53 protein-coding genes, 1 tRNA gene and 2 pseudogenes (1 of these 56 cut by a window edge) are annotated in these 56,929 nt (G+C 70.8%); 31 read left to right on the forward strand and 25 right to left on the reverse strand.

All coding sequences use genetic code 11. The features are described 5' to 3' along the window. Positions 1-605: dCTP deaminase (gene dcd, locus ACRVYW_RS11540; RefSeq protein ID WP_431804743.1), on the reverse strand; the 605-nt coding region annotated here is incomplete at its 3' end. Positions 606-1,043: 438 nt separating this feature from the next. Next, complete coding sequence (locus ACRVYW_RS11545; protein ID WP_431804745.1) at positions 1,044-1,676, reverse strand: NADPH-dependent FMN reductase; 633 nt, start codon at positions 1,674-1,676, stop codon at positions 1,044-1,046. 237 nt (positions 1,677-1,913) lie between these two features. Here ACRVYW_RS11545 and ACRVYW_RS11550 point away from each other — a divergent pair. Beyond that, a tRNA-Gly gene (locus ACRVYW_RS11550) sits at positions 1,914-1,987 on the forward strand. Between the two features lie 252 nt (positions 1,988-2,239). On the opposite strand, the gene ACRVYW_RS11555 is transcribed toward ACRVYW_RS11550, so the two are convergent. Continuing rightward, complete coding sequence (locus tag ACRVYW_RS11555; protein WP_431804747.1) at positions 2,240-3,088, reverse strand: Fic family protein; 849 nt, start codon at positions 3,086-3,088, stop codon at positions 2,240-2,242. Between the two features lie 132 nt (positions 3,089-3,220). Between ACRVYW_RS11555 and ACRVYW_RS11560 the strand changes: the two genes are divergently transcribed. From ACRVYW_RS11560 to ACRVYW_RS11570, 3 genes and pseudogenes are all read left to right on the forward strand, one after another. Continuing rightward, positions 3,221-4,183, forward strand: a complete 963-nt coding sequence (locus tag ACRVYW_RS11560) for a PKD domain-containing protein (protein WP_431804749.1) — start codon at positions 3,221-3,223, stop codon at positions 4,181-4,183. A 172-nt stretch (positions 4,184-4,355) separates the two neighbouring features. Then, positions 4,356-5,396: pseudogene (locus ACRVYW_RS11565) on the forward strand (PQQ-dependent sugar dehydrogenase). 79 nt (positions 5,397-5,475) lie between these two features. Next, positions 5,476-6,804 carry a DUF222 domain-containing protein gene (locus ACRVYW_RS11570; protein WP_431804751.1) on the forward strand — a complete coding sequence of 443 codons (1,329 nt, stop codon included), beginning with the start codon at positions 5,476-5,478 and terminating at the stop codon, positions 6,802-6,804. 124 nt (positions 6,805-6,928) lie between these two features. Here the strand turns inward: ACRVYW_RS11570 and ACRVYW_RS11575 are convergent, their stop codons facing one another. Beyond that, entirely contained in the window at positions 6,929-7,894 is a 966-nt protein-coding gene (locus ACRVYW_RS11575) for a sugar kinase (RefSeq protein WP_431804753.1), read from the reverse strand. Next, the gene (locus ACRVYW_RS11580; RefSeq protein WP_431804755.1) at positions 7,894-8,523 is read right to left on the reverse strand and encodes a bifunctional 4-hydroxy-2-oxoglutarate aldolase/2-dehydro-3-deoxy-phosphogluconate aldolase; all 630 of its coding nucleotides are present in this window, start codon (positions 8,521-8,523) and stop codon (positions 7,894-7,896) included. The genes ACRVYW_RS11575 and ACRVYW_RS11580 overlap by 1 nt, the downstream gene beginning before the upstream one ends. A gap of 135 nt (positions 8,524-8,658) precedes the next feature. On the opposite strand from ACRVYW_RS11580, the gene ACRVYW_RS11585 reads away from it, so the two are divergent. Then, positions 8,659-10,584 (forward strand): heavy metal translocating P-type ATPase, encoded by a 1,926-nt coding sequence (locus tag ACRVYW_RS11585; RefSeq protein WP_431804757.1) that lies wholly within the window; start codon positions 8,659-8,661, stop codon positions 10,582-10,584. A 19-nt stretch (positions 10,585-10,603) separates the two neighbouring features. Here ACRVYW_RS11585 and ACRVYW_RS11590 read toward each other — a convergent pair whose 3' ends face one another. Next, entirely contained in the window at positions 10,604-10,957 is a 354-nt protein-coding gene (locus tag ACRVYW_RS11590) for a glycoside hydrolase family 2 protein (RefSeq protein WP_431804759.1), read from the reverse strand. A 12-nt stretch (positions 10,958-10,969) separates the two neighbouring features. On the opposite strand from ACRVYW_RS11590, the gene ACRVYW_RS11595 reads away from it, so the two are divergent. Beyond that, entirely contained in the window at positions 10,970-12,247 is a 1,278-nt protein-coding gene (locus tag ACRVYW_RS11595; protein WP_431804761.1) for a putative Ig domain-containing protein, read from the forward strand. Between the two features lie 72 nt (positions 12,248-12,319). On the opposite strand, the gene ACRVYW_RS11600 is transcribed toward ACRVYW_RS11595, so the two are convergent. Together ACRVYW_RS11600 and ACRVYW_RS11605 are read right to left on the reverse strand one after the other, a co-directional pair. Next, positions 12,320-13,207 carry an EamA family transporter gene (locus tag ACRVYW_RS11600; protein ID WP_431804763.1) on the reverse strand — a complete coding sequence of 296 codons (888 nt, stop codon included), beginning with the start codon at positions 13,205-13,207 and terminating at the stop codon, positions 12,320-12,322. Further along, positions 13,204-14,460: a serine hydrolase domain-containing protein gene (locus tag ACRVYW_RS11605; RefSeq protein WP_431804765.1), complete on the reverse strand. Its 1,257-nt coding sequence runs from the start codon at positions 14,458-14,460 to the stop codon at positions 13,204-13,206. Before ACRVYW_RS11605 ends, ACRVYW_RS11600 begins: the two co-directional genes overlap by 4 nt. 122 nt (positions 14,461-14,582) lie before the next feature. Here ACRVYW_RS11605 and ACRVYW_RS11610 point away from each other — a divergent pair, with 122 nt between their 5' ends. Then, on the forward strand, positions 14,583-14,894 hold the full coding sequence (locus ACRVYW_RS11610) for a DUF2470 domain-containing protein (protein ID WP_431804767.1): 312 nt from the start codon (positions 14,583-14,585) through the stop codon (positions 14,892-14,894). A 143-nt stretch (positions 14,895-15,037) separates the two neighbouring features. Then, positions 15,038-15,688, forward strand: coding sequence for a heme oxygenase (biliverdin-producing) (locus tag ACRVYW_RS11615; RefSeq protein WP_431804769.1), 651 nt, complete (start codon positions 15,038-15,040; stop codon positions 15,686-15,688). A 46-nt stretch (positions 15,689-15,734) separates the two neighbouring features. Here ACRVYW_RS11615 and ACRVYW_RS11620 read toward each other — a convergent pair whose 3' ends face one another. After that, positions 15,735-17,174, reverse strand: a complete 1,440-nt coding sequence (locus ACRVYW_RS11620; RefSeq protein ID WP_431804771.1) for an ATP-dependent DNA helicase — start codon at positions 17,172-17,174, stop codon at positions 15,735-15,737. A 43-nt stretch (positions 17,175-17,217) separates the two neighbouring features. On the opposite strand from ACRVYW_RS11620, the gene ACRVYW_RS11625 reads away from it, so the two are divergent. Next, positions 17,218-18,369 (forward strand): hypothetical protein, encoded by a 1,152-nt coding sequence (locus ACRVYW_RS11625; protein ID WP_431804773.1) that lies wholly within the window; start codon positions 17,218-17,220, stop codon positions 18,367-18,369. A gap of 3 nt (positions 18,370-18,372) precedes the next feature. Here ACRVYW_RS11625 and ACRVYW_RS11630 read toward each other — a convergent pair whose 3' ends face one another. Together ACRVYW_RS11630 and ACRVYW_RS11635 are read right to left on the reverse strand one after the other, a co-directional pair. Next, positions 18,373-20,346, reverse strand: coding sequence for a cytochrome c oxidase assembly protein (locus ACRVYW_RS11630; protein WP_431804775.1), 1,974 nt, complete (start codon positions 20,344-20,346; stop codon positions 18,373-18,375). Between the two features lie 143 nt (positions 20,347-20,489). Further along, the gene (locus ACRVYW_RS11635; protein WP_431804777.1) at positions 20,490-20,768 is read right to left on the reverse strand and encodes an HU family DNA-binding protein; all 279 of its coding nucleotides are present in this window, start codon (positions 20,766-20,768) and stop codon (positions 20,490-20,492) included. Between the two features lie 430 nt (positions 20,769-21,198). On the opposite strand from ACRVYW_RS11635, the gene ACRVYW_RS11640 reads away from it, so the two are divergent. The 19 genes and pseudogenes from ACRVYW_RS11640 to ACRVYW_RS11730 all read left to right on the forward strand — a co-directional run bounded on the left by ACRVYW_RS11640 (position 21,199) and on the right by ACRVYW_RS11730 (position 38,749). Continuing rightward, the gene (locus ACRVYW_RS11640; protein WP_431804779.1) at positions 21,199-22,143 is read left to right on the forward strand and encodes a bile acid:sodium symporter; all 945 of its coding nucleotides are present in this window, start codon (positions 21,199-21,201) and stop codon (positions 22,141-22,143) included. A gap of 7 nt (positions 22,144-22,150) precedes the next feature. Continuing rightward, positions 22,151-22,486, forward strand: coding sequence for a Cd(II)/Pb(II)-sensing metalloregulatory transcriptional regulator CmtR (gene cmtR, locus ACRVYW_RS11645; RefSeq protein WP_067165134.1), 336 nt, complete (start codon positions 22,151-22,153; stop codon positions 22,484-22,486). Continuing rightward, positions 22,483-22,827: a hypothetical protein gene (locus ACRVYW_RS11650; protein ID WP_048809235.1), complete on the forward strand. Its 345-nt coding sequence runs from the start codon at positions 22,483-22,485 to the stop codon at positions 22,825-22,827. The genes cmtR and ACRVYW_RS11650 overlap by 4 nt, the downstream gene beginning before the upstream one ends. Next, on the forward strand, positions 22,824-24,929 hold the full coding sequence (locus ACRVYW_RS11655; protein ID WP_048809234.1) for a heavy metal translocating P-type ATPase: 2,106 nt from the start codon (positions 22,824-22,826) through the stop codon (positions 24,927-24,929). Before ACRVYW_RS11650 ends, ACRVYW_RS11655 begins: the two co-directional genes overlap by 4 nt. Positions 24,930-25,144: 215 nt before the next feature. Continuing rightward, positions 25,145-25,597 carry a hypothetical protein gene (locus ACRVYW_RS11660; protein ID WP_431804781.1) on the forward strand — a complete coding sequence of 151 codons (453 nt, stop codon included), beginning with the start codon at positions 25,145-25,147 and terminating at the stop codon, positions 25,595-25,597. Positions 25,598-25,687: 90 nt separating this feature from the next. Further along, positions 25,688-26,356: a DsbA family protein gene (locus tag ACRVYW_RS11665; RefSeq protein ID WP_431804783.1), complete on the forward strand. Its 669-nt coding sequence runs from the start codon at positions 25,688-25,690 to the stop codon at positions 26,354-26,356. Then, a complete protein-coding gene (locus tag ACRVYW_RS11670) occupies positions 26,356-27,375 on the forward strand; it encodes a flavin-containing monooxygenase (protein WP_431804785.1) in 1,020 nt (339 codons plus the stop codon). Before ACRVYW_RS11665 ends, ACRVYW_RS11670 begins: the two co-directional genes overlap by 1 nt. A gap of 13 nt (positions 27,376-27,388) precedes the next feature. Continuing rightward, positions 27,389-28,099: a copper resistance CopC family protein gene (locus ACRVYW_RS11675; RefSeq protein WP_431804787.1), complete on the forward strand. Its 711-nt coding sequence runs from the start codon at positions 27,389-27,391 to the stop codon at positions 28,097-28,099. Then, the gene (locus tag ACRVYW_RS11680) at positions 28,096-28,371 is read left to right on the forward strand and encodes a zf-TFIIB domain-containing protein (protein WP_431804789.1); all 276 of its coding nucleotides are present in this window, start codon (positions 28,096-28,098) and stop codon (positions 28,369-28,371) included. The genes ACRVYW_RS11675 and ACRVYW_RS11680 overlap by 4 nt, the downstream gene beginning before the upstream one ends. 77 nt (positions 28,372-28,448) lie before the next feature. Then, complete coding sequence (locus ACRVYW_RS11685) at positions 28,449-28,982, forward strand: signal peptidase II (RefSeq protein WP_431804791.1); 534 nt, start codon at positions 28,449-28,451, stop codon at positions 28,980-28,982. After that, the gene (locus ACRVYW_RS11690) at positions 28,979-29,314 is read left to right on the forward strand and encodes a DUF6804 family protein (protein WP_054679000.1); all 336 of its coding nucleotides are present in this window, start codon (positions 28,979-28,981) and stop codon (positions 29,312-29,314) included. Before ACRVYW_RS11685 ends, ACRVYW_RS11690 begins: the two co-directional genes overlap by 4 nt. Further along, positions 29,311-29,910, forward strand: coding sequence for a TlpA family protein disulfide reductase (locus ACRVYW_RS11695; protein ID WP_045246899.1), 600 nt, complete (start codon positions 29,311-29,313; stop codon positions 29,908-29,910). Before ACRVYW_RS11690 ends, ACRVYW_RS11695 begins: the two co-directional genes overlap by 4 nt. Continuing rightward, positions 29,907-30,674 (forward strand): cytochrome c biogenesis CcdA family protein, encoded by a 768-nt coding sequence (locus ACRVYW_RS11700; protein WP_045246898.1) that lies wholly within the window; start codon positions 29,907-29,909, stop codon positions 30,672-30,674. The genes ACRVYW_RS11695 and ACRVYW_RS11700 overlap by 4 nt, the downstream gene beginning before the upstream one ends. Then, positions 30,655-32,343 carry a cytochrome c biogenesis protein ResB gene (gene resB / locus ACRVYW_RS11705; protein WP_431804793.1) on the forward strand — a complete coding sequence of 563 codons (1,689 nt, stop codon included), beginning with the start codon at positions 30,655-30,657 and terminating at the stop codon, positions 32,341-32,343. Before ACRVYW_RS11700 ends, resB begins: the two co-directional genes overlap by 20 nt. Next, a complete protein-coding gene (locus ACRVYW_RS11710; RefSeq protein ID WP_431804795.1) occupies positions 32,340-33,281 on the forward strand; it encodes a cytochrome c oxidase assembly protein in 942 nt (313 codons plus the stop codon). Before resB ends, ACRVYW_RS11710 begins: the two co-directional genes overlap by 4 nt. 3 nt (positions 33,282-33,284) lie before the next feature. Continuing rightward, complete coding sequence (lnt, locus tag ACRVYW_RS11715; protein ID WP_431804797.1) at positions 33,285-34,904, forward strand: apolipoprotein N-acyltransferase; 1,620 nt, start codon at positions 33,285-33,287, stop codon at positions 34,902-34,904. Between the two features lie 313 nt (positions 34,905-35,217). Next, a complete protein-coding gene (gene ccsB / locus ACRVYW_RS11720) occupies positions 35,218-36,234 on the forward strand; it encodes a c-type cytochrome biogenesis protein CcsB (RefSeq protein ID WP_431804799.1) in 1,017 nt (338 codons plus the stop codon). A 129-nt stretch (positions 36,235-36,363) separates the two neighbouring features. Then, positions 36,364-38,343, forward strand: a pseudogene (locus ACRVYW_RS11725) (cytochrome c oxidase assembly protein). A 10-nt stretch (positions 38,344-38,353) separates the two neighbouring features. Beyond that, positions 38,354-38,749, forward strand: coding sequence for a DUF4307 domain-containing protein (locus ACRVYW_RS11730; RefSeq protein ID WP_431804801.1), 396 nt, complete (start codon positions 38,354-38,356; stop codon positions 38,747-38,749). A 39-nt stretch (positions 38,750-38,788) separates the two neighbouring features. Here the strand turns inward: ACRVYW_RS11730 and ACRVYW_RS11735 are convergent, their stop codons facing one another. Continuing rightward, positions 38,789-40,825: a heavy metal translocating P-type ATPase gene (locus tag ACRVYW_RS11735; RefSeq protein ID WP_048809453.1), complete on the reverse strand. Its 2,037-nt coding sequence runs from the start codon at positions 40,823-40,825 to the stop codon at positions 38,789-38,791. A 78-nt stretch (positions 40,826-40,903) separates the two neighbouring features. Here ACRVYW_RS11735 and ACRVYW_RS11740 point away from each other — a divergent pair, with 78 nt between their 5' ends. Beyond that, a complete protein-coding gene (locus ACRVYW_RS11740) occupies positions 40,904-41,236 on the forward strand; it encodes an ArsR/SmtB family transcription factor (RefSeq protein WP_045246029.1) in 333 nt (110 codons plus the stop codon). Positions 41,237-41,646: 410 nt separating this feature from the next. Here ACRVYW_RS11740 and ACRVYW_RS11745 read toward each other — a convergent pair whose 3' ends face one another. Beyond that, complete coding sequence (locus ACRVYW_RS11745; protein ID WP_431804803.1) at positions 41,647-42,234, reverse strand: TetR/AcrR family transcriptional regulator; 588 nt, start codon at positions 42,232-42,234, stop codon at positions 41,647-41,649. 295 nt (positions 42,235-42,529) lie between these two features. Between ACRVYW_RS11745 and ACRVYW_RS11750 the strand changes: the two genes are divergently transcribed. Next, on the forward strand, positions 42,530-43,117 hold the full coding sequence (locus tag ACRVYW_RS11750; RefSeq protein ID WP_431804945.1) for an alpha/beta fold hydrolase: 588 nt from the start codon (positions 42,530-42,532) through the stop codon (positions 43,115-43,117). Positions 43,118-43,148: 31 nt separating this feature from the next. Here ACRVYW_RS11750 and ACRVYW_RS11755 read toward each other — a convergent pair whose 3' ends face one another. The 5 genes from ACRVYW_RS11755 to rpmB all read right to left on the reverse strand — a co-directional run bounded on the left by ACRVYW_RS11755 (position 43,149) and on the right by rpmB (position 45,455). Then, positions 43,149-43,709 (reverse strand): hypothetical protein, encoded by a 561-nt coding sequence (locus ACRVYW_RS11755; protein ID WP_431804805.1) that lies wholly within the window; start codon positions 43,707-43,709, stop codon positions 43,149-43,151. Further along, complete coding sequence (locus tag ACRVYW_RS11760; RefSeq protein ID WP_431804806.1) at positions 43,710-44,639, reverse strand: hypothetical protein; 930 nt, start codon at positions 44,637-44,639, stop codon at positions 43,710-43,712. A gap of 99 nt (positions 44,640-44,738) precedes the next feature. Further along, positions 44,739-45,044, reverse strand: a complete 306-nt coding sequence (gene rpsN, locus ACRVYW_RS11765) for a 30S ribosomal protein S14 (protein WP_431804808.1) — start codon at positions 45,042-45,044, stop codon at positions 44,739-44,741. Between the two features lie 4 nt (positions 45,045-45,048). Then, on the reverse strand, positions 45,049-45,219 hold the full coding sequence (gene rpmG, locus ACRVYW_RS11770) for a 50S ribosomal protein L33 (RefSeq protein WP_005051772.1): 171 nt from the start codon (positions 45,217-45,219) through the stop codon (positions 45,049-45,051). Continuing rightward, positions 45,219-45,455 (reverse strand): 50S ribosomal protein L28, encoded by a 237-nt coding sequence (gene rpmB, locus ACRVYW_RS11775; protein ID WP_039402457.1) that lies wholly within the window; start codon positions 45,453-45,455, stop codon positions 45,219-45,221. Before rpmB ends, rpmG begins: the two co-directional genes overlap by 1 nt. Before the next feature lie 262 nt (positions 45,456-45,717). Between rpmB and ACRVYW_RS11780 the strand changes: the two genes are divergently transcribed. Next, complete coding sequence (locus ACRVYW_RS11780) at positions 45,718-50,739, forward strand: SCO7613 C-terminal domain-containing membrane protein (RefSeq protein WP_431804811.1); 5,022 nt, start codon at positions 45,718-45,720, stop codon at positions 50,737-50,739. Between the two features lie 37 nt (positions 50,740-50,776). Here the strand turns inward: ACRVYW_RS11780 and ACRVYW_RS11785 are convergent, their stop codons facing one another. From ACRVYW_RS11785 to ACRVYW_RS11815, 7 genes are all read right to left on the reverse strand, one after another. Further along, the gene (locus tag ACRVYW_RS11785; protein WP_431804813.1) at positions 50,777-51,490 is read right to left on the reverse strand and encodes a DNA-3-methyladenine glycosylase; all 714 of its coding nucleotides are present in this window, start codon (positions 51,488-51,490) and stop codon (positions 50,777-50,779) included. Then, the gene (locus ACRVYW_RS11790; RefSeq protein ID WP_431804815.1) at positions 51,483-52,922 is read right to left on the reverse strand and encodes a hypothetical protein; all 1,440 of its coding nucleotides are present in this window, start codon (positions 52,920-52,922) and stop codon (positions 51,483-51,485) included. The genes ACRVYW_RS11785 and ACRVYW_RS11790 overlap by 8 nt, the downstream gene beginning before the upstream one ends. Next, positions 52,912-53,718 (reverse strand): TIGR03943 family putative permease subunit, encoded by an 807-nt coding sequence (locus ACRVYW_RS11795; RefSeq protein ID WP_431804817.1) that lies wholly within the window; start codon positions 53,716-53,718, stop codon positions 52,912-52,914. Before ACRVYW_RS11795 ends, ACRVYW_RS11790 begins: the two co-directional genes overlap by 11 nt. After that, positions 53,711-54,640, reverse strand: a complete 930-nt coding sequence (locus ACRVYW_RS11800) for a permease (RefSeq protein ID WP_431804947.1) — start codon at positions 54,638-54,640, stop codon at positions 53,711-53,713. The genes ACRVYW_RS11795 and ACRVYW_RS11800 overlap by 8 nt, the downstream gene beginning before the upstream one ends. A gap of 97 nt (positions 54,641-54,737) precedes the next feature. After that, positions 54,738-55,190, reverse strand: a complete 453-nt coding sequence (locus ACRVYW_RS11805) for a Fur family transcriptional regulator (protein WP_431804819.1) — start codon at positions 55,188-55,190, stop codon at positions 54,738-54,740. Positions 55,191-55,243: 53 nt separating this feature from the next. Next, positions 55,244-56,149, reverse strand: a complete 906-nt coding sequence (locus ACRVYW_RS11810) for a metal ABC transporter permease (protein WP_431804821.1) — start codon at positions 56,147-56,149, stop codon at positions 55,244-55,246. After that, positions 56,146-56,929 carry the 3' portion of a metal ABC transporter ATP-binding protein gene (locus ACRVYW_RS11815; protein WP_431804823.1) on the reverse strand. 89 nt of this gene lie beyond the right edge of the window, so only the last 784 of its 873 coding nucleotides appear in the window; its start codon lies off the right edge, out of view; it ends in the stop codon at positions 56,146-56,148. Before ACRVYW_RS11815 ends, ACRVYW_RS11810 begins: the two co-directional genes overlap by 4 nt.

The raw sequence follows: 56,929 nt of genomic DNA on the forward strand, positions 1-56,929 counted from the left end.
CAGTTGCCGCGTGCGCCCGCGTCGGTCGAGCCGACGTCGGTGCGGTGGAAATTCTGGAACGAACGGGATGCCGTCGGCCCCCGCTGGCCGTGGTACCGGTTCAAGTACGGGCCGGTGCCGTAGGGGTTCTCGGCGGCGGACGAGAGTCGGAAGAAGCAGAGCTGGCCGATCTTCATCCCGGGCCACAGCTTGATCGGGAGGGTCGCGACGTTCGAGAGCTCGAGCGTCACGTGCCCCGAGAAGCCCGGGTCGATGAACCCCGCGGTCGAGTGCGTGAGCAGGCCCAGGCGCCCCAGCGACGACTTGCCCTCGAGGCGCGCGGCGATGTCGTCGGGGAGGGTCACCTGCTCGAACGTCGAGCCGAGGACGAACTCGCCGGGGTGCAGGATGAACGGCTCGTCGGGCGCCACCTCGATGAGGTGCGTGAGGTCGGGCTGATCCTCGGCAGGGTCGATGAAGGGGTACTTGTGGTTGTCGAACAGCCGGAAGTACCGGTCGAGACGCACGTCGACGCTCGACGGCTGGACCATAGCCGGGTCCCACGGGTCGAGGCCGACCCGTCCGGTCGAGATCTCGGAGCGGATGTCACGGTCGCTGAGGAGCACGCCTTCAGCGTAGTGCGACCGCGTGCTGGCCCGTGCCCCCGCCGCCGCCGCCAGGCGCCGGCGCGCGCGGGGATGATCGCGGCGTCGCGCATGCGCGCGACGAACCGCTCCGCGATGAGGTCGAGGCCCTCCTGGTCGGGGTGGAGCCGGTCGTAGAGCAGCCCGGCATCCCCCTCGCCGAACAACTCGCGGCCGTCGATCACCGTGAGGGCCGGGTCGTCGCGGACGGCGGCGACGTCGGCGAGGATCTCGCGGGTGCGGTCAAGGTCAGCGCGCCGAGATCGCTCTCGAGATCGCGACGCGCGGCGTGCATCACGACCAGCACGGGAGGCACAAGCGAAGCAGGCGATGAAGGCGGAGGTCGCGTTCCTCCGGGAGGTCACGGGAGCGAAGATGCGCGAAGGCGTCTCGGACGGGTGGTGATCCGCTGGTGAAGGATCAGGCTGGGGCGACGACGGCTTCCTTCGCGGCATCCTGAACTCCTGCGGCATCCTGAGCGTTCGCGGCATCCTGGACCTTCGCGACGAGCTCGGCGGCCATCGCCTGGAGCGCCGGGGTGTCGCGGGCCACGACCGCGTCCGGGTCGCCCAGGTGCCAGTCGGGCGTGTAGTCCGTGCGCTCGATCACGAGCTGCGGCTGCGTCTCGGCGAGGTCGATGCCGATGAACTGCAGGACGCCGGTGAGCTGCGCCGCCGACAGAGGTCCGCCCTGGCCGCCGTAGCTGACGATCGCGCCGGGCCGCCCGCGCCATTCGGCGCCGAGGTAGTCGATAGCGTTCTTGAGCGATGCCGGGTAGCCGCCGTTGTACTGCGGGGTGAGGAAGACGACGGCATCCGTGTCGGCGATCTCCGCCGCCCAGCGCTTCGTGTGATCGTGCGCGTACTGGCCCAGGGCGGCCATGACCGGCTCGTCGAGCATGGGCAGGGCGATGTCGCGGAGGTCGAGCACGCGGATGTCGGCGTCCACCGCGTCATCGATGACAGCGGCGATCGAGGCGCCGAGCTGGTCGCCGATGCGGACGGGGCGGGCGCTGCCGACGATGACGGCGATGCGGGGACGGGGGTGCGACATGGGAGGTCCTTTCCTGAGGCGCCCGTGCTTCCGGGGCCGCGGAGTGGAACAGATATATGCAGACGCATATTCCCCGGGTGTGGGCGACGGATGCCATGGAGATCGGCATCTGACCGAACCTCAGAGTCGAGGTCTCGGTGTGGACGACCGAGATCGCGCAGGACCGCGAGCGCCCGACTATGCTGGAGGAACCGAGCAGTGCGCACGGCGTGAGACGCAGGTGCATCGCGAGGCCTCGGGGCTGTAGTTCAATGGCAGAACTTCTGCTTCCCAAGCAGACAGCGCGGGTTCGATTCCCGTCAGCCCCTCCACCATAGAAGACCCCTGGTCGAACGCCTTTCAACGCGTGGCTTGCAGGTTCGCGCAACGGTGCCCCGGCGTCCCCGCTGCACCGCCCCGACGGTATTGGCAACGGCCGATTTCGAGGCGCTACCGCACGGGCCACCGCAATGGCCTGGGCTACACGGCCGGCCGGCCGGCACCCCTTTGCTACGTCGTGAGCGAATGGGTGTCGCGTCCGCGATGAGTTCATCGTGGTGTGCGCGGGACCCTCGACTGATGACTCAGCGATGTTTCATGCGCGCGGCGATGCGACCGTCGAGTGCGGTGAGCTCTCCCATGAGGTCCGTCGCCGCCCACACGCGATTGCGTTTGCGTCCGGTGATCTCCTGGACGATCCCGTCGGCTTCCAGACGAGCGAGCGCGGTGTACACGGACTGGGCGGCGGTGCCGACGATCTGCTCCACCTCGTCGGCGTTCATCACCGGGTTGTCGAAGAACGCGGGCAGGAGCGCGGCGGCCGTCGACCCGCGGCGAGCGCCAGTGCGCTCGGCCCAGTCGGCCGGAAGCTCCTTGATGCGCTGGACGGAGACGCGTCCCTCTTCGGCTGCCACGGTAGCGGAGGTGAGCATCACGGAGAGCAGCGGGGTCAGGTTGCCTTCGCGGTAGTCGCCGAGGGCGTCGAAGTAGCCGTCTCGTCGGGCGAGGAGGCCGCTCGCGACCGGGACGACGGTGTTCGTCGTGACACCGCGGCGGCGAAGGATGGCGCCGATGAGCGCGCGCCCGATGCGTCCGTTTCCGTCTCCGAACGGGTGGATGGATTCGAACTGGGCGTGCGCGACGGTCGCCTGGAGCAGTGTGGGCAGGTCGTCTCTGTTCGCGAAAGCGATGAGGTCGTCCAGCAGTTCGTCGAGGAGGTCTGCGGGCGGGGGAACGTAGATCGCTCCGAGGGGGCTATGGTCACTCCCGCCGATCCAGTTCTGGTCTTCTCGGACCGTCCCTGCGTAGGGGCCCTCGTCGGGGTCGTCCCTCATGAGGGCGGCGTGCGCGCGCACGAGGTCGGAACGTTCGATGCGGCCACTCTGACCGGCGGATTCGACGAGAGCGTTCAGCGCCGCGGCACCAGCGACCATGCTGACTGCCGAGGCATTTGACCTGTTCCCGGCAATCGCGCGTGCGAAATCGTCGACGGATGCCGAGACCCGTTCGATCTTCGATGAGGCGACGGACTCGCTGCGGATCAGAAACCTGGCGAAGGCGCGTGGTTGGCCGGTCGCTTCCGCATCCATCGCTCCGAGCGCACCGAGCGCTCGTTCGTTTGCGGCGATCAGATCCGCAGGGAGCGTGAAGGCTCGCTTCGAAATCTTTGGGGGGACTCGGGTCTCCACCTCGCGGAGCATCCGATCTGCCTTGCTGCCGCCGCGGATCGCCTGCTGCCACGAGACGGTGGGCCGGCCGTGCGGTGGCAGTTCGCCCGCGGGCTCAGACGTCCACCTATCCATGACCAGCCCATTCTTTATTCTGTGTTACGCACTCTAACTCAGATTAGGGATGCCGGTACTCCAACTTTCGGGCGATCTGTCGCAGCGACCATGGGCAACCGCGCGCAGCGGTTCGCGGTGGTGGGTGACCCGGGCGCGCTGCGGCTCGGTTCAGCGGAGACGGTCGAGAGCGCGACGTCGATCGCGATCGCGAACGCGGCACCGGAGGCTGCCGTGACGGGACCGCTCGCCGCCACGGTGAACGTCCCATTCACGGTCGAGGTTTCTGCCGATGATCCCTCATCAGCTGACCTCGCCTCAGAATTCCAGTACCACGTCGACTGGGGCGACGGCTCACCCGTCCAGGTGGTGATCGGCGCAGCCGACCCGCCGATCACCCACACGTACCGTACGCCGGGATCCTTCACCGCGTCGGTCACCGCGACGGACAAGGATGGCAGCACTGGGAAACCCGCGACCGTGACCGTGGTCTCCCGTGCCGCGCCTGCGCTCGGCGGAGGCGCGTCGATGCCGCCCGCGGTCGGCGGAGGCGCGTCGATGCCGCCCGCGGTCGGCTCACAGAGCGGCGGATCAGGCTCTCGGGATACCCCGCCCGGGAACGCGGACAGGACGTTGCCCCGCACAGGATCGACAGCTCCGTCGGCGGTGCTCCTCGGGGCGTTGACTCTGCTGGCAGGCGGATCCGTCGCCCTGGCGTCGTTCCGTCGCCGTACTCGCCGCCGCTGACGGGTGTGCGCTCCGTGCCGCGCCGCAACCCCTTGGACCCCATCGCCTCCCCGGGTGAGGCTGGTGGTCGACGCCCTCTCCGGCGCCGCGGTCGACGAAAGGATCCGCCGTGACCACCCGACGAGCCGCCCTCTCGCTTCTCGCCGCTGCGGCGCTCGTCCTGTCGGCCTGCGTGAGCACGGCGCCCGTCGACCCCGCGCCGAACGGTACTGCGCCCCGCACGGAGGCATCCGCTTCTCCGCCGACGCCACCCCTCTCGGCCGGCGAACCGACGACCGTCGTCGACGGCCTCGACGCGCCGTGGTCGATCGCATTCCGCGGCGACGCGGCGCTGATCAGCGAACGCGACACAGGCGCCGTGCGCGAGGTGGTCGGCGACGGATCGCGCGTCATCGGCACCGTCGACGACGTCGTCCACGGCGGCGAGGGCGGACTTCTCGGGCTCGCGGTCGACGACGACGGACGCCTCTACGCGTATTCGACGGGCCCGTCCGGCAATCGCGTGCAGCGGTTCACCGTGACGGGCGAGCCGGGATCGCTGCGCCTCGGCGCTGCGGAGACGATCATCGACGGCATCCCCTCCGCCCGCACACACAACGGCGGGCGCATCGCCTTCGGACCCGACGGCATGCTGTATGTGACAACAGGGGATGCCGGTGACCGCGGCGCCGCGCAGGATGCTGGCAGCCTTGCGGGGAAGATACTGCGGATGACACCCGATGGCGATGCGCCGGCAGACAACCCTTTCGCCGGGTCGTTCGTCTAGAGTCTCGGCCACCGCAATCCGCAGGGCATCGGCTGGATGACCGACGGCACGATGCTCGCGAGCGAGTTCGGCCAGAACACCTGGGACGAGCTCAATGTCATCACGTCCGGCGGCAACTACGGCTGGCCGGACGTCGAGGGCACGGGCGGGGGCGATCGCTTCATCGACCCGGTGCAGCAGTGGCCCACGGATGCCGCGAGCCCGAGCGGCCTCGCGATCACCCGGGGCGCGGTCGTGATCGCGAACCTCCGGGGCGAGCGCCTGCGCAGCGTGCCGGTCGACGACCTCGGTGGGGCGAGCGAACTGCTCGGCGGGGAGTACGGACGCCTTCGTGACGTGACGGTGGCTCCCGACGGATCGCTGTGGATGCTGACCAACAACACCGACGGGCGCGGATCGCCGCGGGACGGCGACGATCGCGTGTTGCGGGCGGTGGCGGGGTCTTAGGTTCTAGGTTTTAGATTCTCAGGGCCTTCCTGCTTCTCTTCGAGGGTCAATGTCGGAGGGTACCGCTAGTGTCGTATATATGAACGATTTCGAGATGGTCCCGACTGGTGATGGCGACCTCGCCGCGCTGGCGGAGATCGTCGCGGGCGTCGAGAACGTCGACGCGGCGCTGCGTGCGGCGGAGGTCGGTCAGACGAGGCTGCTCGCCCGGGCGGGGCAGCTCGCGGCGGCGCAGGCGTCCGGGTCGCGCGAGTCGGTGCGGGTGCACGAGATGGCGCTGCGATCGATCGCGGCAGAGCTCGGCGGAGTCATGCGGATCACCGACCGGACCGTGCAGCGGCGGATCGACGAGGCTCGCACGATCGTGGAGGACTACCCCGCGACGCTCGCCGCGTGGGAAGAGGGCCGCATCACGCGCGGGCACGTCCGCGTGATCGTGGATGCCGGCTGCGTCGTACCCGCAGACCGGCGTCACGCGTTCGAGGTCGACGCGATCTCCCGGTGCGAACAGGACACCCCGAATCGGGTCAAGCCGGGGCTCGACATCCTCGCCGAGCGATACGCGGAACGCTCCTTCACGGAGCGCCACCGCGACGCCGCCGCGCAGCGATGCGTGCGGTTGGTGCCGGGGCTCGACGGGGTGTGCGAGGTGATCGCGACGGTCCCGACCGTGATCGGCGACGGCATCCTCGACCGCCTCACCCAGCAGGCCCACGCCGTCATCGACTCCCGCGAGAAGGACGACGGCGACACCCGCAAGATCGACGAGGTCCGCACGGACGTGTTCGCCGACCTCCTTCTCACCGGCGCCCCTGCGCTGGACCCCACCGCGAGCGGTGACGGGGCGGGCGCGTTGGGCGCGATCCGCGCGCAGGTGCAGGTCATCGTGCCCGCCCTCACTCTCCTCGGGGCCGACGACGGGCCCGCCGACCTCGTCGGCCGCTCTCCGATCGATGCCGACACCGCCCGCTGCCTCGCCGCAGCGGCACCCAGCTGGACTCGCGTGCTCACCGACCCCGTCGACGGCACCGTCGTCACCATCGACCGTTACCGCACTTCGATCCCACAGCGCCGCTACCTCCGCGCCCGCGACCAGCACTGCCGCTTTCCCGGATGCCGTCGCCCCGCGATCCGCTCAGAGATCGACCACACCATCGACGCCGCCCTCGGCGGACCGACCGCGCTCGGAAACCTCGCCCACCTCTGTCAGCGACACCACTCGATGAAGCAGTTCACCCCCTGGAGAGTGCGACAACTCAGCCACGGCACCCTCGTGTGGACATCCCCCACCGGACGCGAATACCGCGAAGACGCCCCTGCCCCACCCGTCGCCTTCCAACCTGAGACACGGCGCGACACCGTGCGCGCCGGCGGCACCCTGCGCGCCGGCGGCACCGCGCCCTTCTGAATCGCGCGCCGACTCAGGCGGGTTAGTGCAGGTGGGCGACCCGCCCGGGTGATATCAGGTGAGTGAGCCCGTCCACCCGGCGCGGCGCTCCGGGTACCCGACGGGAACGAAACAGTCTCCGCCGTCAGCCCGCGCCGGCGGTGCCGCACTCGGTCACGCCGTCGACGGGACCCGCGCCCACACCCGATAGCGCGGCGCGCACCAGCTCCGGACTCGGCAGATCGCCGTGCGATCCGAGCGCGAGCGCCGCGAAGCGGTGCCCCTCGACCAGGCGATCCGCCTCGGCGGCCCCACCCAGCATCGCGCGCAGGTACCCGGCAGCGAACGCGTCGCCGGCACCGTCGGGTTCGACCACGTCGACGACCGGTGCCGGTACGAAGACCGGGTCGCTCTCCGCAACGAACGACGTCGCGCCGACCTCACCGTCTTTGACGACGAGGTGTCCCACCTCGAGGTACGCCGCGATCTCGTCCGCCGTCGGTGTGCCCCACAGGGCTTCCGCCTCATCGCGGCCGACGAAGACGATATCCGCGGCGCGGGCGAAGCGCCGCAGGACGTTGGCCGCGGTGGCGGCATCCGGCCACAGCGACGGCCGCATGTTGACGTCGAAGCTGATGACGACGCCTTCCGCGCGCGCCGTGGCCATCGCCGCATCCACGAGGTCGGCACACGACGCGGAGAGGGCGGGCGTGATGCCCGTCAGGTGCAGGACACCCGCTCCCGACAGCGGCATCCGCGCGAGATCGACGGGCGACAGAGCCGAGGCCGCCGATCCGGAACGGTAGTAGTGCACTCGTGTCCCCGCCGGCCGCGGGTCCTTGACGTACACGCCCGTCGACCTGTGGGAGTGTTCGGCGAGGGACACCTCGACGCCGTACGCCGCGACGGCGGCGTGCACCCGGTCGCCGAACGGATCGTCGCCGAGCGCGCTCACCCACGTCACGGGCGTGCCCGACGCCGCCAGATAGCACGCAAGATTCGACTCCGCACCGCCGATCCCGACGGCGAGCGCATCTGCCTTGCCCAGCGAGTCGGTTCCCGGCGAGAGCTGAATCATCGTTTCCCCGAGCGTCACGACCCGCGGCGTCATCAACGCCCCGCGAGAAGTTCGGCGAGCGCCGGAATCTGCGCCTCGTCTTCGATCGCCGAGCCGACCGCGACGACGCTGACCCCCGCGTCGAGGAACTCCGCCGCGTTGTGCGCGCTCATCCCCCCGGTGGCGACGAAGCGCACCTCGGGGAACGGACCCCGCATGTCGCGGAACCACGACGCACCCAGGCGCGCCGCCGGAAAGCCCTTCACCCAGCGCACACCGTGTCGGAGCGCCGCGTGGATCTCGGTCGCCGTCGCGACTCCCGGAAGGTGCGGGATGCCGAGATCCACCGACGCCTCGAGCACCTCACGCGACGTTCCCGGCGCCACCGTGAACGCCGCCCCGCACTCTGCCGCGAGCCGCACGCCCTCGGGGTCGAGGATCGTCCCCGCCCCCACGCACAGCCCGCGTTCCGCGGCGCGGGGCGCGAGGGTGCGCAAAGCCTCGGCATCCGTATCGCTCTGCAGCGGGATCTCGACCATGTCGATACCGAGATCCCAGGCACGTTCGGAGAGTTCGACCGATCGTTCGACGCCGAGTCCACGGAGGATCAGCATGAGCGGGGCGGCGGAGAAGGCGTGGTCGAACCAGGCGTTGGAGTCAGCACTGACTTGAGGGGAAGACACGAGTCCATCCTCGCACCCGAGCACAGCCCGAGGGGGCCCGCGCTAGGATGCGCACAACCGGGAGGCTCCTCCGACTCCACCCCGCGAGCACCCTCGACCCCTTGCCGGGCAGCTCCGACGAACTGGACGTACACGATGCACGACTCCGAAAAGCGCGCCGACCGCATCCTCTCCGCCGCGCGCAGCTACCCGTGGGTGACCGCGACGATCGTCGTCGCGATCGTGGGCCTCATCCTCACGTTCGGTCCCCTCACTTTCGGATCCGTCGACGGCAAGACGGTCGCCGCGTGGCTCGTCAGCGCGTACTGCATCCTCGTCGCGGCGGTGCAGGCGTGGGGGATGATCAAGGAGCTGATGTCGGGCGCGGTCGGTCTCGACATCCTCGCCATCACCGCGATCATCAGCACCGTTGCGATCGGCGACTATTGGGCGTCGCTCATGGTGTGCCTCATGATGACGGGCGGCGAGGCCCTCGAGGACTACGCCAATCGCAGCGCCCGCAGCGAAGTCAGCGCCCTCCTCGACCGCACGCCGCGGACGGCGCATCGCGTCGCCGACGACGGCACCATCACCGACATCAGCGTCGATGACGTGGCGGTCGGCGACCTCCTGCTCGTCAAATCCGGCGAGACCATCCCCGTCGACGGCACCCTCGAAGACGACGACGCCGAGCTCGACGAGTCCTCACTCACCGGCGAAAGCCTCCCCGTCACCCACACACGCGGCGACGGCGTGCTCTCCGGCTCGGTCACCGGCGAGAGCCCGGCGCACGTCCGCGCCACCGCACGCGCCGCCGACAGTCAATACCAGCAGATCGTCGCGCTGGTCGAATCGGCATCCAACAGCAAAGCGCCGTTCGTCCGCCTCGCCGACCGATTCTCCATCCCGTTCACGATCGTCGCGTTCCTCATCGCCGGTATCGCCTGGTGGGTCTCGAAGGACCCGACGCGATTCGCCGAAGTCCTCGTCGTCGCCACCCCGTGCCCGCTCCTCATCGCCGCACCCGTCGCGTTCATCGGCGGCATGAGTCGCGCCGCCCACGAGAACATCGTCGTCAAGAGCGGCGGCACCCTCGAGCAGCTCGCAGGAGTGAAGTCCGTCGCGTTCGACAAGACGGGCACCCTCACCTACGGACGCCCCGAAGTCGACCACGTCGATGCCGCCCCCGGCTTCGCCGTCGCCGACGTCAGCCGCTACGTCGCCGCCGCCGAGCAGTACTCGTCGCACGTCCTCGCCCACGCCCTCACCGGACTGACCGACGGCACCCCGGAACCCGCGACCGACATCGAGGAGACCTCCGGCAACGGTGTCGCCGCCACCGTCGACGGACATCGCGTCGTCGTCGGCAAGCGCTCCTGGGTGATTGACGAGGCGTTGGATGCCGACACATCGTCACTCCCGGCGGAGACGCCCCTCGAAGCCGGGCAGATGGCGGTCTCCGTCGCCGTCGACGGCGTCGCGGCCGGCCGCGTCGTCCTCACCGACCACGTCCGCGCTAACGCCGCCGACACCGTTCACAGGCTCCACGACCTCGGCATCCGCAACACCGTCATGCTCACCGGCGACGCGCAGGCGACCGCCGACCGCATCGCCGGCGTCGTCGGCATCTCCGACGTCCGCGCCGGGCTCCTCCCCGCCGACAAGGTGGAGGCCGTGTCGAATCTCACCGACCGCCCCGTCATGATGGTCGGCGACGGCGTCAACGACGCGCCCGTCCTTGCCGCTGCCGACGTCGGCGTCGCGATGGGCGCCAAGGGATCGACCGCCGCCAGTCAGTCCGCCGACGTCGTCATCATGGTCGACGACCTCGGCAAGGTCCCGCAGTCGATCACGATCGCGCGCCGCACCGTCCACATCGCGACGCAGAGCATCGTCATCGGCATCTCGCTGAGCGTCATCCTCATGGTGATCGCCGCCTTCGGCGTCATCCCCGCCGTCATCGGCGCCGCCCTGCAGGAGAGCGTCGACCTCGTGTCGATCCTCAACGGCCTGCGCGCGTCGAAGGCTCCTCGTCGGAAGCGCGAGGCAGCGCGCGCCGAAGCGCCCGCCCACGCCGCCTGAAGCCGCGCCCGCGCTCCGCTCAGACCAGCTGCCCGGCGCTGCGCAGCACCCGCGGGTCGGCGAGTCGCTCGGCGAACGACTCCGCGTCGGCGTCGGCGGGCAGACCCCTCACCCGCACGGTCGTCGATTCCCCCGGCAGCAGTGTCACGAGGGCGCGCTCGGCGACGGCATCCGGTGCCGCCTTGTCGACGAGCAACGTGACGTCCCGCGCGAAGGTGCGCGCCGCGAGCGTCACATCGACCGCGCCCTCCTCCGCCGGCGAGACGGTCACGTCGAGCTCCGGTGCCGGCAGCGCGCTGTCGCGCGGCTCGGCGAAGTACCAGAACCCACGCTCCTCACCGAGGGTCGCGACGAGGAGCTCCGCGGCGACCACGGGGACGGGCGCGTGACGCTGAAGGGATCCGCTCCCGCGGACCTCCGCGCACCCACGACGCTGCAGGTCGCCGCCGTGAACTCGCTGACACCGAACCCCGCCGCGATGCAACTGTCCATCACGGTCCACCCGGTCGCGACGGGCCTCCCCGCTCCCGCCCTCACCGCAACCGACCTCCCCGCGGGCCTGACGTTCACCGACAACGGCGACGGCACGGGGCGCATCGCCGGCACGCCGACCGCGCCGGGACGCTCGACGGCCACCCTGACGGCGACCAACCGCGTCGGCAGCGCATCGGCGCCGTGGACCATCGAGACGACGGCAGCTCCGTCGTTCACCTCGCCGGCGACCGCGCGCGGCGCACTCGGCGACGCGCTCTCGGTCGCGGTCACCACGACCGGCTACCCCGTCGCAACGCTCGCCGCGACCGGCCTCCCGGCGGGCGTGACGTTCACTGACCGCGGAGACGGCACCGGCGTGATCGGCGGCATCCCGACCGTCGCGGGCGTGCACGAGATCGAGATCACCGCGGCATCCTCCACGGGGTCGGCCACCCAGGCACTGAAGCTCACCGTCACGCAGGCGCCGTCCTTCGCCCTCCTCCCGCAGGTGGCCTTCACCGCGGGGACCGCCGGGTCGTTCACGTTCTCGGCCGCCGGGTTCCCGCCGCCCGCGCTGACCCTCACCGGAGCGCTGCCGCGCGGCGTCACCTTCACCGACAACGGCGACGGCACGGGAACCCTCGCGGGCACCCCTGCGCCAGATGCCGCCGGACACTACTCCGTCACCATCACCGCCGCCGCGCTCCCGACCATGCCGAACCCGGTCGCCCGGCTCGCCCGGGTCGCGCCGCTCGAAGCCGCCGCCGGCACCGACAGCATCGTCGTCGAGTTCACCGTCGCCCCGGCCGCGGTGACACCGACGCCCACACCTACACCCACACCGACGCCGACACCCACACCGACGCCGACGCCGACACCCACCCCGACGCCGACGCCCACCCCGACGCAGACGCCCACCCCGACACCCACACCGACGCCCACACCGACGCCGACGCCGACACCTACACCGAGCGCCTCGCCGACACCCACCCCGGCACCGACGCCGACACCCACACCGAGCGCCTCGCCGGCAGCCACCCCGGCCCCGACCGCGACGCCCGCGGCATCCTCCTCCCTCGCCGCCACCGGCGCGACGCTCGGGGGCGGGCTCGGGTGGGCGCTCGCGGTCCTGCTCTTCGGCCTTGCGCTCTTCCTCGCCCCGCGCGCCACGTCGCGGATTCGGAGATAAGGCACGCATTCGGATGCCTGGGCTTCAGGCATCCGAATCCGTCGCACATCTCCGAATCCACGACAGCCCCGCTCAGGCGACCGGCTCGACACCCTTCCGCGCGCGGCGCCCGGCGGCGCGCACCGCGCCGATCGACGCCGCGATCACGAGGGCGATCCCGACGATCTCCAGCGCCGCGAGGTGCTGGCCGAGCAGCACGAAGCCTGCGAGTGCGGCGACGGCCGGCGCGAGGCTCATGAGGATCGCGAAGGCGGATGCCGGGAGCCTCCGCAGCGCGACGAGTTCGAACGCATAGGGCAGCGTCGACGAAAGGATCGCCACGGCCGCCCCCAGCGCGAGGATGTCGATGCGCAGCAGCGCGCCCTGCGCCTGCACGATGCCGAAGGGCAGCGACACGAGCGCGCCGATCGTCATCGCCAGGGCGAGCCCGTCGAGCTTCGGGAAGGCCGCCCCTACCCGCGCCGACGACAGGATGTAGTACGCCCACGCCGCCGCGGCGCCCAGAGCGAACACGACACCGAGCGCGTCGAGCCTGTCCCACCCGCCTCCGGCGAGCGCGACCACACCGGCGAGGGCGAGTCCCGCCCACAGCCACGACGACGCGCGCCGTCCGGCGATGATCGACAACGCAAGCGGACCGAGCACCTCGATCGTCACCGTCACTCCGAGCAGCAGCCGCTCGAGCGCGAGGTAGAACAGCCCATTCATGACGGCCAGAACGAGGCCGAACTGCACGACAGCCGCCCAGTCACGCCGCGAATGTCCGCGCAGTGCAGGCCGCGCGATGAGCATCAGCACCAGCGCCGAGAACAGGAGTCGCAGCATCACCATGCCGAGAGGGCCGACTCGATCGAACAGGAGCACCGCGACCGACGCCCCGACCTCCTGGCAGGCCAGGCCCGCGACTACCAGCCCAACGGCGCCCGTCGCCGAGCCGCGCGCAGCCGCGCCGCGCGTCACGGAATCGGGCAGACGGCGTTCGCCGTCACCTGCGCGCCCATGTCCTCGGCCGTCCAGGGGAGGCCCGCGTCGGGCGTCGTCTGCCCCGACGCCGCCGGAGCCTTCGACGCGATCGCCGCGAGCTCCCACGCAAGGCTCCGCACCAGCACGTCCGAGGCGCGCGAGTTGTTCAGCACGACGACGATCGTCATCCCCGTGTTCCGGTCCGCGAACGCCGCCGTCAGGTACCCGGGGATCGACCCGTACTGTCCGATGAGGGAGCCCGCCTGGTAGGCGCCGCCCGTCGCAGTGAACCACGACGGGGCATCCGCGCCCGCCGGCAGCGGATCGTTCCAGCGCGCCTCACTGTCGAAGGGCCGCTTCGCCATCGCGAGTCCCTGCGTGTAGCGCCCGAGGTCGGCCACGTCGGAGACGACACCGGATGCCGTGAACCCGGCGCTCGACGACAGTGCGGTGACGTCGACGGGGGCGGCGCACGCGACACTCCCGTCTTCCGCGTTCGGCGACCACAGCCCGTGCAGATCGAGGTCGACCGACCGCGTCGGCAGCGAGCTCGCCGTCATGCCGTTCGGCCCGAACACATACTCCTGGAAGAGGTCGGCCGCAGAGCGCCGCGACGCGTGCTCGAGCGCGATCCCGAGCAGCACGTACCCGGTGTCAGAGTCGGCAAACGCGGCGCCCGGCTGCGTGTCACCGGTCGCGGCGAGCCCGTAGGACAGGAGTTCGCGCGGGTTCCAGACGCGCTCGGGGTTCTTGAAGAACCTGTCGGTGAGCGCGGGCGTGTACGAGGCGATGCCGCTCGTCGAGTCGCACAGCTGCCCGAGCGTCACCGGTGTCTGCGATGCGAGGCTCGCGACGTACTTCGAGGCGGGGTCGTCGAGCTCGACGACGTCGTCGGCGACGAGACCGTAGAGCACGTCGCAGGTCATGGAGCGCGTCACGGCGCCGGCCTTGAAGGAGCTCGTCGTCCCCGCGGCCGCTCCGCCCGGCATCAGCGATCCCGACCCGGCGACCCAGGTCCCCGACCAGGGCGCCCACACGCCGACCACCGCGCCGGAGGCGCCCGACCCGGCAACCGCCCGCTCGACCGCGGTCTGGAGCTGGGTCTGCACGTCGGCGGGCAGATCCGCGTCGACCTGCGCCGGCAGTTCGACCGTCGCTGAGGCATCCGCCGAGCACGCCGCGAGCGTCAGGGCCAGTGCGGTGGCGCACGCCAGAGCGACCAGTCGTCGCCCGCGAACGGAACGCGGCATCCCTCACCCCCGAAGTCTCCTCCCCAGCGTAGGCCACGGCGCGCACGCGCCCGTGAGCGGCGACACGCAGATGAGAGGTCTGTCATGAAGGGGTCCTCCGCCGGGATGCCTAGGCTGAAGCCATGACCCACGCCTTCGACGACGCCGCCCTCGCCGGCGTGCTCGGCCACATGAACGACGACCACGCCGACGACAACCTCCTCATCGCCCGCGCGTTCTCGCCGCTCGCCGACGTCATCCGCGCCGACATGGTCACCTTCGACGGCGGTGCCGGGCAGTGGCACGTCTACACGGCCGACGGCGGCGAGGACGTCATCCGCGTGCCGTGGCCGGGCGGCCCGATCACCGAGCGCCGCGAGGTGCGCCGCGAGATCGTCGCGCTCTACGATGCGGCGTGCGCGCGCCTCGGCGTCGCCGCCCGCCCCCACGTCTGAGCCTTCGCGCGTCCCGGCCCTCCGCCGATCGAGTGCGCCGCGGAGCGGGCGTGTAGCGAGATCACCGCCGTTCAGCCGTCACATAACGACTCCCTCACAACCTTCAGTTTAGGTGAGCCTTAGTTTCAGTTATGCTGACGCTCATGGTCGACCTCACCCCGTTTTCGACCGCGCTCCGCGAGCGCTCCCGCACCGCGCACTCCGGCAGCGAAGGCGCCGGCTTCATGAGCGATCTCATGAAGGGCGAGGGCACCCGCGACGACTACATCGCCCTCGTCGCGCAGCATTGGTTCATCTACGCCGCGCTCGAAGCCGGCGCCGAGCGGATGAAGAGCGACCCCGTCGCCGCCCCCTTCATCACCGAGAAGCTCACGCGCCTGCCGGCCCTCGAGGCCGACCTCGCGTTCCTCCTCGGGCCCGACTGGCGCGAGCGCATCGCCCCGCTCCCCACCACCGAGCGCTACGTCGCGCGCATCGAGGAGGTCTCGCGGAACTGGGCGGGCGGCTACGTCGCGCACCACTACACCCGCTACCTCGGCGACCTGTCCGGAGGCCTGTTCATCGGCAAGCTCATGGCCCGTCGCTTCGGATTCGAGACGAACGGCATCGGCTTCTACATCTTCGACGAGATCGCCGACCCCGCCGCGTTCAAGGACGTCTACCGCGCCCAGCTCGACGCCGCGCCGTGGGATGCCGCGGAATCCGAGCGCGTCATCGACGAGGTCCTCGCCGCCTACCAGCTGAACACCGACCTGTTCGTCGACCTCGCCGCCGCCAAGGCATCCGCCGCCTGAACATCCCGCCGCAACCCCCGCCGTGGGGGGGGGTGCGGCGCGGGGGTCAGAACCCGGCGGCGCGGACCCCGGCCATGAACCGGCGGACGTCGGCATCCACCAGGATGTCGCTCGGTCGGAGCGGGCGGGTCAGGTACAGCCCGTCGAGCGAGGTCAAGCGCGACAGCGCGACGTAGGTCTGGCCGGGCGCGAACGCGCCCGAGCCGAGGTCGATCACGGCGCGGTCGTACGTCTTGCCCTGCGACTTGTGGATCGTCACGGCCCACGCGAGCCGCAGCGGGAACTGCGTGAACTCCGCCGCGATCTCGCGCGTCAGCTTCCGCGACCCCGGGTCGTAGGCGTAGCGGAACCTCTCCCACACCGTCGGCTCGACGTCGTGCTCCTCACCGTCGATCTCGACGCGCACCGTTCCCCCGGCGATCCGCGTGACCGTCCCGATCGACCCGTTCACCCACCGCGGACCGCCGCCACCAGAGCCGCTGCCAGGCCCGAACCCCGGGACGTCGTTGCGGAGGAACATCACCTGCGCACCGACCTTCAGCTGCAATTCGGCGTCGGCCGGGTACGCGGCATCCCCTCGCCCGAAGTCGCCGGAGATCTCGGCGCGCGCCGTCTGGACGGGGCCCGGCAGCGCGTCGAGGTGGCGCTGGTTGATGCGGTTCACGATGTCGTTGCGCGTCGCGAGCGTGATGATCGGCGGCTCACCGTCGGCGGGCTCGGGTACGGGCCGGGCGCCGGCAGCGTTGAGCATTCCGGCGATGTCCGCCGTGACGACGCCGTACCGCACGGCATTGAGCATCGCCTTGAAGCCGTCGTCGGACTGACGGTGGATCTCGCGCAGCTCGCGGATGTTCAGCGGCGCCCCGACCCGACCGAGGTCGAGCAGGCCGTCCGAGCGCACCGCGCCCTGCGCCACCGTGCCGCCCAGGCCCGTGCCCGACCCCGACGAGGGACCGGCCCACACCTGCGCGTCGAAGAACCAGAACGACCGGTAGTGGTCGTCGACGTAGCGCCGCTCGTCGCCCCGCGGCGGAACGGGTGAGAGCTGATACGGGTCGCCGAACATCACGATCTGCACGCCGCCGAACGGCTCCGCGCGGCGCCGACGCGCCTGCCGGAGCGAGCGGTCGATGGCATCCATCAGGTCGGCGTTCACCATCGAGATCTCGTCGATGACGAGCGTGTCGATCGCGTTCAGGATCTTCCGCGTCGGCTCCGACTGCTCGAGCTCGCTGTCGGCGATGAGCCCGATCGGCAGGCGGAACAGCGAGTGGATCGTCTGCCCCTCGACGTTCAGCGCCGCGACACCCGTCGGCGCGCACACGGCGATCTGCTTGTCGGTGTTCCACGCCAGGTGCTGCAGCAGCGTCGACTTGCCGGTGCCCGCGCGTCCCGTCACGAAGACGTGCTCGCGGGTATCTTCGATGAGACGGTAGAGCTCCTCCTGCTCGCGCGACAGCGACGTCGGCGACGGGGGCGTACTCACCGGACCATGCTAGCTACCAGGGTGGGTTTCCTAGACTGGGCGCGTGGGGAGGGCGACAGACGTGACGGACGCGGGCGGCGTGACGGATGCCGATTCGGCGCGCCCCGTCGCTGCACCGTCGCTCCCGACGACGCAGACGGATGCCGTCGCCGCCCCGCCCCGCCGACGCCGCCGTACGCTCGGCCGCGACCTCCTGGCGCTGGGCATCGTCGGCATCCTGCTCGTGGGTGCATTCGGGGCGACGGCGGCGGCCCTGTACCGAGACCTCTACAGCCCGGCGGCGTTCGTCGAGCGTTACCTCGATCTCCTCAGCCGCGGTCAGGCTGCGGAGGCCCTCGCTCTCCCGGGCGTCGCGGTCGATTCGGCCCAGCTCGCGGCGTCGGGTCTGCCGCCGGACGCGAGCGAGGCACTCCTGCGGCAGGCGGCCCTCGCCCCGTTGACGGACATCGTCGTGACGGAGGAGCGCGTCGACGGCAGCGTGACGGTCGTCACGGCCACCTACGGCGCCGGACGGCACGAAGGCAGGACGACCTTCCGCGTCGAGCAGGCCGGACAGGTGGGACTCGCGCCGACGTGGCGTTTCGCGACCAGCCCCCTCGCGGTGATCGACCTCTCGCTCCGCGGCGCGACCGCGTTCTCGGTCAACGGCTTCGCACTCGACACCCGACAGGTCTCCCCCGACGGCGTCGACGCCGATCCGCTCGAGCCGGTCGATCTTCTCGTGTTCTCCCCCGGCCTGTATTCGATCTCGGTCGACACGGCGGTCTCGACGAGCCCCGGCGTCGCGGTGCTGTCGGACTCCCCCCAGGCGAGCATCCCCGTGTCGGTGCAGACGCAGCCCACCGAGAAGTTCACCGCGGCCGTGCAGACCGAGGTCGACGCCTTCCTCACCGCGTGCGCGACACAGGAGGTCCTCCAGCCCACGGGATGCCCGTTCGGCCTCGTCGTGCAGAACCGCATCGTGAGCCCGCCGGCGTGGACGATCGAACAGCAGCCCACGATCAGCCTCGCCCCCGACGGCGCCCAGTGGAAGATCGACCGCACGCAGGCGGTCGCGCACATCAAGGTCGACATCCGCTCGATCTACGACGGCAGCATCCGGACCCTCGACGAAGCCGTCCCGTTCTTCGTCGGCGGCACGGTGACGATCCTCCCCGACGGCACCGCCTCGATCCAGGTCACCGACGGCAGCTGACACTCAGCGCCGTGTGCGCGCGTCGCGCTCGGCGAGGCGCGCGAGGCGCGCGTTGTACTCCTCGAGCTCCGCGTCACCCGTCCGATCGGCCTGACGGTCGGCGCGCTTCTGCAGCCGGGCATCCGACCGGCTCCACTGGATCGCGACGGTGATCGCAAGGATGAGGGTCGGGATCTCGCCGATCGACCACGCGACCCCGCCGCCGGTGTACTGGTCGACCAGCGGCGGGTCTCCCCACGTACGCCCCATCGACCCGAACCACTCCGCGACGAACAGGCCCTGCGCCATCATGATCGCGATGCCGAAGAAGGCGTGCATCGCCATCACGCCGATGAGCATGAGCAGCCGGAACGGATGCGGCAGGCGGTAGGGCACCGGGTCGACGCCGACGAGCGACTGCACGAACAGGTACCCCGAGATCAGGAAGTGCGCGATCATCCACTCGTGCCCGAGGTGGTCGTACAGGCTCCACCGGAAGAGCTCGGAATAGTAGAACGCCCAGAGCGACCCGATGAACATCGCCGCCGCGAAGAAGGGGTTCGTCACCACGCGCGCGAACGGCGTGTGCACCGCCCAGAGGATCCACTCGCGGCCGCCGCGTGTGCCGTCCGAGCGCTTCGCGATGGCACGGGATGCCAGGGTCACCGGCGCCCCGAAGACCAGCATCATCGGAATCGCCATCGACAGCAGCATGTGCCCGACCATGTGCATGCTGAACAGGTAGTCCTGGTAGGCGTTGACCGCACCGCTGGTCACCCAGAACAGGAGCGCGAGACCCGCGAGCCACAGCACCGTGCGGTAGACCGGCCAGGTGTCGCCGCGGCGGCGGAGCCGCCAGACGCCGACGAGGTAGAAGAACACGCCGAATCCGACCGCGAACGTCCAGAGCAGGTCGATGTCCCACATCGTGAACCAGCGCGCCGGGGTGAGCTCCGGCGGCAGCGGAGAGCCGGTCAGGCGCTCGGCGGGCGTCGGCGTCCTGATCACCGTGTCGACCGGCGGGGGTGTGCGGGCGAGCGCGACCGCCGCACCCGACGCGATGCCCATGAACACGAACTCGAGCGCGATGAGCCCCCAGAAGCGGCGCGCCGCGGCATCCGTGCGGATGCGGGCGATGAGCACGCGCCGGTACGTCGCGCCGAGCACGCCGAGAAGAAGGAGCGCCGCGACCTTCGCCCCGAGGATCATCCCGTACGGCGACAGGAGGTTCTGCCACGACACGACGCCGACGACCGCGCGCGCGACGCCGGAGAGCGCGACGACGACGAACGCGGCGAGCGCGAGCGTCGAGTAGCGCGCGAGCACGGTAGCGAGGTCGTCGCCGTCGAGCTTCGGTCGCAGCACGACGAGCAGGAGCAGCCCGCCGAGCCAGACCGCCGCCCCGATGATGTGAAGGGCCAGCGCGATGACGGCGGTGTCGTGCCCAGCCTCATCGCCGGAGTGCCCCTGCGTCGCCATCGGGATGAGCGCGGCGATGGCGAGGCCCGCGACGATGAGCGTCGAGGTCCACCCGCGTACCGCGAAGGTGAGCACCGTGAGGCCGGCGCCGGCGATGGTCGTGATCGCCCACGCGCGCCCCGGCTCGGTGTCGACGAGGAAGCGTCCGAGCTGTTGGCCGAACTCCGCGCCCGCGCTCGGCGTCGCGTTGAAGATGTTGAGGAAGGTGAGGAATGCGACGGCGGCGCTTGCGACCGTGAAGACGGCCGCAGAGACGGATGCCGTGTCCAGCGCGGCGTCGAACGGCTTCGTCTCGGCCTTCAGCGCGAACAGCGCGAGCACGAGCGATCCGACGAGGCCCGCGGCGGTCAGGTTGACCGCGAGCGTCGCGATGGGAAGGCCCCAGCGAACGACCGGTCCGGAGTCCTGGAGCAGCTGCGGCGCCGCCCCGCCGCCATAGAGGAGCCCGACGATCAGCGCCGCGAGCGCGGCGACGACGAGGATCGCGGGACCCGCGACCCGAAAGGCTCGGGATGACACCCGTCCAGCCTACGCGGACGCGTTCCCCCCGCTCGTCGAGTGCCGCGCGGCGGCGTCCAGCGGCGGTGCATCAAGACCCCCAGGCACCACGAAGGGGGACACCGCAGACCCGCAGGCCCGAGGCATCCCCCTCCGGAAGCGACTTACTTGACCGAAGCCTTGAGCTTCGAGCCCGCGGTCACCTTGACGCGCTTGCCGGCCGGGATGGCGATCTCGGCACCGGTCTGCGGGTTGCGGCCCGTGCGCGCGGAGGTCTCCACCGTCTCGAACGAGAGGAAGCCGGGGATGGTGACCTTCTCGCCCTTGGCGACGGCCTCGGACACGGCGGAGAACAGGCCGTCGATCACGCGGGTGACGGTGGCCTGGCTCTCGCCCGTGGCGCTGGCGATGCTGGCGACGAGCTCGGTCTTGGTGATAGCCATAGGGTTTCCTCCAGACGGCAGCGTGTGCCGCCTTCAGTTACATCGGACCGGGCGACTGCCCGGGTTGGTCGGAAGGACCGGTCCCGAATATACCCACGAACCGCGGATTCCCGCGGATTTCCGGGCGTTCGACGTCATCTTCCCCGGCGTGTCGCGGTGCGTGTAGGTTCTCGGCGAAGATGGCGGATTCTTAGATGAAGTGGCGGACAAGTGGCGGATCCGAAAGATTGGTGAGAACGATGCGTGTAAGTGCCGTGTCGGTTCCTATCCGAAATGACAGATTCCGCGGGTAGTTGGCATGCACCTAGCAGTCCTGCCATTGGCTGGGGGTGAAGGGTTACTCGCTCACTCGATTAGGGGCGAACCGGCTACATTCGACAGGCTTGTGCTCGTGTGCACAGCTGTGGAGTGGTGGGAGCGGCATCAGGTAGTGCTCTACCTCGCAGCGATCGCCGTGGGTGCGGTGGTCGGTCTACTCGTGCCGGCGGTGGCGGATCCGCTCGAGTCGGCGATCAATCCCGTGCTCGGGTTGTTGCTGTACGCGACGTTCCTGGGGGTGCCGTTCACGGCGATCGGCCGGGCCTTCACGGATTGGCGGTTCCTGGGCGTCGTGCTCGTCCTGAACTTCGTCGTCGTGCCGGTGGTCGTGTTCGGGTTGAGTCGCGCCGTGGCGGCTGATCAGGCGGTGCTCGTTGGGGTGTTGTTCGTGCTGCTGACGCCGTGTGTGGATTACGTGATTGTGTTCACTGGCCTGGCTGGCGGTGCACGTGCGCGGCTGCTTGCTGCCACGCCCCTGCTGATGCTTCTGCAGATCGTGTTGCTGCCGGTGTACCTGTGGCTGATGGCCGGCGCCGAGGTGGTGGGTGCGTTCGACCCGCATCCGTTCGTGGAGGCACTTCTGTTGTTGATCGTGCTGCCGCTCGTTCTCGCCGCCGCCACGCAGCTGCTGGCGAAACGGTTCCGTGCCGGCCGCGCGATCGAGGGCGTGGTGCTGGCGGCAATGGTGCCGCTGATGATGCTGACTCTCGCCGTGGTGATCGGCTCGCAGGTCTTCGGCGTGAGCAGCGCTCTCGGCCAGCTGCTAATCGCGGTTCCCGTGTTCGTCGTGTTCGTCCTAATCGTGGCACCACTCGGTGCGCTCCTCGGGAGCGCGGCACGCTTGGATGTTCCCAGCCGCCGGGCGGCCACGTTCAGCGGGGTCACCCGCAACTCGCTGGTCGTGCTCCCGCTCGCTCTCGCGCTGCCGGCATCTTTCGCTCTGACGCCGTTGGTTGTAGTGACTCAGACCTTGGTGGAGCTCGTCGCAATGGTGGTCATGGTCGCCGGGGTACCGCGACTCATCCGCCCTCGCATTAGTACAGCGGAGAATGTATAGTCAGCCTGTGCTGACTCTTACTTCTCGCCTCGATGTGATGAACCGGCTGGGTCGGGCGATGGCCGACCCGACCCGTTCCCGGATCCTCCTCACACTGCTGGACGCTCCCGGCTACCCGGCTGAGCTGGCACGAGATCTCGAGCTGACCCGCACGAACGTCTCGAATCATCTGACGTGCCTGCGGGGCTGCGGGTTGATCGTCGCCACACCGGAAGGTCGGCGCACCCGGTATGAGATCGCCGACCCGCATCTGACCCAGGGGTTGCGACAGCTGCTCGAGGCGGTCGTCGCCGTCGACGAGGGCGCCCCGTGCATGGACGATCAGTGCGAGTGCTGCGCATGAGCCTCATCGACCGTGACCTGCTGCCGGTGGCCTGCACGCTGACGCCCGGCGCTGGTGCTGCACAGCTAGCCGCGTGGCAGGAATTCAACGACGACTACCTCCTCGACATCGACAGGACGGCCGCCCAGATCACCGTCCACTACCCAAAGATCGACGACGCGACCGCCCGGCTGACGGAGCTGGTCCGCACCGAGCAGTCCTGCTGCGCGTTCGCGACTTGGGCGATCGACACGACCCACCCCGACCTGCGCCTTTCCGTTACCGGCACCGATGACGCACTGGCCGCGCTCACGTTCCTAGAGCAGACGCCCGCCCCCGCAACGAAGGAGAGCGTGCAGTGAGCGAAGAGTGTTGCGGCCCCAACGAGCCGCGCAAGCCCGGTACGGTCCGGCGCATCGAACTGTCCCGGCCGCTCTCGACCGGTGACGCCTGCTGCGCCGCGGAACCCTCCTCCAAGACCGCGGCGCCAAGCGCGGTGCACGATGCGGGCGATGCCTGCTGCGGCCCCGACCTCGCCACCACCCCCACCGAGGCGGACGAGGAGCCGGAGGTCCGCCCGCCCTGGTGGCGCGACTTCGCGTTGCTTCCCTCCGCGCTGTCCGGGCTGTTCCTCCTCGCCGGATACACGTTCGAGTGGACTGGTCTGCACATCCCGGCGCTGGTGCTGCAGTGGGCGGCGCTGCTCGCCGGCGCCTACACCTTCGTCCCCGGCGCGATCCGCCGCCTCATCCGCGGTCGCCTCGGGGTCGGGCTGCTGATGACCATCGCCGCGATCGGCGCGGTCCTGCTCGGCCACGTTGGCGAGGCCGCGACCCTGGCGTTCCTGTTCTCCCTGGCCGAGGCGCTTGAAGACCGGGCGATGGACCGCGCCAAGGAAGGCTTGCGCGCCCTTCTGTCCCTCATCCCCGACACTGTCCGCGTCTCCCGCCTAACCAGCGACGTCACGATCCCCGCCGCGGACGTGCGTGAGCTGGACATCCTCGTCATCGGTGCCGGCGATCGCATCGCCACAGACGGCGTGGTCGTGGAGGGTAGGTCGAGCCTGGACACGTCGGCGATCACGGGCGAGTCGATCCCGGTCGAGGTCGGCCCCGGCGATCCGGTCGCCGCCGGTTCGGTCAACGGGGCGGCGACGTTGCGGATCGAGGCAACTGCGGACGGCCGCGACAACTCCCTCACCCAGATCGTCGCCCTCGTGGAGCAGGCCCACGCCCGCAAGGGCAACCGGGCACGCCTCGCCGACCGGATCGCGAAGCCGCTCGTTCCCGTCGTCCTGATCGCCGCTGCCGTGGTCGCCCTGTTCGGGCTGCTGGTCGGCGACCCGTGGACCTGGATCGAACGCGCCCTCGTCGTCCTGGTTGCGGCATCCCCGTGCGCGCTGGCCATCGCGGTGCCCGTGACGGTGATCAGCGCGATCGGAGCGGCGTCAAAGTTCGGCGTCGTCATCAAGTCAGGTGAAGCGTTCGAGCAGCTCGGCACGATCCGCGCCGTCGCCCTCGACAAGACCGGCACCCTCACCCGCAACGAGCCCACCGTCGTCGACGTCCAGCCCGCACCCGGTATCACCCGCGACGACCTGCTCGCCTGGGCCGCCGCCGTGGAGGCCACCAGCACCCACCCCCTCGCCGCGGCCATCATCGCGGCCGCACCCGTCGCCAGCCCCGCAACGGAGGTGGTCGAGGAGGCCGGGCATGGCATCACCGGGACCGTCGACGGCCGGGCGATCCGGGTCGGCAATGTCCGCTGGCTCCATCCCGCCGGCCAGCAGTTGAACGCGGAGGCGATTGCCGCGCAGGGCATGACCGTCGTCGTGGTCGAGGCGGACGGGCAGATCGCCGGCCTGATCGGCGTGCGGGACGAGCTGCGCCCGGAGTCGGCCGAGACGGTCCGGATGCTGCAGTCGCAGGGCATTGAGACCATCATGCTCACCGGCGACAACACCCGCACCGCCCACGCCATCGCCGCCGAGGCGGGCGTAACCGACGTTCGCGCCGAGCAGCTGCCCGCCGACAAGGCCGCCGCGATTGAGGCGCTCGTCACGCAGCAACCGACCGCGATGGTCGGCGACGGCATCAACGACGCCCCGGCACTGGCGACGGCGACGGTCGGGATCGCGATGGGTGTGAAAGGCTCCGCGGCGGCGATCGAGTCCGCCGACGTCGCCTTCATCGGCCACGACCTCCGCCTCATCCCCGGCGCCCTCGCCCACGCCCGCCGCGGCCGACGCATCATGACCGCCAACATCGGTCTGGCTCTGGCGATCATCGTCGCGCTGTTCCCGCTCGCCCTGTTCGGCATCCTCGGGCTCGCCGGCGTCGTGCTGGTGCATGAGATCGCCGAGGTCGTCGTCATCCTCAATGGCGTCCGCGCCGCCCGTCGCCCCGCTGCGCTACGGCAACTCGCCACGGTGCCCGCTCGCCAGCCCGAACCCGCCCACGCCTGACCACCGACCCCTCGCCCCGCGGTGGCAGAACACCGCCCGACTTGGAACCGGCCCTTGTGAAGACCCCCATCAAAGCCACCTTCGCCACCGTTGCCGTCGTCATCGTCCTGGTTGACCGGCTAGCCGCGCCGGACCCGGCCGGCGCTGCCGGCGCTCCCGTGCTCGGGTGAACCGGGCTCCGAATGGGTTTAGGTGCGCACGGTAGGCTGTGGGCGATGGTCTCTTCGGCCCGGACTCCGCAATCCGTGACGCTGAATGAGCAGTTGTTGATAATGAGGCTCATTACCAGCGTCGGTTTGGCGTTGCTGCTGATGCTGGGTCTGGCAGCGACGGGTCACACAGAGGCGGACGGTTCGACTCCTGTCCCGCTGGTGATTTCTGGGTTGATGGACCCGCATGTCGAGCCCGTGGCAGACGCCCCGGCCGAGCATGAGGCGGTCGCCGGTGCCGTCGCTTCTGGGCCGGACGCGTTGGTGGGCGCTGCGCTGTGCATACTCGGCGTGTTGTGCGGGCTGACGTTCATGGTGGTGCCGCGAGGACTGTGGCGTCGGCGGATACCTCCGGTGCTCGGTGACGGACCACGAATGCCTTCGCTGCTTCCGGCGCCGGCCGCCCGTGCTCACCCGATCGTCTTCTCGCTGACTCAGTTGGGCCTTTCCCGAACCTGACATCTGGCACGCCGCCCTTCCGGGTGGCGCTTCGTCCCGGGCTGCGTGCCCGGGTTCTGTCCTGTGCCGTGTCTTGGTTTGGAGTACCCGATGAAAACCCCTGTGAAGGCGACGCTCGTCACCATTGCCGTTGTGGTGGTGATGGTGATCGCCGCGTTGATCTATGTCCTTGTCAATCAGAGCCAGTCCGCTCCACCTTCATCTGGGGGCGGTGACGCATCCCCGCAGGTGGTGCGGGAGAGCTCGCATGTCCTCGACGACGGCGGGGAGGGCGCTGTCACCCTGGTGGAGTTCCTCGACTTCGAGTGCGAGGCGTGTGGCGCGTTCTTCCCGATCGTGGAGGATATGCGGGAGCAGTTCGCTGGGGAGATCACGTATGTGGTCCGCTACTTCCCGCTGCCCGGTCACTTCAATTCGAAGAACGCGGCGGTCGCAGCGGAAGCGGCCGCGCAACAGGACCGGTTCGAGGACATGTATGTCCGGCTGTTCGAGACTCAAGCGGAGTGGGGAGAGGCGCAGGAATCTCGCGCCGACCTGTTCCGCGGCTTCGCGGAGGAGATCGGTCTGGACATGGCCGCCTATGACGCCGCCGTGGCGGACCCGGCCACGACGGAGCGGGTGGAGCTGGACTTCGAGGAGGGCCAGGCGCTCGGCGTGAGCAGCACACCGACGTTCTTCCTCGACGGTGAGCTGCTCGAGCTGCAGGAGTGGGACGACCTCGAGAACGCCATCCAGGCTGCGGTGAACGGTGGCCAGTGATGAGGGCGGGTTTGACGCATCGGCGGGCGATCATCGTCGGCGCCGGGCAGTCCGGGCTCGCGGTTGCCGCGGCTCTGAGCGCGGAAGGGCTGCGGCCGCAGCACGAGTTCGTGGTGATCGACGCCGCCAGCACGGGGCAGCGTTCCTGGTCCTCACGGTGGCATTCGATGGAGCTTCTCAGCGACGCCCGGCATAGCGCGCTGTCTCCGCGGCGGCTGCTGGGGGACCAGCGCCGGCATCCGCGAGTGGACGAGATGGCGGACTACCTCACCTTCGTGGAAGCCGGGCTGGGCGTGGAGACGGTCTGGGGCATCCAGGCGACCGGGGTGGAGCACCGCGGGAATGGTTCGACTTTGCTGCTGTCGACGACGGCAGGGGAGGTGCAGACCCGCAACGTGATCTGCGCGACGGGCGCGGCCGCGCACCCGCGGATTCCGGAATGGGCACCCCGATTGACGGTGCCCGGGGTAGTGCTGCACAGCAGCGAGTACCTGTACCCGAAGCAGATCCCCGTCGGCGACCTCCTCATCGTGGGCGGCGGGAACAGCGGCGTGCAGCTGGCCCGCGAACTGTCCGCGTCGCACACCGTGACGCTGTCCGTGCGAACCCGGCGGCAGCATCGCCCCGCGATGAGCTATCCCGCCGCAGCGGGGGAGAGGGTGCCGCTGTTCTCGCGGGAGCGTCGCCCCGAGCCGGTCTTCGGCGACAGCTATGAGCAGCTGCGCCGCGCCGGGGTCACGATCGCAGCTGCGGTGGAGGACGCTACCGGCGCCGTGGTGATCTTCGCTGACGGCACGCAGGCATCCCCCCGCTCGGTGATCCTCGCCACCGGCTACACCCCAGGCGACGATTGGCTCCCGGAACCGGCCCGCGTCGACCGGCCGCGGCGCACCCTGACCGGGCTGCCCGGGCTGTTCGTGGCGGGGATGCCGCAGTACGGCGGCCGCGGCTCCGACACCCTCGCCGGGGTGTGGAAAGACGCGACGACGATCGCCCAGCACATCATCAACCGGCCCTGAAAGGACCACCGCTTTGACCACCGTCACCGACCACGAACACCCGCACCGATCCGGCCCACGGAGACGCGTCCTTCTCCTGCCCACTCTGACGACGCTGTTGCTGGCCGCCGGGCTCCTGTTCGCCACCGCGGCGCCCGCCGCCGCGCACGATGAGATCGTCTCCTCCTCCCCGGAAGCCGGATCCACGGTCAGCGTGGTCCCGGAGGAGATCTCGCTGACGTTCAGCGGCGAGATCCTCACCGATTTCAGCGCCGTGATCATCGAGGTGGTCGCCCCGGACGGGCAGAACATCGCATCGGGGGATCCGGTCATCGACGGGACCACGGTCACCCAGGCGGTGACGCCCGGTCAGGCGGGCGTGCACACGGTGCGATGGCGGGTCGTCTCCAGCGACGGGCACCCGATCAGCAACGAGTACCAGTACACCGTCGAAGCGATCACCGTCCCCACCAGCGCCCCCACCCCCGAAGCGACCGAGGAGCAGACACCCGACCCGTCTCCGACGTCCACCGACACCACCGGGAACCCCGGTCACGGTGAGCCCTCCGGGGGTGGGGAGCTTCTGCCGATCTTGGCCGTCGCCAGCGGCGTGATCGTGCTGGGCGGCGCGCTGGTGGTCGTGCTCATGGTGGCCAGAGAGCGTCGTCGCCGCGACCGAGCAGCCGCGGCCGCCGCGGATGGTGGACCCGCCGACGACCAGCAACAGAAGGAGAACCCCTCATGAAATGTCCGGTCGACGGGACCGCCCTGCTGATCACGGAACGCTCCGGGGTCGAGATCGACTACTGCCCGCAGTGCCGGGGCGTCTGGCTGGACCGTGGCGAGCTCGACAAGATCATCGACCGTGCCGCCGACCTCGCCGGCGGCGGCCGGCAAACCAGCACCGCCCCCTATTCGCGGGAGGGCGACCACCGTTCTGACCGCGACAGGGATCATCACGGTCGCTCCGGGCGTCGGCGGAAGGAAGGGTTCCTCGGTGACCTCTTCGACTTCTGACACCAAAGGTCTCTTCCTGATCGCCGGTCTGATGGCCGGGGTATCAGCGGCCCCCGCGAACGCACGAGGAGCCGCTGATGGTTCGTGAGCAGACCCGGCGGTTCGCGGTCGCGTGCCTGGCCGCCGCTGTGGTGGTCCTGGTCGACCAGGCGACGAAGGCGGCCGCACTGGGAGGGTTGAGTCAGGAGGAGCGGATCCCGCTGCTGGGGGATCTGCTCGGGCTGCAACTCGCGTTCAACCCCGGCGCGATCCTCTCCCTCGGAGCCGGGGTCACCGGGCTGCTCACCCTCCTCGGGGTCGGTGCCGTGGTGCTGCTGCTCGTCGCCGCCGCGCGGGCGCGGACCGGAGGGTGGGCGCTGGGGATCGGCCTGATCCTCGGAGGCGCGATCGGGAACCTGATCGACCGGCTGTTCTCCCCCCCTGGGTTCGGGGTCGGGCACGTCACCGACTTCCTCGCCTACGGGAACCTGTTCATCGGCAACCTCGCCGACGTCGCCCTCGGCGCCGGCGTCATCGTCCTCGGCCTGAGCCTGTGGACCCGACACCGCCGCTCCCGCGCCAGTGCGGACAGCGCGGCGCCTGCGACGGGCTCCGTGGTGAGCGGGTCATGATGGCGAAGCAGCGGACCCCGTCCGTATACCAGCGCAACGCGTTCGCGCCGGGGCTGCTCGCGGCGGCGGTATTGTTCCTCGCGCCGGTACTGATGGGCGGGGACTGGTTCACCGTGGTGCTGTTCGTCGCGGCGATCTTCGCGGTCATCGTGGGGTGGTTCGCGATCCAGGCGCGGCAGTGGTGGTGGTTGCCGGTGTTCGTCGTGATCGCCGTGATCTGGAACCCGGTGTTCCCGTTCCCGTTCACCGGCCCGGTGTGGACTGCGGCGCAGCCGGTCGCCGCGGTCGTGTTCCTGGTCGCCGGCGCCCTGATCAAGGTCAAGCGCGCATGATCCGCCGCCGCGTCCTTGCCGCCATGACGCTGGTCGCGGCGCTGCTGCTGGCCGGGTGCACGTCCAGCGACTCGCTCGCGCAGCAGTACCGGGACGGAAGCGAGAAGGGCTACATCGCCGGTGACTTCCAGATCGTCGAGATCCCGGATGCCGACCGCGGGGAGCCGGTGGTGTTCGAGGGCGTCACCGAGACCGGGGAGACGGTGTCCAGTGACGACTACCGCGGCGGGGTGCTGGTGGTGAACTTCTGGTACGCCGCGTGCGGGCCGTGCATCGTCGAAGCCCCGATGCTCGAGGAGGTCTGGCAGGAGTATCAGGACCAGGGCGTCGCGTTCCTCGGGGTGAACACCTACGACCAGCCAGCCACCGCACTGTCGTTCGCCCGTGACAACAACGTCACCTACCCGAGCGTGATCGACGTGAACGACGGACGGGTCAAGCTCGCGTTCGCGCAGGTCACTCCGATCCAGGCCACCCCCACCACCTTGGTCATCGACCAGGAGGGGCGGGTCGCGGCGCGGATCATCGGGCAGTTGGCCAGCGCGTCGATCCTGTCCACCCTGGTCGCCGACACCCTCGCCGAGGACACCTCATGAATCCGGGAGCGGTGATCGTCGACGGCGCCCTGTGGGTCGCGATCCCGGTCGCGATCCTCGCCGGGCTGGTGTCGTTCGTGTCCCCGTGCGTGCTGCCGCTGGTGCCTGGCTACCTCGGCTACCTCGGCAGCACCACCACGACGACCGCGGCCCCCACGCTGGACGGGGGGCGCACGGTGACGGCGGAGCGCGCGCGGCTGCTGCTGGGCGTGACATTGTTCATCGCCGGGTTCACCGTGGTGTTCGTCGCCGTCACGATCCTCGGCGGCACCTTCGGGTACCTGCTGCTGCAATACGCCAATGTGCTCACTCGCGTCTTCGGGGTCGTCATCATCGCCCTCGGCCTGGTGTTCCTCGGCTTCTTCGGCATTGCCCAGCGCACCCTCCGCCCTCGCGCCCAGGGTAGGACCGGGCTGATCGGGGCGCCGCTTCTCGGGTTCGCGCTCGGCGTCGGCTGGACCCCCTGTATCGGCCCGACGCTCGCAGCGATCATCTCTATGTCGTGGAACCTCGGTGACCCCGCCCGCGCGGGCCTGCTCGGGCTCGCGTACTCGCTGGGCCTGGGCATCCCGTTCCTGATCCTCGCGGCCGGATGGGGGTGGGCGTCCCGATCGGTGACGTTCCTGCGCCGCCACATCCGCGCCCTGAACATCATCGGCGGGGCCATGCTCATCGCCCTCGGCCTGCTGATGGTGACCGGGCTGTGGACGGCACTGATGTCGCAGCTGCAACAGGTGGTGATCAATGTCCCCCTCCCGCTCTGACACCGGCATCGACGTCACCGCCGACCCGCTACGCCCCGGCGACCACGCCGACAGCGAATCCGCGACGGAGATCACCCAGCCGGCGCTGGGCATCACCGGGTGGTTGCGGTGGGCATGGCGGCAGCTGACCAGCATGCGCACCGCATTGGTCCTGCTGCTGTTCCTCGCGATCGCCGCCGTCCCCGGGTCCCTGTTCCCGCAGCGCAGCGCCGACCCCAACGGTGTCATCCAGTGGGAGCGGGACAACCCTGACGTGTTCCCCCTCGCCGATGCGGTCGGCCTGTTCGACGTGTACCTGTCGCCGTGGTTCTCCGCGATCTATCTGCTGCTGTTCACCTCCCTGATCGGCTGCGTGATCCCGCGCGCCAAGCACCACTACAAGGCGCTCCGCTCCCGCCCGCCGCGCACCCCGGCCCGGCTGTCGCGGCTCTCGGACTACCGGGAACTGACCTTGCCGAAAGAGGAAGGGCAGACCGACCCGGGCGCGCACGCGATCGACGTTGCCGCAGAGCAGCTGCGGAAGGCCGGGTACCGGGTGGAGCGCTACGACGCGCGCGGAGCCGCGTCGGTGTCGGCCGAGCGCGGCTACCTGCGCGAGACCGGCAACCTGATCTTCCACGTCGCCCTCGTCGGCGTGCTCGTCTCGGTCGCGATCGGCGGGTCGTTCGCGTACACCGGGCAGCGGGTGGTGGTGGAGGGCACCACGTTCGTGAACGCGCTCAGCGACTACTCCTCGTTCAACCCCGGCCGGTTCATCGACGGCACCGGCCTTGCCCCCTATTCGCTCACCCTCGACAACTTCCAGGTCTCCTACCGGCTGCCCGGCACACCCGGCGCAGGCCAGGCCGGCGACTTCTCCGCCGACATCACCATCCGCCAACCCGGGCAGGACGACCGGGCGCAGAGCGTGATCGTGAACTACCCGATCACCGTCGACGGCGACCGGATCTACCTGCTCGGCAACGGCTACGCTCCCACGCTCACGATCCGCGACACCGCCGGCGAGGTGGTGTACAGCGAGTCGCAGCCGTTCCTGCCGCAGGACTCCAACATGACCTCGCTGGGGATCATCAAGATCCCGGACGGGCTGCCCGAACAGGTCGGGCTGGTCGGATTCTTCTACCCCACCCAGGGGGTGCTGCCCTCCGGCGCGTTCACCTCCGTCTACCCCGACGTGGTCAACCCGATGCTGACTCTCAACGTGTTCAGCGGGGATCTCGGCATCGACGACGGCACTCCGAGGTCGGTGTACACGCTCGAGGTCGACGGTCTCACCCAACACACCGGCGGCGACACCGCCGCCGACTCCCTCGAGCTCACCCCCGGCGCCACCGTCGACCTGCCGAACGGATGGGGCACCATCACCTGGGAGGAGGTTACGGCGGAGGAACCGGTGAAGCGGTTCGCGTCGCTGCAGATCCAACGCGACCCCAGCAGCGGCTGGGTGCTCGCGTTCTCCGTGCTCGCCACCCTCGGCCTGTTCGCCGGCCTGTTCGTGCCCCGCCGCCGGCTCTGGGTGAAAGCCCGCACCGGCCCGGACGGTGTGCACCTCGAGTACGCGGGACTGGCCCGCGGCGAAGACCCCGCTCTGGCGCGCGCCGTCGACGAGTTCGCGACCCGCCACGCGCACGCCCTCGGCGTAGACCAGCCTGCGAAGGACACACCGTGACGACCGTGTGGATCCCGGACGCCCCGCCGACCCTCGGCGGGTTCCTCACCCCGGCCCCGCTTCCGGCTCCGGTGCTACCGCTCCTCGCGGGACTCCTCGCGGTCGCCTACCTGGCCGGTGCGATCCGGATGTGGGTCCGCGGCCGCGGCTGGCCGGTGTGGCGGACGGTCAGCTTCCTGCTCGGCTGCGTCGCCCTCGCCGCGGTCACCGGCCTGGCGGTGGAGAACTTCGGGTACGCCCTGTTCTCGGTGTTCATGTTCCAGCAGCTCACCCTGATGATGGCGATCCCGCCGCTGCTGGTCCTCGGCTCTCCCGGCACCCTGCTGCTGCGCGCCACCCCGCACCACGGCCCAGGTCTCCTGGTGCTCCGCGCCGCGCACGCCGGGCTACGCAGTCGCACCGCACGGTGGCTGCTCAGCCCGTGGCTGGCGGTGCCGCTATACCTGGCCGCGTTTTACGGTCTGTACCTGGCGAACTTCGCCGATCCGATCCTGTCCACCGTCACCGGCCATACCCTCCTCGAGGTCGGGTTCCTGGTCGCCGGGATGCTGTTCACCATCCCGATCCTGTCGTCGGACCCGCTGCCGGTGCGGATGAGCCACGGCGGCCGCGCCCTGGACGTGTTCGCCGAGGCCGCCCTGCACGCCTTCTTCGGCGTCTTCCTGATGATGGCCACCACTACCCTCATCGACGGGTTCGCCGGCCCGACGAGCGCGCTGGGCATCGACCCGATCGAAGACCAGCGCCTCGCCGGCGGGCTGGCCTGGTCCTACGGCGAGGCCCCCACCTTTCTGATGCTCATCTACGTCATGCACCGCTGGTTCCGCGACGACACCGCCCAAGCGGTCGCCGCCGACCGTCGCGCCGACGCACACGGCGACCCTGAGCTCGACGCGTACAACGACTACCTCACCCGACTCCACCAGAAAGACACCTGACCGATGCGCACGCCTTTGCCGACACCCGTCCCGGCCGCCGCGCCGGAGCAGGAGACGCCGCGCCGCACCGTGGCGGCATGGTCGCTGCCGGTGTGGGCGGCGGTGCTGGCATCCGCGGCCGCCGGCCTGCTGCTGGATCTCGCCTCCGCACCGGTGGGGTGGTGGCCGTTGACGTTCGTGAGTGTCACGGTCGCCCTGGTGGCCCTGATCGGCCGCAGCATCGGCGGGGCGCTGCTGGTCGGCACTGTGTTCGGCGCCGTGTTCTACACGACCCATCTGGTGTGGGTGGGGGAGTTCCTCGGCCCGGTGCCGTGGCTTGCCCTCGCCGGGCTGGAAGCGGTCCTGTTCGGCGCGGGCGCGGTGCCGATCGCGCTCGCCTACCGGTGGACCGCCCGCTATCCGGCCCGCGGCCTCGTGCAGCTGCTCGCGGTACCGCCGCTGATCGGGGTTCTGTGGACGGCCCGTGAGGTGGTGATGGGTGCGTGGCCGTACTCCGGGTTCCCGTGGGCGCGCCTCGGGATGACCCAGGTGGGCGGCCCGCTCGCGGAGGCCGTGTCGTGGACGAGCGTGACCGGCCTGTCCCTGCTGATCGTCATTCTGTGCGCCTCTGTGGTGCAGTGGATCCGCGCCGGCGGCATCCGCTTCATGCTCGGGTTGCACCCTGCTGTGAGCGTCGCCGCTCTCCTGGTGATAGCGCCGCAGTTCCCCACCGCGCCGGCCGGGGAGTTCCGCGTGGGATGGGTGCAGGGCAACGGCCCCACCGGGTACTTCGACGACAAGGTGCCCGGCGACGTCCTGGCCGCGCAGACCGCCGCCACGGTGCCGCTGTACGGGCAGCCGATGGATCTGCTGGCCTGGCCGGAGGGCGGCGTCGACGCCGACCCGCTCAGTGATCCCGCCGCCGCCGAGGCGTTGGACCGGGTCGTGCGCTCGGCCGGGGCGCCGTTGCTGATGAACGCCGCCACCACCCGCGGCGACGATGTCTTCAACACGTCCCTGCTGTGGACCGCGGATCCCACGGGCCGGCAGTGGCACGACAAGGTCAACCCGGTCCCGTTCGGCGAGTACGTGCCGGACCGGTGGTTCTACGAGCTGATCGTCCCCGACCTGGTGGGCTTGATCCAACGCGAATACACCCCCGGCAGCAACCCGCCGCTCGTGCAGGTCGGCGACGTCGGGGTGGGGTTGGCGATCTGCTTCGACGTGATCTACGACGCCGTGATCTGGGACGGTGCCCGCGCCGGCGCAGAGGTGTTCGTGTTCCAGACCAACAACGCCGACTTCCGCGGCACCGACGAGAACCTGCAGCAGCTCGCGTTCGCCCGGATGCGCGCCATCGAAACCGGCCGCGCGGTCGTCAACGTCTCCACGGTGGGCACCAGCCAGGTCATCACCCCGGACGGCACCACCGTCGACAGCATCGGCGTCGACACCGTTGACGCGTCGATCACCACCGTCCCGCTGCGCACCGGACTCACCCCGGCGGTGATCCTCGGTCCCTGGCTCACCGCTCTCATCGTCCTCGCTGCCGCCGGCGCTCTCACCGCGGCGGGGTTCTCCCACCGTGCCCGCACGCGTGCGGCCGCCGCAGATCGTTCGACTGATCCGGGGAGGCACCCATGAACACGCCACGGATGAGGCCTGCCGGAGGTCGACTGGCCTGGTCGCTGCGAACGCTGGCGACGGGCAGCGATCTCACCCTTCCTGGTGACCTGACGGCGGAGGAGTGTGGGTGCGCGCCCACGCCCGCGGAGAGCCGCGCATTCCGGGCCGGGGTGAGCCGGCGCACTCTGCTGACGGCGGGAACATTGAGCGCGGCCGTGGACTCGCTGGCCTGGCTGGAAGCGAACGCGGGCTGACCGATGTGCACGGATCTACCGCGCCACCCCGCTCGCGGGCACCCCCTGACCGCAACGACGAAGAGGACGACCCTGCCATGACCGGAACCGACGCGCTCTCCCTCGACGGCATCTCACTGCTGCTGGTGTGGACGGCGATCGCCACCTACCTGCTCGCGTTCATCGCGTACACCATCGACCTGGCCGGGCGCTCCGTCCCCGCCAGCGTCCCGCAGCGGGAGCCGGTCCTGGCCGGCGCTACCGCACGGGCGGGCCAGCAGACGGACAACGCCCAGAGTGGGTCGGTGGACAGTGTTCGCACGCCGCCCGCGCAGCGTCAACGGCTGCTGTGGGCGCGGATCGGGACGTCGCTGACGGTCCTCGCGTTCCTGTTCCACCTGGCCGGCACCATCCTGCGCGGCATCGCCGCGGAGCGGGTGCCGTGGGCGAACATGTACGAGTTCGCGCTGACCGGCACGGTCTTGATCGTGGCCGTCTACCTGCTGGTGCTGCGCCGCTACGACCTCCGCTTCCTCGGTGCGTTCCTGATCGGCATGGTGGTGCTGCTGCTGGGTGGCGCGACGGTCTCGTTCTACGTCGAGGTCGTTCCGCTGATGGATCCGCTCAAGAGCGTGTGGCTGGTCATCCACGTCTTCGTCGCGTCCCCGGCCACCGCCCTGTTCGCGATCGCCTGCGGCATCTCCATCACCCAGCTCCTGCAGGCCCGCCGGGAGCGCCGCACCCGAGCATCCTCGGACACTGCCCGCGCCGACGGTCTTGGGTTTCTGCGCACTCTGCCCGCCGCCGACGTGCTCGAGTCCCTCGCGTACCGGTTCGCGATCGTGGGGTTCGTGTTCTGGACGTTCACCCTGATCGCCGGCGCGATCTGGGCCAACGACTCCTGGGGTCGCTACTGGGGCTTCGATGTCAAGGAGGTGTGGACGTTCGTGATCTGGGTGCTCTACGCCGGCTACATCCACGCCCGCGCGACCCGCGGCTGGCGCGGCACCCGCTCCGCCTGGCTGTCCATCATCGGGTTCGTCGCGGTGCTGTTCAACTTCACGATCGTGAACATGTTCTTCCAGGGCCTCCACTCCTACTCCGGGCTCACATGACCCCGCACCCCTGCCCCGCCCTCTTGCCCGAGCCGAAAGCACGCACATGACCCCGATACTCTCGATTCCCGCCACCACGGGTGCGGATGCCACTGAACGCGGACAGCGGTCACTCCGACCGCGACAGGAATGACTCCTCGCGTCTTGCGGGTCGCAGGGCCTGCGATCCTCGGCGGGGTCGCACTCATCGCCTTGGTCGGGGCGTTGTGGTTCGGTGGGGGTGCTGCGCAGATCCCACTCGGCGACGCCGGCCCTGTTGTGCGCTGGGGGCTTCCGGTCACGAAACTGGTCGTGAATCTCGCCGCCGCGGGCATGGTCGGTGTGCTCGTGACCGCCTTGTTCACGCTGCGGGCCGGTGAGCGCGAGTTCGACGTCGCCCTCGATACCGCGTCGATCTCTGCAGCCCTGTTCACCGTGGCCGCGGGCGCGACCGGGTTCCTCACGCTTCTCAGCGTGTTCAACCCGGCCATCGACGCAGGCCCCCAGTTCGGTGCCCAGCTCGGCCGGTTCCTCGTCGAGCTCGAGGTCGGCAGGACATGGCTGATCACGACGGTCGCCGGCGCCGCCCTCACCGTCCTGACATTCGCCGTGCGGTCCTGGGTCGGGACGCTTCTGGTCGCCCTGGTGGCGGTGGCCTCGCTCGTGCCGATGGGCACGCAGGGGCACTCCGGCGATGACGCCTTCCACCACGAGGCGATGATGGCGCTCATCCTGCACATCATCGGCGCCGCGGTGTGGCTCGGCGGGCTCCTGCTGCTCATCGCCGTCCGTCCAGCCCTCGACCGTCGCCGCATCCCCGATCTCGTCGCCCGCTACTCGAGCATCGCTCTGGCCGCGTTCGTGCTCGTCGCCGTGTCCGGCACGGTGCGCGCCGCCATCGGCCTGCAGGAGTGGTCCGATCTGCTCTCGCCCTATGGCGCGATCTTGGGCATCAAGGTCGTCGCGCTCGTCGGCCTCGGCCTCTTCGGGGCGTGGTACCGCACCCGCCTGATCGGCAGGATGCGCAGCTCCGACGCGGCATCCCGCCCTTTCTGGATGCTCATCGCGTTCGAGCTGGCACTGATGGGTGTGGCCAGCGGCGCCGCCGCAGCGCTGGCCCGCACTCCGCCACCGAACCCGGCCCCGCTTCCCGAGATCCCCTCGCCGGCAGAACGCCTCACCGGTGCCCCGCTGCCCCCGGAGCTCACGATCGAACGGTGGGTCACCGCGTGGAACGTGGACATGTTGTGGGCGGTGCTCGCCGGGTTCGCGATCTTCTTCTACCTCGCCGGGGTGTGGCGGCTGCGCCGGCGCGGCGACGCGTGGCCTGTGTATCGCACGATCATGTGGGTCGCCGGCATGGTGCTGCTGGTCTGGGTCACCGGCGGCGTCGTCAACGTCTACCAGGACTACCTGTTCAGCATGCACATGGTGGGGCACATGCTGCTCACGATGGCGATCCCGGTGCTGCTGGTCGCCGGCGCCCCGGTGACCCTCGCCGCCCGGGCGATCCGCAAACGCGACGACGGCACCCGCGGCGGGCGGGAGTAGATCCTGTGGGCGGTGCATTCGCCCGTCGCCCGCATCCTGACGAACCCGTTCGTCGCGGCCGCCCTGTTCATCGGCTCACTGTGGGTGTTCTATTACACCGACCTGTTCCGCTGGTCGCTGTACGACCACCTCGGCCACCAGTGGATGATCGCGCACTTCCTCATCACCGGCTACCTGTTCGCGCTCTCCCTGATCGGCATCGACCCGGTGCCGTGGCGGCTTCCCTACGCCGGCAGGCTGCTGCTGCTCATCGGCGTGATGGCGATGCACGCGTTCTTCGGTATCGCGATCATGATGCAGTCGGGGCTGATGGTCGCCGACTGGTTCGGGTCGATGGGCCGCACCTGGGGTGCCACACCGCTCGAGGATCAGTACACCGGCGGCGGTATCGCGTGGTCGATCGGTGAGATCCCCACCCTGATCCTCGCGATCACGGTCGCGATTCAGTGGAGTCGCAGCGACGCCCGCGAGACCAAGCGCCGAGACCGGCACGCCGACCGCACCGGCGAAGCCGAGCTCGAGGCCTACAACGCACGCCTCACCGAGCTCGCCGACCGCGATGCTCGCAGCCGCAGATAGGGCGCACTACGTGACGACGAAAGAGGAGCTCGCCGACCGCTACGGTCGGGGACCGCGGCCCATCCGCCGCCGCGTGTTCGGGGTCACCGTCGCGACGGCGGCAATCCTGTCTGTCGCCGGGCTTTCGTGGCTGACTGTCTCGAACTCGCTTGACGACGTCGGATTCGACGAGACGGGTTACGAGCTGGTCGATGCGCGCACCGTGACGGTGTCGTTCCAAGCCACCCCGCCCGCTGGGACGTCGTTCGCATGCGCGGTGCAGGCATTGGATGAGGACTTCGGCATCGTCGGTTGGCGGGTCATCGAGTACCCCGCGTCCGAGGAGATCACACGAGCACTCGTGGAGACGATCCCGACCGTCGCGCAGGCAACGACTGGCACCGTGCAATCCTGCTGGGCCACATAGCCGCGCAAGGGAGGCCGTCGCCTGCGCCGGCTGAGTCTCTCAAGCGGTGGGCCTGTCTTCGTGGTCGATGCCGTGGTGCTCTTTGCCGCGCTCGAAGTTGAGCAGGCGGAGTGCGTTGCCGACGACGATCAGGGTGGAGCCTTCGTGGATGAGTACGACCGCGCCGATGTTCAGGCCGAGGAAGGTGGCGAGGATGAGGAACGCGACGATCGCGAGGCTGGCGATGAGGTTCTGCCGGATGATGCGGCTGGTGGCGCGGCTGAGCCGCACGGCGAACGGGACGCGGCCGAGGTCGTCGCTCATCAGCGCGATGTCGCAGGTTTCCAACGCGACGGTGGAGCCGGCGGCGCCCATCGCGATGCCGACGTCGGCGCGGGCCATCGCGGGGGCGTCGTTGACGCCGTCGCCGACCATCGCGATCGGTCGGTGGGTTTCGGCGAGGCGGGTGATCTGAGCGACTTTGTCCTCGGGGAGCAGTTCGCCGATCGCGGTGTCGACGCCGACTTCCCGGCCGACCGCGTCGGCGACGCGCTGGTTGTCGCCGGAGATCATCACGAGCTGCCCCACGTTCGCGCCCCGGAGCGCGCTGAGCACCTGGGCGGACTCCGCGCGGGACGCATCCATCACGCCGACGATGCCGAGGAACCGGTCGCCACGGCGGATGATCATCAGCGTCTGCCCGGAGTCCCGCGCCTGCGTGTACGCGTCGGCGAGCGTGCCGGTCAGCGCGAGTTGCTGCTCGTCGAACATGCGCAGGTTGCCGACGTCGACCCGCTCGCCGTCGATCGTCGCCGTGACGCCACGCCCGACGACCGCGTTCAGGTCTGTCGCGGTGAGGCGCTCGGCCTGGGGGACGCGGGGCTCGAGGTCGCGGACGATCGCCTCGGCCAGCGGGTGATCGCTGAGCGCTTCGACAGCGACCAGAGTGCGGATCAGCTCGGACTCGGGCACGTCGGCGGCGGGGGTGACGGACGTCACCCGGGGGGCACCCCAGGTCAGGGTGCCGGTCTTGTCGAACGCCATCGCCTTGACCCGCCCGAGCGTCTCGAGCGGGGCGCCGCCCTTGACGAGCACCCCGGCACGCGCAGCACGGGCGACCCCTGCCAGCACCGCGGCCGGGGTTGCGATCGCGAGCGCGCAGGGGCTGGCGGCGACGAGCACGGTCATGGCGAGGTAGAACGCGTCGGGGAACGGTTGCGCGAACGCGAGCCAGGAGATCAGGAGGGTGACGGCGACCCCGAGGATCACGGCGGGCACGTACCAACGCTGGAACCGGTCGATGAACTGCTGTGTGGGGGAGGCGGCCTGGTCGGCGGAGCGGACGAGCTCGACGACCTTGCTGAGCGTCGAGTCCGCGGAGGTCGCGGTGACCTCGACCTCGAGCACGCCGGACCCGTTCACGGTGCCGGCGAACACACGGTTGGCGGCGGGCAGGGTGTCGACGGTGCGCATCGCCCGCTCCGGGTCGGCCACCGGCTCCTTCTCCACCGGAATCGACTCCCCGGTGACCGCGGACTGATCCACCGCGGACACCCCGGAGATCACGAACCCGTCTGAGGGAATGCGGGAGTTCGGGCGGATGACGACGATGTCCCCGACGACGATCTCCTCCACCGGCACCTCCACCGGCTCGTCCCCGCCGCGGCGCACCAGGGCGCTGCGGGGAGCGAGCTCGGCCAGGGACTCGATGGACTTGCTGGCACGGCTGAGGGCGTATTCCTCGAGCGCGTGGCCGAGGCTGAACAGGAACAGCAGCACCGCCCCTTCCGCCCACCGGCCGATGAGGGCGGCGCCGATCGCGGCCACCAGCATGAGGAAGTCGACCTCGAACTTCCCTCGCATCGTCGAGGCGATCGCGGTGCGGAACGTGAAGAACCCACCGAAGAAGTAGGTGGCGAGGAAGAACACCAACGGCCACCCGACCATCGGCAGCCCCAACGCGAACTCGGCGATCATCCCGCCGGCGTAGGTCACGCCCGCGGCGATCGCGAACCACAGCTCCCACCGGGCCGAACCGTGGGAATGGTCGTGCGTCTCCGCAGCGGGCGCGGTAGTCGTCGGGGAAGAAGCAGTCATGCGACCAGGATACATCACAAGATCATGATATATTGTAGTTGTGAATGATTATCGTGGTCGGAGGGCACAATGGTGAGCATGGCCGGTACTGAGACGCGTCGGGAAGCAGGCACCCTGTCCGTAGCGGATGCTGAGCGTCTCGCCGAGATCATGCAGGCACTGGCGTCACCTGTGCGGCTGCGCATTCTGAGCGCGCTGAGTGTTCAGCCGAGCACCGTGACCGACCTCAGCGAACAGCTGCACATCGGACAGACGACCACATCGAACCATTTGCGGCTGCTGCGGCATCTGAGCCTGGTCCTTGGCACGCGCGACGGCCGGCACATCCACTACTCGCTCTTCGACGACCACGTCTCCGAACTGCTCGAGGAGGCCATCGGGCACCTCGAGCATCTGCCCGGCGGAGGATGACGCCTGCCGGAGCTCCCCGATTGACGAGAGTATTCCCGTTCACGTCGGGGGGCGCTGCTGCGGCCGGGGAGAGCGCGTCGCTGCCGGTTCGGACACGCTGCATGGTGTGTAGCCGATCGCCGCGACGGCCATGAGCTCTTGTAAGAATCCGCCACTACTCGCGGAATCCTGAACCCGAAACCCCAGCCAACTACCGTGGAATCGCGGCATTCCTCGCCATCTCGAGCGGGAACCTACAGTGCGGATGCGATCCGTGTGACGCGTGTGACTCACGGATTCCGCCGCTCGCCGCGGAATCGGATGAGCGACGCAGATTCGGATGCCGGTGGCCCCGGCATCCGAATCCGGTGCTCATCTCCGATTCTGCGCACTCCCGCTGGGTTCCGAAGGCGGGCGAAGGAGCGGGCGAGTCAGGCGGCCAGGACGGCGCGGGCCGTCTCGGCGAACGCGGGCGCGACCCGGTCCGGCCCGTCGAGATACCCGCCGACCAGCGCGGCGTCGCGCAGCAGCACGAGCGAGGCGGCGGTGCCGGCGGCATCCGGATATCCCGCATCGTCTGCGAGCCGGCGCAACGCCTCGCGGAACCACTCGCGGTGCTGGGCGATGAGCTCCCGCACCGGCCCCCGGTCGGGATACTCCGCGGCCGCGTTGATGAAGGGGCATCCGCGGGTGTGGCGCTCGCGGATGTCGGCGGAGATCGCCTCGATGACGAGCTCCAGCAGCGCGCGCGGGTCGTCGGTGACGGCGGCTGCGTCGACGAACGTCGCCCGCAGGCGCTCGTCCTCACCGCCGAGGTACGCCAGAACGAGGTTCTCCTTGCCGCCGAACTGCTTGTACATGGTCGCCCGCGTCACGCCCGCGACCTCGAGGATGCGGTCGACGCCCACCGAATGGATGCCTTCGGCGTAGAACAGGGCGGTCGCGGCGTGCAGCAGGCGATCGCGCGCGGACATCCCGGAGAGTGCGATCCGGTCGACGGCGACATCCGGTGTGCTCATCCACACATTCTCGATCATCTCGTCCGATCCTTGCCTAGATAGAACGTTCGGTCTACCATCTGACCATGACCACCGCGGCGAAGACCCCCATCGTCCTGATCCACGGCCTGTGGATGACCCCGAAGAGCTGGGACACGTGGGCGGGGCGCTTCCGGGCGGCCGGCCACGAGGTGATCGTGCTGGGCTGGCCCGGCGTCGGTGATCGCTCGGTCGAGGACATCCGCCGCGACCCCTCGGCGCTGCGCGACCACGGCATCCGCGAGATCGTCGACCACATGACGCGATCATCCGGGCGCTGCCGGTCGCGCCCATCATCATGGGGCACTCGTTCGGCGGCCTGTTCACCCAGATGCTCGCCGATCGCGGGCTCGGCGCGGCGTACGTCGCCGTCACGCCCGGCCAGCCCGCGGGCATCACGACACTGCCGGCATCCACCATCTGGACGGGTACGCCGATCCTCGCGAACCCCTTCGGCAAGCGCGGTGCGAAGCCGATCTCGAAGAGCCACTTCCACTTCACGTTCGGCAACGACCTCACGCGCGCCGCGTCCGACGCGATCTGGGAGGAGTATGCGATCCCCTCGGTGAACCGCGTGTTCTTCGAGGGCGTCGCGGCCGCCTTCAACGAGAAGGGCGGCGCATCGCACGTCGACTTCGGACGCACCGACCGCGCGCCGCTGCTCGTGATCGTCGGCGAGCGCGACCACGTCGTGCCCCCCGCGATCGGCCGCGCGATCGTGAAGAAGTACCACGCGAGCGGCAGCCCCGCTGTCGTGGACTACCGGGAGTACCCCGGTCGCACCCACCGCATCGTCAGCCAGGACGGCTGGGAGGAGGTCGCCGACGACGCCCTCGAGTGGGCGACAAGGCACGCGGCATCCTGACCTGCCCGCGCGGTCCGCGGCGATATCGCGCTCACCGAGAGCCCAGCAGGACGATCCGTTCGTCTCCCTGACCGTCGGCGACGCGCAGGACGACGTGCTCGCCGGCGGTCCGGACGACCTTCCGCTCCGGAGCCGCGTAGCGCAGCGAATCGACCATCTCGCCCGTCACGGCGTCGAACACCCGGATGTACGCGGCATCGCCGTCGTGGGGCGCGAAGATCTCGTGCAGGGGGAAGGGCGCCGCCGGTTCGACGATCGTCACCAGCTCGTCGCGCGCGCTGATCGTGGCGCCGTCGGCGACGCCCGTCTCCCACCGGGCGTCGCCGGTCAGGGCGTCGCCGACGACCACACGCCCGCCCTCGAGGCGAAGCTCGCTGCCCGCGCCGAATCCGATCGCGTCAGCCGGTGCGTCCAGGTCGCTCACCGCGAAATCGTCGGCGGCAACCTCGCGGATTCCGCCGGTCGTCGCGTCGAACACGGTCACGACCTCATCGCCCGAGAGCACCCACGCGTCCCCCGTGACGAAGGCCGTATCGCCGGGGAGCCGCTCGCACGCGATCTCGCTCTCGAGGAGCTCGGCGGGAAGCGCCACCTACAGACGACACTGCGAGCCCTGCGTCGAAGCGATCACCACGTGCGAGGAGGATGCCAGGACCACCGCCTGCTCAGGAACGGTCCGCACGACCTCACCCGTCGCCACCGACCGCACCTCGGTCGACCCGTCGGTGCCGCGGGTGGCGAACCAGGCCGGCGGTGCGGAGAAGCGCATCGTGGTGCCTCGCAGCACATCCACGCCGTCGAGGAGCGCGCCGATGTCGACCACCTCACGATCGGTGAGCGTCCACTGCGCCGCGGCCTCTTCGGAGTCGGCGTCGCTCCACGAGCGCCCGACGACGGGGCACGGCCCCCTCCCCGGGCACGTCGCGACGACGAAGCCGTCGTCGCTCGCCGCGATGATCCTTTGGCGCTCGGCGACGGCGACGATCGTCGGGCTCCCTGACCCCTCCTTCGGGTCGTACTGCGGGCCGATCGCCGACCACCCCCGCGAAAGCGGCATGATCCACGAGGGCGCGTTGTAAGCGTAGAACCCTGCCACCCAGACCTGCCGTGCCCGCGGATCAAGCAGTGCCGCCGCCCGCGGGTCGAGCAGCACGAGGCTGTCTCCCTGAGGGGCAGCGGCGAAATCGGACGTGTCGTCGACCCACGTCGCACCGTCGGCAGTCTTCGTCGCATACGCCGCGGCGGTCACCGCCCACGGCACCGCGACGCCGACGGCCAGCACCGCCACCGGCGCCAACCACGCCCACCACCGCGCACGGCCGACGAGAGCGCGCACCATCAGGAAGACACCGATCGCGAATAGCACGAGACCCGAGACATACCACCCGGTCCCGAACCTCCACCCGGCGATCAGTGCGGCGAGCCCCGCCGCCGACAGAGTCACGCCGAGGATCAGCACGGTGCGGCGTCGACGTGCGGCCGCGGCATCCGAGTGCGGCGTCTCTTCCGTGGCGTCGTCCATGGGGCGTCACCCTAGCGCGACCCCTCCTCCGGACGCCAGAGACGCGAAACGCCCGCCCCGGCGCAGAGGCCGGAGACGGGCGTTTCGTGAAGCGGGTGCTTACCAGCTCGACTTGGTCACGCCGGGGAGCTCCCCGCGGTGGGCCATGTCGCGGAAGCGGACGCGCGAGATGCCGAACTTCGAGAGGTGGCCACGGGGGCGACCGTCGATGGCGTCGCGGTTGCGCACGCGCACCGGCGATGCGTTGCGCGGGAGCTTCTGCAGGCCGACGCGGGCGGCCTCGCGGGCCTCGTCGGTCGCGTTCGGGTCGACGAGGGTCTTCTTCAGCTCGGCACGCTTCTCGGCGTAACGGGCGACGACCTCCTCGCGCTGCTTGTTGCGCGCGATCTTGCTCTTCTTGGCCATGAGATCAGCGCTCCTCTCGGAATTCGACGTGCTTGCGGATCACCGGGTCGTACTTCTTCAGCACGATGCGGTCGGGGTTGTTGCGGCGGTTCTTGCGCGTCACGTAGGTGTACCCCGTGCCGGCGGTCGAGCGCAGCTTGATGATCGGACGGACGTCCTGAGCCTTCTTCGCCATTAGAGCTTCACACCCTTCGCGATGAGGTCCTTCACGACCGATTCGATGCCGCGGGCGTCGATGACCTTGATGCCCTTGGCCGAGACGTTCAGCGTGACCTTACGGCCGAGCGACGGAACGAAGTAGGTCTTCTTCTGCACGTTCGGGTCGAAGCGGCGCTTCGTCCGGCGGTGCGAGTGCGAGATGTTGTGACCGAAGCCGGGAACCGCTCCGGTCACCTGGCACACTGCTGCCATGGTGATTACTCCTTCTGTACCGTGAGGCCGGACGGCCCCACCCAAGATCCCTTGTCTGCACCCCGCTCGAGACCGCACGCGATCTCCGGTCGTCGAGCGAGCCGGGGTCGAGTCGGAACGAGAGGGGTACGAACTGCGTGCTGGAGTGCGCGCAGACAAAGAGTCAGTCTAGCACGGCGCGACTTGTGGATGAATTCCGCGCCCGGCATCCGCTTCCTGCCACGCTGTGCTCAGGCCGCGGGCGCGGCCACGGGAGGACGCGATGAGCCAGCTCGAGCCGGATGCCGGGACGACCACGACCGCGGGTCACGATGCCCCCCGCTGGCCGAGCACTCCCTACGCCCTCGCCGACACGACACGGTGTCCGGCCTGCTTCTCCGCGATCGCGGCGACCGAGACAGGCGCCGCCCCGACCACCTGCACGACGTGCGGGCTCTCCCTCGTCGACGGTCGTCTGGCATCGGTGCTGCGCGCCGGCCAGGACATGCTGAGCCTCGAGCTGCACCGCCGTGCGCTGATCGGTGCGGTGCGGCACGATCAGCGCACGGCCGAACGTGCCGAGCGCGCCGCCGCCGAGGCGGTCACGGTCACCCCGGCGCCCACCACCCCGGCTCCCGTCGCGCCGCCGCCCGTCGCGCCGCCGCCCGTCGCGCCGCCGCCCGTCGCGCCGCCCGCCGTCGCCGCGCCTCCCTCGCCTCCGCAGACTCCCCCTCCGGCGCCTCGCCGAGAGCGCCCGCGCATCTCGGTGCCGGTGCTGCTGCTCACCATCGGCGTCGTGCTGGTCGGCATCGCGGCGATCTTCTTCCTGACGCTCGCGTGGTTCGTCGCGAGCATCGCCGTCCGCGCGCTCATCATCGGCGTCATCACCCTCGCGACGATCGTCACGGCCTCGCTCCTGCGCCGGCGCGGCCTCGTCGCCACCGCCGAGGCGGTCGCCGTCGTCGGGATCGTCCTGGTGGCGCTGGATGCCTGGGCCGTCCGCGCCAACGACCTGTTCGGCGCCGCGGGCGTCGACCCCGTCCTCTACGCCGGCATCGCGACGCTCGGCGTAGGCATCCTCTTCCGTGCGTGGGCACGGGCCTCGACGCTGCGGGCGCCCGACATCGCGTCGATCCTCGCCCTGCCGACCGGCGTCGCTCTCATCGCCGCAGGCCTCTCCGACCTTCCGACCGGGCCCGCGACCGTCGTCGCCTTCCTCGCCGCATCGGTGGGATGTCTGGCCTTCGCCCTTCCCGCGCCCTGGTCGAGCGCGCGCGAAGAGTCCGGCGCCGAGCGCACCGCCCTCGCCCTCATCGGCGTCACCGTCCTCGTCGTCGCCGCCGCGACCGAGTTCGTCGCCGGTGACACCGCGTTCGTCCTCTGGGCCGTGCCGCTGACGGTCGTCGCCGCCGGGGCCTGGTGGCGCATCCTCACCCTCCGGAGCGACCGCATCCGCGGCGGCATCGCGGGCCCGCTCGGGGCCGTGGCCGTCTGCACCGGCGTCGCGGCTGCGGCCGCGATCGGCTGGCAGCTCGCCCTGCGCGACCCGTCGCCGTGGTTGTGGGCGCTGCTCGGTCCGCTCGTCGCGGTCGCGGTCGCGGTCGCCGTTGATCGCGTACGGGCCCGGGCGCACCTCCCGGTCGCCGCGCTCGTCACCGCCGGCGCGATCGCCGCGCTCAGCCTCCTCGTCGCGATCGTCGCCTGGCTCGCGCGTGTGGGCCCCGCGACCGCCGACTGGGTGGCCTGGCGGACGCCCGCCGTGCGTCCTGCTCCCGACGCCGACGCCTGGGTGCCCCTCATCGCCGCCGTGCTCCTCAGTCTCACCCTGGCGGCTTCAACGACGCTCCGCAGACGCGAGCTCCGCGGCATCCTCCCGGCCACAGCGACGGTCCTCTTCATCGCCGGGGCCGCCGTCACGGGCATCCCGCTCGTCATGGTCGCCGGCGGCGCACTCACCGCGGCGGGCGGCGTCCTGCTGGCACGCCGCGACGGCTCACCGGTGAGCTGGGGCGCGCCGGTCGGCGTCGGCGCCGCCGCGATGTACGTCGCGGGCGCGGCGCACCCCGCGCTCTGGACCGGCGCGGCAGCACTCGTCATCGTCCTTCCGCTCGCACTCTCCCGGGCGATCCGCGCCCGGGGCGCCGCGCAGGCGGCGTTCGCCGTCGTGTCCGTGTTCCTCGCCGCTCTCTCCGCCGTCGTCGCCCCTCAGGCGATCGCGACCGTCCTCTCGGGCCGCGGCGGCGACGCGGGCGGAACGCTCCTCGCTGCGATCGCCCTCCTCGGCTGGGTCGCGGCGATCACCCTCGCGATCTGCCTGGCACTCGCCGCTCGTCGTCCGTCCTCGGTCGAGGCCGCCACGGTGCGGTCGCTGACCCTCACGGGGCTGCTTCTCGCGACGCTCTCCGTCCTGCCGCTTCTTCTCGCCGCAGTCCCCCTCCTCTCCCCCGCTGCCTTCTCGACGGGCGCCGGCGCGGGAGGCGCCTTCGCGTCGGGCGCGGTCTCGGTCGCGATCGGCGAACCCGCCGCGGGCCTCGCGCGCGCCATCGTCCTGTGCGCGGCGCTCGCCCTTCTCGCGCTCGGTCTTCCCGACCGTCGGCGAGAGCCGCAGACCGCCGACGGCGTCGAGAGTGTCGCGCGGCCGGACGGCATCCGCATCTTCGCCGCCGCCCTCCTCGGCCCCGCTCTCGCCACGGCTGTCAACGCGCTGGGCCAGCTCGCCGGCGGGACCGACGCGACGCCGATCGTCGCCGTCGGAGCGCTCGCGCTCCTGTGCGGCGCTGCCGCCCTCGCCGAGTACCGCACGTCCCCGTCCGGCCGCCGGGCGGCGTCGGCGGTGCGTACCGGCGCCGACTCCGGCGCCGCGTTCGCCACCCTGCTCACCGCCACACAGGCGCGTGCCGATCTGGCCTGGCTCGTGCTGCTGCTGATCGCCGTCGGCATCGGCGCGACGAGCATCACCCGCGGGTGGGCCGCGCCCCGCAGCGACGCGCTCCCGGGCGTCCCCACGACGCGGAGCGCCGGGGCATCCCTCCTCGCCGCCCCCCGTCGAGTGCTCGTGTGGCCCGCTTTCGCCGTCGCCACCGCGGCGCTGTGGACGGCGCTGACGGATGCCGCGCGTTCGGCGCTCGCCGGCGGGGCCGCCGTTCCCGCACTCGAGGCCTACACCGTCCCGCCCGCCGTCGGCCTCGTCGTGCTCGCGCTCGTCCTCACCTGGCTCCGCCGCCACGCCGAGGCGACGGTCGCGGGCGCTCTCGCCGGCGTCGTCGGGCTCGGGGCCGCCGCGCTCGGCATCGTCCCCGGCGAGGTGATGCCGACGGCGTCGGCGCGAACCGTCGTGGCTCTGCTCATCGGCGCGGTGGTGTGCGCCGCGCTTCCGTGGACACCCGCGCGCCGCGTGCCGGGCGTGTCGCTCGCGGCCACGACGACCGGACTCGCCGCTGCGCTCCTCGCGACCCTGACCCTCACGCTCACCGCCTCGAACGCGTCGACGAGTCCCGCCGTTGCCTCATGGACGGCGGTGCCCGTCGCCGCTGCCCTCCTCGGTGCATCGGGATTCGCGTCCGGATTCGCGACGGGATTCGCGTCGGGATTCGCGACGGAGCGCCGCGCCGGCCCCCACGCCGTGACGGCGCAACGCGAGTTCGCCGCCATCGCTCCGGGCGTCGCGATCGTCTTCTCGTCCGGGATCTGTGCCGCATTCCTGCTCGGACGCGAACTCCCGCTCGTCGCCACGATCGCCCTCGCGGCGCTCCTCGTGCTGTCGATCGTCGCCGCGGCCGTCGGGCGCGCGCCGTGGAACGCGTCGACGCGCTGGTGCGCCCTCGGGGGCGCCGCGCTCATCGCCGCCGTCACGGCGCCGCGCGTCGACGCGATCGAGATCCTGAGCCTCCCCGTCGCGCTCACCCTCCTCGCGGGGGCGGCCCTCGCGATGCGGCGCCTCTCGCGCACCGGCTCCCCCTGGCCCGGCATCGAGACGGTGCCGTGGCTCGCGGGCGTCACCCTCGCGATCGTCCCGAGCCTCCTCGTGCCGCCGACGCCTGTCCGTTCGTGGCTCCTCGTCGCCGCGTGCCTCCTCGCCGCCGTCGGCGTCGCCGCCGTGACCCCCGCCCGGACGCGCGACCTCGCGGCATCCACCGTCGGCATCCTGCTCGGCGGCACCGTCATCGCCGGATGGTTCGGCATCCTCTCGCTCAGCGACCCGCACGGCCTCGCCGTCGGACTGGTCGCCGGGGCGGGCGTCGCCGCGGTCGGCGCCGTCCTCACCTGGCGACGCATCCCTCCCGTCGGCCTCTCCGTCGGGGCGGCGACGGCCGGCGCGGTGGTCGTCGCCCTCGCCGTCGTGACGCGCGGTTCGGGCTCCATCGGAGAGACGCTGCTGATCGCGGGCCTCGCGGGGCTCGGGGCGCTCGTCGCGGCGACATCGCTCGGCCGCGCCGGCTGGATGCCGACGGGGGCCGCGCTCGCGATCGGCGGCGTCGCCGTCGCGATCATCGCGATCGGCGTGCGCCTGGTCGCGCTCGCACCGATCGCCGATGCCGGGCTCGAGCCTGATGTCTGGTTCCTCGCCGCAGCGCTGCTCGTCGCCGCCGTGGCCCTCATCGCACTCCGCGCGAACGCCGCGACGGCGCCCCTGGTCGGCATCGCGCTCGCGACCGCCCTCGCCGGCGTCGCGTTCGGCGAAGCGTGGTCGATCGCCGCCGGCGACGCGTCGCTCCAGACCGCTCGCGCCGCGGTCACCGTCATCCTGCTCACGGCGGCCTCCGTCGCCGCCTCGCTCTGCCGGGAACGGATCGGCGTCGTTCCCGCGATCACCGGCGCGATCTCGGTCGCCGTCGTCGCGGTGGCCGCGCTCACCGTTGGCGCCGCCGATCCGATCGAGATCGTCACTGTCGTGCCGGCGCTCGGCCTCCTCATGCTCGGTGTGCGGCGTCTGCGCACCGACCCGGCGGCGCGCACGTGGCCGGCGCTCGGCCCGGGGCTGCTGCTCGCGACGGTGCCCTCGCTGATGCTCGACTTCGGCCCCAACGAGCTCTGGCGGATCGTCGCCCTCGGCGTCGCGGCCGTGACGCTCGTCGTCATCGGCGCCACCCGTCGCCTTCAGGCGCCGCTCGTCGTCGGGTCGATCGTGCTCCTCATCCACGCGCTCGCGCAGCTGTGGCCGTGGGTTGCGAGCGCCTACGACGCCGTGCCGTGGTGGCTGTGGGTCGGCCTCGGCGGCATCCTGCTGATCGTCATCGCGGCGCGGTACGAGAAGCAGCTCGGCGCGCTGCGCGCGGCCTACGCGACGGTCGCCGGGCTGCGCTGACGCGCCGGAGTGCGCGCGCTCCCGCGTCGTCCGTCGCTCAGGGCGTCGGCCCGGCGCCGCGGCCCCAGCGGAACACCGACACGGTCGGATCGCCCGCGATCCAGAACCGCCACGGGAAGGCATCCGTCCCCGCGACGCCCGCCACCCCCACGCGCGGACCCGAGGAGACCTCGCCCACCGGCATCTCCGGCAGCCACAGCCGGGCGAGCGCGCCCGCCCGCGGCTCGCCCGTGACGGCATCGATCCCGTCGTGGTCCGGATGCCGAAGGCCCACGGCATCTCCCAGCCGCCCCGGTCCGCGCGCGAGGTCGCGCGACGAACGTGCCGCCCGGCGCCGAGCGAACGCGGCATCCTCCCCCTCGATCACTTCGCCGGCGCGCAACAGAATTCCGCCCGCGACGCCCTCCGGGCCGGTCACGACATTGACGCACGAATGGATGCCGTGACTGAGGTACACGTAGAGATGCCCGGGCTCTCCCCACATCGTCGCGTTCCTCGCCGTCGGCCCCATGCGGGCGTGCGAGCCGGGGTCGGCCACCTCGCCCGTCCCGGCGCCGTGGTACGCCTCGACCTCGGTGAGGCGCACCGCGACGGTCGCCTCCGCGAGCGCCGCACCGGTCGTCACCTCGAGCACGCCGCCCAGGAGGCGCGGCGCGACCTCGACCGGCAACCCGGCGAGTGCGGCCCGGGTCGCGGGGACGAGCCCCACGCGTCGGTCCGCGGAGCCCGCGCGCCCGCCGCGCTCAGCCACGCGGGGGCACCTGGCACCAGGAGATGTCGAACCCCTGCAGCGCGACGACCTCCTCACCGCGCTCGTCGCCGGCGATCGAGACGACGTGCGTCTGGACCGTCTGCGGGAGCGGCAGCAGGTGCCCGTCGTACGGGTTGTCGACCGCGTTCGGTGCGACGAGGAACGCGGCGTAGCGCCCGCTCGGCGAGACGCACGTCTCGATCAGCGTGTCGGCGGGGGCGACCTCGAACACGGGATCGGCGGCGCCCTGCGCATCGACGACGTTCACGGTCGTCGAGCGCACCGTGAACCCGTCGAGGATCGCGAGTGCCCGCAGCGTCGTGCCGTCGGCGAGCGGGGTCACCGTGTTGACCTGGCCGAGCGCCGGATCGGTCGCGGGGAGCGGAACCTCCTGCGCGGTCGCGAGGTCGATCGCGACGGGTCCCTCGACGCGCTCGACCACGACGGTCGTCGAGCCACGGGCGATCCCGTCGATCGCGACGGCGTTGCCGAGGGCGACGGGGGCGGTCTGCGCGGCGTCGGCCGTGGGAGGGGTCACGAGGGTCAGCGCGCCGTCGAACGTGAGCATCAGGAGGGTGTCGGTGCCCGGCACGAAGCGCCAGTCGTCGACGCGCGACTCCCCGCCCGTGCGGACGATCTCGGTCGGCGCAGCGTCGTCGCCGGACGACCCGATCGGGACGGTGAACAGCAGGCTCTCGCGGGCGCCGGCCGTCCCGATCGTCGCGTCGGTGAAGGTGTAGCCGATGAGGTTGCCGCGATCGGCGCTCTGCAGGTTCGAGATCGTTCCCGTGCCGGGGAGGGTGAGCTCGCGCGCCCCCTCGCCGTCTCGGTCGGTCACGATGAGGTGGGAGTGGCCGTCGTCGTCGAGCGTCGAGATGACCAGGTGCGACGCCGTGGCGCGGAAGTCCTCGATCTGCGGGTCGGAGAAGACCGGCACCGCGGCATCCCCCTTGAGATCCGTCCGGAAGATCGTGTCGCCGTCGCTCCCGCGCTGGAGCAGGAAGGTCTCGAGCGGCGGCGTCGTGAAAGTCTTCGTGAGGGTGGTGGATGCCCCGCCGCCGAGCCCCCGCACGTCCGTGATGGTGACCGTGTACTCGGTGTCGTCCCAGAGGGGCAGCGCGAAGCGGATGCCGACGCTCCGCCCCGACGTGTCGACGGTGACGTCCGCCGCGGGCGAGACGTGCACCTGGTCGGGCGTCACCTCGGCGAGCGACTGCGTCGTCGTGAAGATGAGGCGGGCGCCGGCGGCGTTGATCGCCGCGTCGGGGTCGACGCTCACGCGCGTGACGCGCGGGCCCTGCGCGACCGAGACGGCAGCGGTGGTGAGCCCCACGACGGCGAGGAGCGCGACGACCGCGACGAACGCCGAGAGGAATGCCCGCGAGCGGCGTCGGCGGGTGCGCGCTCGGCGCGTGGAAGCGTCAGTACTCATACGGATCGCGGGGCTCGTCGACCTGCTCGACCGACGTCGGGTGGATCGCGAGGCGCCCGCCGTCGTCGCGGATGGTGCCGGTGACCGTCACCCACTGCCCCGTCTCGACGTCGCCACCGGTGGCGATCGGGACGCTCGCCGGCTGCGCGTCGATGACGCAGTGCGTGATGACGAGCCGCGTCAGCGCGAATCCGCCGTCGGCGGGCGTGGCGAAGCCCGTCAGGGTGACCTGGTCGCCGTCGAACGCCTCGGGGTTCGTCGCCGTCGCGAACACGCTCGCCCACTCGCCGACGCCGAACGTCGCGGTGTCGCCCGTCGCGGCGAGCGCGACGGTGTCGGCGCCCTGGAAGAGCGGCGCCGACCCGGTGTCGCGCTGCATCGCGATCTCCGCCGAGAGGGTCGCGGGAGGAGTGAGGAGGATCACCGCGACGACGCCGGTCGCGACGATGCCTCCGCTCACGGTCGCGGCCGTCGACCACGGTGTGGCGACGGGATGCGCGTGATCATCGTGCGCGTGGCCGTCGTGCGCGTGGCCGTCGTGCGCGTGCCCGCCGGAGCCGTGGTCGTGCCCGTGGTCGAGCTCGGCGCCGCGCGGCAGCGCGAAGCTCACCGCGCAGCCCACGAGCGCGACGATCGCCATCGACACGGCGAACCAGGTGGATGCCGGGTTGATGTACAGCGCCAGCTGCCCCGTCAGCCACAGCGCGATCGTCACCGCCGACAGCGCCGCCGCGAGCCCGACGCCGAGCAGGCGCGACCCGGTGAACTCGCGGACAGAACGCTTCTCGTCAGACAAGGACGTTCACCACCGATCCGAGCGCGGCGGCGAAGAGCACGACGATCACGACCAAGCCGACGAGCACCTTCGTGCGGAACGTCGTCCGCAACAGCGCCAGCATCTTGACGTCGACGAGCGGACCGACGATGAGGAACGCCACGAGCGACCCCGGCGTGAAGGTCGACGCGAACGACAGCGCGAAGAACGAGTCGACATTCGAGCAGATCGCGACGATCATCGCGAGCGCGATCATCGCAACGATCGACAGGGCCGGGTTCGATCCGATCGCGAGCAGCGCATCACGCGGAACGACCACCTGCACGGCGCCCGCGAGCGCCGACCCGATGATGAGCGCGGGCATGACGGCGCGCAGCTCGATGACGAACTGCGCGAGGCTCTTCCGCCCCCGATTGCGCGGCAGCGCGGCATCCCTCTCATGGGTCAGCTCGCACGTGGCGGCGAAGCGCTCCGTGAGGAGGGCGTCGGGGTCGGGATGCCGACTGTACAGCCACCCGATGAGGTTCGCGACGGCGAAACCGCCGAGCAGGCGCGCGACGAGGATGCCGTCGTCGAAGCCGAACGCCTGATGCGTCGTGATGATCACGATCGGGTTCACGATCGGCGCCGCGATGAGGAAGGTCAGCGTCTCGGGCACCGTGAACCCGCGGATCATCAGCCCCCGGGCGAAGGGGACGTTGCCGCACTCGCACACCGGCACGAGCATGCCGAGGAGCGAGAGGACCATCCGGCGCGCCCACGCGCGGCGCGGCATCCAGCGCTCGATGACGCCCGGCGGCACCCACACCTGCACGACGATCGACAGGAGAACACCCAACACGACGAACGGCATCGACTCGACGAGCACGCTGATCGAGAGGGTCAGGCCGTCCTGCAGGCGCGTCGGCAGCGCCGGTCCGGGTGAGAGGAGCGCGACGACCACGAGGCCGGCCGCGACGAGGGCGCCCGCCGTGAGCAGTCCCCCGCGACGGAGCGTCGGGTCGCGTTCGAGACGGCTCGTGCGCGGCGCGAACGTCTGCTCAGGCACGCTCACTCGCGGCGGCACGTTCACCCGCGGTGGCGGCGAGAGCCTCGAAGGCGGAGCACTCGGCGCACAGACCGAAGATGTCCACGACGTGCTCGGCGTGCGTGAAGCCGTGGGCGCTCGCGGTGCGCTGCGCCCATTCCTCGACCTCGTGCGCTTCGATCTCCACCGCTTTCCCGCAGGAACGGCAGATCAGATGGTGGTGGTGGCCGGTCGTCGTGCAGGCGCGGTAGATCGCCTCGCCGTCGGGACTCTGCAGCTGGTCGGCCTCGCCCGACGCGGCGAGGGTCGCGAGCGCGCGGTAGACGGTTGCGAGCCCGATGCCCGTGTTGTCGTCACGGAGCGCCGCGTGCAGGTCCTGCGCGCTGATGAAGCCGCCGGCGTCGCCGAGCGCCGTGCGCACGCGATCGCGCTGCCACGTGTTCCGCTGGGCCTTCGGCTGGGGCATGACGCGAGTCTACCGACGGGCCTTCGGAGAGGGCTGGGAACCGAGCATGCGGCTCACGCGGCGCTTCCGGCGTTCTCGGCCGCGACGACGTCGGGCGCGGCCGGGCCGCGCGAGACGCGTCCGCGCCGGTTCCCGACGATGCGGCAGACGAGGTAGATGAGGAACGACAGCGTCGTGATGTACGGGCTCACCGGCAGGGTGCCCATGACCGCGAGCAGGATGCCTCCGACCGCCGACACGATCCCGAACAGCGCCGCGAGCAGCGGCACCGACACCGGCCCCGACGCGACGCGGAGCGCTGCGGCGGCGGGCGTGACGACGAGGGCCATGACCAGCAGCGCGCCGATGATGTGGACGGCGGCTGCGACGACGAGACCGAGCAGCAGCATGAAGCCGAGCGACACCGCGACGGTCGGCACCCCGCGCGCGGCCGCCGACTGCGGATCGAGCGAGTCGAAGGTCAGCGGTCGCCAGATGATCAAGAGCGCGACGAGCACGAATGCCGAGATCGCGATGAGCCAGCCGAGTTGGTCGTTCTGCACGGACACGATCTGCCCGGTCAGCAGGCCGAAGCGGTTGGCGCTGCGGCCCTGGTAGAGCGACAGGAACAGGATGCCGAGGCCGAGCCCGAACGGCATGAGCACCCCGATGATCGAGTTGCGGTCTCGCGCGCGGGCACCGAGGACGCCGATGAGCGCCGCCGCGATCACGGACCCGACGATCGATCCCGTCACGACGTCGAAACCGAACAGGAGCGCGGCCGCGGCCCCCGCGAACGACAGCTCGCTGATGCCGTGCACCGCGAAGGCCATGTCGCGCTGCATGACGAAGACGCCGATGAGGCCGCCGACGAGACCGAGGACGGCGCCCGCCCAGATCGAGTTCTGCACGAGGGCGAGGATCTCGAGGTAATCCGAAGCCCCGCCGAAGAACGCGGTGCCGATGTCGTCCCAGCTCACGCGTCATCCTCGTGGTGATGATCGAGCTCGTGATGATGATGCGCGCCCTGCTCGGCATCCGGCGCACCGACGACGACCAGTCGCCCGCCCGCCCGCAGCACGAACACGGGTGTGCCGTACAGCGCCGAGAGCACCTCGGAGGTCAGCACCTCGGCGGGCGATCCGAGGGTGAATCGCCCGTTCGCGAGGTACAGGATGCGGTCGACGGCGCTCAGCACGGGATTGATGTCGTGGGTCACGAGGAGGACCCCGGCACCGGCGCCGCCCTCGCCTCTCCGACCTGTCTGCGCGCCGACGCGGTGCGCGTCGATCAGCCGCACGACAGCCTGCTGATTCGCGAGGTCGAGGCTCGTGAGGGGCTCGTCGCACAGGAGCAGACGCGGATCGTCGGCGAGCGCCTGCCCGACCCGCAGACGCTGCTGCTCACCGCCCGAGAGCACGCCGACCGGCTGGTCGGCGAACGCTCGCGCGTCGACCTCGTCGATCAGGCTCTCGACGCGCTCCCGGTCGCGCCGACTCGGCAGCGGCAGACCGAACCGGTGCCCGTTCACACCGAGCGCGACGAGGTCGCGGCCGCGCATCGGGGTCTCTGCGGTGAGGGGGCGCGACTGCGGGAGGTAGCCGACGTGCCGGTTGCCCTTGCGGTGCACGCGCTCGCCGAGCGTCTCGATGCTGCCCGAGCTGAGCGGCTCGAGCCCGAGGATCGCCCGCAGAAGCGTCGTCTTGCCCGAACCGCTCGGCCCGAGCACCGCGACGAGCTCGCCGGGGGCGACGTCGAGG

The sequence above is a fragment of the Microbacterium sp. bgisy203 genome, assembly GCF_965345155.1.
Lineage (GTDB): Bacteria > Actinomycetota > Actinomycetes > Actinomycetales > Microbacteriaceae > Microbacterium.

Excerpts from the sequence above, each read along its gene's own strand:
- ACRVYW_RS11695 (WP_045246899.1), top strand. The coding sequence starts at position 29,311 with ATGATCCGCCGCCGCGTCCTTGCCGCCATGACGCTGGTCGCGGCGCTG.
- rpsN (WP_431804808.1), bottom strand. The coding sequence starts at position 45,044 with ATGGCCAAGAAGAGCAAGATCGCGCGCAACAAGCAGCGCGAGGAGGTC.
- ACRVYW_RS11545 (WP_431804745.1), bottom strand. The coding sequence starts at position 1,676 with ATGTCGCACCCCCGTCCCCGCATCGCCGTCATCGTCGGCAGCGCCCGC.
- ACRVYW_RS11615 (WP_431804769.1), top strand. The coding sequence starts at position 15,038 with ATGGTCGACCTCACCCCGTTTTCGACCGCGCTCCGCGAGCGCTCCCGC.
- ACRVYW_RS11740 (WP_045246029.1), top strand. The coding sequence starts at position 40,904 with ATGGCCGGTACTGAGACGCGTCGGGAAGCAGGCACCCTGTCCGTAGCG.
- ACRVYW_RS11660 (WP_431804781.1), top strand. The coding sequence starts at position 25,145 with ATGGTCTCTTCGGCCCGGACTCCGCAATCCGTGACGCTGAATGAGCAG.
- ccsB (WP_431804799.1), top strand. The coding sequence starts at position 35,218 with ATGACCGGAACCGACGCGCTCTCCCTCGACGGCATCTCACTGCTGCTG.
- ACRVYW_RS11780 (WP_431804811.1), top strand. The coding sequence starts at position 45,718 with ATGAGCCAGCTCGAGCCGGATGCCGGGACGACCACGACCGCGGGTCAC.
- ACRVYW_RS11680 (WP_431804789.1), top strand. The coding sequence starts at position 28,096 with ATGAAATGTCCGGTCGACGGGACCGCCCTGCTGATCACGGAACGCTCC.
- ACRVYW_RS11790 (WP_431804815.1), bottom strand. The coding sequence starts at position 52,922 with ATGAGTACTGACGCTTCCACGCGCCGAGCGCGCACCCGCCGACGCCGC.
- ACRVYW_RS11665 (WP_431804783.1), top strand. The coding sequence starts at position 25,688 with ATGAAAACCCCTGTGAAGGCGACGCTCGTCACCATTGCCGTTGTGGTG.
- ACRVYW_RS11635 (WP_431804777.1), bottom strand. The coding sequence starts at position 20,768 with ATGGCTATCACCAAGACCGAGCTCGTCGCCAGCATCGCCAGCGCCACG.
- ACRVYW_RS11650 (WP_048809235.1), top strand. The coding sequence starts at position 22,483 with ATGAGCCTCATCGACCGTGACCTGCTGCCGGTGGCCTGCACGCTGACG.
- ACRVYW_RS11685 (WP_431804791.1), top strand. The coding sequence starts at position 28,449 with ATGGTTCGTGAGCAGACCCGGCGGTTCGCGGTCGCGTGCCTGGCCGCC.
- rpmG (WP_005051772.1), bottom strand. The coding sequence starts at position 45,219 with ATGGCGAAGAAGGCTCAGGACGTCCGTCCGATCATCAAGCTGCGCTCG.
- ACRVYW_RS11735 (WP_048809453.1), bottom strand. The coding sequence starts at position 40,825 with ATGACTGCTTCTTCCCCGACGACTACCGCGCCCGCTGCGGAGACGCAC.
- ACRVYW_RS11555 (WP_431804747.1), bottom strand. The coding sequence starts at position 3,088 with ATGGTCGCTGGTGCCGCGGCGCTGAACGCTCTCGTCGAATCCGCCGGT.
- ACRVYW_RS11575 (WP_431804753.1), bottom strand. The coding sequence starts at position 7,894 with ATGACGCCGCGGGTCGTGACGCTCGGGGAAACGATGATTCAGCTCTCG.
- ACRVYW_RS11610 (WP_431804767.1), top strand. The coding sequence starts at position 14,583 with ATGACCCACGCCTTCGACGACGCCGCCCTCGCCGGCGTGCTCGGCCAC.
- ACRVYW_RS11690 (WP_054679000.1), top strand. The coding sequence starts at position 28,979 with ATGATGGCGAAGCAGCGGACCCCGTCCGTATACCAGCGCAACGCGTTC.
- ACRVYW_RS11670 (WP_431804785.1), top strand. The coding sequence starts at position 26,356 with ATGAGGGCGGGTTTGACGCATCGGCGGGCGATCATCGTCGGCGCCGGG.
- ACRVYW_RS11760 (WP_431804806.1), bottom strand. The coding sequence starts at position 44,639 with ATGGACGACGCCACGGAAGAGACGCCGCACTCGGATGCCGCGGCCGCA.
- rpmB (WP_039402457.1), bottom strand. The coding sequence starts at position 45,455 with ATGGCAGCAGTGTGCCAGGTGACCGGAGCGGTTCCCGGCTTCGGTCAC.
- ACRVYW_RS11805 (WP_431804819.1), bottom strand. The coding sequence starts at position 55,190 with ATGCCCCAGCCGAAGGCCCAGCGGAACACGTGGCAGCGCGATCGCGTG.
- resB (WP_431804793.1), top strand. The coding sequence starts at position 30,655 with ATGTCCCCCTCCCGCTCTGACACCGGCATCGACGTCACCGCCGACCCG.
- lnt (WP_431804797.1), top strand. The coding sequence starts at position 33,285 with ATGCGCACGCCTTTGCCGACACCCGTCCCGGCCGCCGCGCCGGAGCAG.
- ACRVYW_RS11745 (WP_431804803.1), bottom strand. The coding sequence starts at position 42,234 with ATGAGCACACCGGATGTCGCCGTCGACCGGATCGCACTCTCCGGGATG.
- ACRVYW_RS11585 (WP_431804757.1), top strand. The coding sequence starts at position 8,659 with ATGCACGACTCCGAAAAGCGCGCCGACCGCATCCTCTCCGCCGCGCGC.
- ACRVYW_RS11700 (WP_045246898.1), top strand. The coding sequence starts at position 29,907 with ATGAATCCGGGAGCGGTGATCGTCGACGGCGCCCTGTGGGTCGCGATC.
- ACRVYW_RS11605 (WP_431804765.1), bottom strand. The coding sequence starts at position 14,460 with ATGCCGCGTTCCGTTCGCGGGCGACGACTGGTCGCTCTGGCGTGCGCC.
- ACRVYW_RS11570 (WP_431804751.1), top strand. The coding sequence starts at position 5,476 with ATGAACGATTTCGAGATGGTCCCGACTGGTGATGGCGACCTCGCCGCG.